This window comes from Rossellomorea aquimaris (assembly GCF_008180865.1).
Taxonomy (GTDB): Bacteria; Bacillota; Bacilli; order Bacillales; family Bacillaceae_B; genus Rossellomorea; species Rossellomorea yichunensis.
In genome coordinates, this window is record NZ_VTEX01000005.1 from 403,700 (window position 1) to 459,712 (window position 56,013).

At 42.5% G+C, this 56,013-nt stretch carries 49 protein-coding genes, 21 tRNA genes, 1 rRNA gene and 5 riboswitches (1 of these 76 running past the window's edge); of the genes, 16 read left to right on the forward strand and 55 right to left on the reverse strand.

Features of this window, described 5'->3' with window-relative positions; genetic code table 11:
• From FZC88_RS19850 to FZC88_RS19865, 4 genes are all read right to left on the reverse strand, one after another.
• Positions 1–628, reverse strand: partial view of an LLM class flavin-dependent oxidoreductase gene (locus tag FZC88_RS19850; protein ID WP_148996158.1) — the 5' portion only. It extends 377 nt beyond the left edge of the window; the window shows 628 of its 1,005 coding nt (coding positions 1–628); its start codon is at positions 626–628; its stop codon lies beyond the left edge, outside the window.
• A 102-nt stretch (positions 629–730) separates the two neighbouring features.
• A complete protein-coding gene (locus FZC88_RS19855; protein WP_432653503.1) occupies positions 731–3,118 on the reverse strand; it encodes an immune inhibitor A domain-containing protein in 2,388 nt (795 codons plus the stop codon).
• A gap of 343 nt (positions 3,119–3,461) precedes the next feature.
• Positions 3,462–4,535 (reverse strand): tetraprenyl-beta-curcumene synthase family protein, encoded by a 1,074-nt coding sequence (locus tag FZC88_RS19860; protein WP_148996159.1) that lies wholly within the window; start codon positions 4,533–4,535, stop codon positions 3,462–3,464.
• A 14-nt stretch (positions 4,536–4,549) separates the two neighbouring features.
• Positions 4,550–5,353, reverse strand: coding sequence for an alpha/beta hydrolase (locus FZC88_RS19865; protein ID WP_148971009.1), 804 nt, complete (start codon positions 5,351–5,353; stop codon positions 4,550–4,552).
• A gap of 84 nt (positions 5,354–5,437) precedes the next feature.
• Here FZC88_RS19865 and FZC88_RS19870 point away from each other — a divergent pair, with 84 nt between their 5' ends.
• Positions 5,438–5,953, forward strand: coding sequence for a gamma carbonic anhydrase (locus tag FZC88_RS19870; protein WP_148971010.1), 516 nt, complete (start codon positions 5,438–5,440; stop codon positions 5,951–5,953).
• Between the two features lie 221 nt (positions 5,954–6,174).
• On the opposite strand, the gene metK is transcribed toward FZC88_RS19870, so the two are convergent.
• A complete protein-coding gene (gene metK / locus FZC88_RS19875; protein WP_148996160.1) occupies positions 6,175–7,377 on the reverse strand; it encodes a methionine adenosyltransferase in 1,203 nt (400 codons plus the stop codon).
• A gap of 212 nt (positions 7,378–7,589) precedes the next feature.
• A riboswitch (SAM riboswitch) is annotated at positions 7,590–7,734 on the reverse strand.
• Between the two features lie 325 nt (positions 7,735–8,059).
• On the opposite strand from metK, the gene pckA reads away from it, so the two are divergent.
• Positions 8,060–9,649, forward strand: a complete 1,590-nt coding sequence (gene pckA, locus FZC88_RS19880; RefSeq protein ID WP_148996161.1) for a phosphoenolpyruvate carboxykinase (ATP) — start codon at positions 8,060–8,062, stop codon at positions 9,647–9,649.
• A 53-nt stretch (positions 9,650–9,702) separates the two neighbouring features.
• On the opposite strand, the gene FZC88_RS19885 is transcribed toward pckA, so the two are convergent.
• Complete coding sequence (locus tag FZC88_RS19885; protein ID WP_113969836.1) at positions 9,703–9,852, reverse strand: lmo0937 family membrane protein; 150 nt, start codon at positions 9,850–9,852, stop codon at positions 9,703–9,705.
• Positions 9,853–10,088: 236 nt separating this feature from the next.
• Here FZC88_RS19885 and FZC88_RS19890 point away from each other — a divergent pair, with 236 nt between their 5' ends.
• On the forward strand, positions 10,089–10,877 hold the full coding sequence (locus FZC88_RS19890) for a GNAT family N-acetyltransferase (RefSeq protein ID WP_148996162.1): 789 nt from the start codon (positions 10,089–10,091) through the stop codon (positions 10,875–10,877).
• A 42-nt stretch (positions 10,878–10,919) separates the two neighbouring features.
• Here the strand turns inward: FZC88_RS19890 and FZC88_RS19895 are convergent, their stop codons facing one another.
• The 7 genes from FZC88_RS19895 to FZC88_RS19930 form a co-directional block, all read right to left on the reverse strand.
• Positions 10,920–11,486: a biotin transporter BioY gene (locus FZC88_RS19895; RefSeq protein ID WP_397541049.1), complete on the reverse strand. Its 567-nt coding sequence runs from the start codon at positions 11,484–11,486 to the stop codon at positions 10,920–10,922.
• An 88-nt stretch (positions 11,487–11,574) separates the two neighbouring features.
• A complete protein-coding gene (locus FZC88_RS19900) occupies positions 11,575–11,757 on the reverse strand; it encodes a hypothetical protein (protein ID WP_148971015.1) in 183 nt (60 codons plus the stop codon).
• 109 nt (positions 11,758–11,866) lie between these two features.
• Positions 11,867–14,167, reverse strand: coding sequence for a 5-methyltetrahydropteroyltriglutamate--homocysteine S-methyltransferase (gene metE / locus FZC88_RS19905; RefSeq protein ID WP_148996163.1), 2,301 nt, complete (start codon positions 14,165–14,167; stop codon positions 11,867–11,869).
• A 153-nt stretch (positions 14,168–14,320) separates the two neighbouring features.
• Positions 14,321–14,505: riboswitch (cobalamin riboswitch) on the reverse strand.
• A gap of 69 nt (positions 14,506–14,574) precedes the next feature.
• Positions 14,575–14,685: riboswitch (SAM riboswitch) on the reverse strand.
• A 274-nt stretch (positions 14,686–14,959) separates the two neighbouring features.
• Entirely contained in the window at positions 14,960–16,717 is a 1,758-nt protein-coding gene (gene thiC, locus FZC88_RS19915) for a phosphomethylpyrimidine synthase ThiC (RefSeq protein WP_262371986.1), read from the reverse strand.
• Between the two features lie 148 nt (positions 16,718–16,865).
• Positions 16,866–16,982, reverse strand: a riboswitch (TPP riboswitch).
• Positions 16,983–17,063: 81 nt separating this feature from the next.
• Positions 17,064–17,756, reverse strand: coding sequence for a copper homeostasis protein CutC (locus FZC88_RS19920; protein WP_148996166.1), 693 nt, complete (start codon positions 17,754–17,756; stop codon positions 17,064–17,066).
• A gap of 222 nt (positions 17,757–17,978) precedes the next feature.
• On the reverse strand, positions 17,979–18,917 hold the full coding sequence (locus FZC88_RS19925; RefSeq protein ID WP_148996167.1) for an ABC transporter substrate-binding protein: 939 nt from the start codon (positions 18,915–18,917) through the stop codon (positions 17,979–17,981).
• 20 nt (positions 18,918–18,937) lie between these two features.
• A complete protein-coding gene (locus FZC88_RS19930; protein WP_148996168.1) occupies positions 18,938–19,459 on the reverse strand; it encodes a hypothetical protein in 522 nt (173 codons plus the stop codon).
• Positions 19,460–19,625: 166 nt separating this feature from the next.
• Positions 19,626–19,812: riboswitch (cobalamin riboswitch) on the reverse strand.
• 132 nt (positions 19,813–19,944) lie between these two features.
• Here FZC88_RS19930 and FZC88_RS19935 point away from each other — a divergent pair.
• Positions 19,945–20,277 carry a DUF3053 domain-containing protein gene (locus FZC88_RS19935; RefSeq protein WP_148971022.1) on the forward strand — a complete coding sequence of 111 codons (333 nt, stop codon included), beginning with the start codon at positions 19,945–19,947 and terminating at the stop codon, positions 20,275–20,277.
• 39 nt (positions 20,278–20,316) lie between these two features.
• Here the strand turns inward: FZC88_RS19935 and FZC88_RS19940 are convergent, their stop codons facing one another.
• Both FZC88_RS19940 and FZC88_RS19945 read right to left on the reverse strand, forming a co-directional pair.
• Positions 20,317–20,559 (reverse strand): DUF2584 domain-containing protein, encoded by a 243-nt coding sequence (locus tag FZC88_RS19940; protein WP_148971023.1) that lies wholly within the window; start codon positions 20,557–20,559, stop codon positions 20,317–20,319.
• 522 nt (positions 20,560–21,081) lie between these two features.
• Positions 21,082–21,864 (reverse strand): alpha/beta hydrolase family protein, encoded by a 783-nt coding sequence (locus FZC88_RS19945; RefSeq protein ID WP_148996169.1) that lies wholly within the window; start codon positions 21,862–21,864, stop codon positions 21,082–21,084.
• A gap of 218 nt (positions 21,865–22,082) precedes the next feature.
• Between FZC88_RS19945 and FZC88_RS19950 the strand changes: the two genes are divergently transcribed.
• The 3 genes from FZC88_RS19950 to FZC88_RS19960 all read left to right on the forward strand — a co-directional run bounded on the left by FZC88_RS19950 (position 22,083) and on the right by FZC88_RS19960 (position 24,713).
• Positions 22,083–23,084 carry an ABC transporter substrate-binding protein gene (locus FZC88_RS19950; protein WP_148996170.1) on the forward strand — a complete coding sequence of 334 codons (1,002 nt, stop codon included), beginning with the start codon at positions 22,083–22,085 and terminating at the stop codon, positions 23,082–23,084.
• Positions 23,085–23,155: 71 nt separating this feature from the next.
• Positions 23,156–23,932, forward strand: a complete 777-nt coding sequence (locus tag FZC88_RS19955; protein WP_148996171.1) for an ABC transporter ATP-binding protein — start codon at positions 23,156–23,158, stop codon at positions 23,930–23,932.
• Positions 23,913–24,713, forward strand: a complete 801-nt coding sequence (locus tag FZC88_RS19960; protein ID WP_262371987.1) for an ABC transporter permease — start codon at positions 23,913–23,915, stop codon at positions 24,711–24,713. The genes FZC88_RS19955 and FZC88_RS19960 overlap by 20 nt, the downstream gene beginning before the upstream one ends.
• Here the strand turns inward: FZC88_RS19960 and ytkD are convergent.
• The 3 genes from ytkD to FZC88_RS19975 all read right to left on the reverse strand — a co-directional run bounded on the left by ytkD (position 24,703) and on the right by FZC88_RS19975 (position 26,057).
• Positions 24,703–25,176: an RNA deprotection pyrophosphohydrolase gene (gene ytkD, locus FZC88_RS19965; RefSeq protein WP_148996173.1), complete on the reverse strand. Its 474-nt coding sequence runs from the start codon at positions 25,174–25,176 to the stop codon at positions 24,703–24,705. The genes FZC88_RS19960 and ytkD overlap by 11 nt on opposite strands.
• Positions 25,177–25,272: 96 nt before the next feature.
• Positions 25,273–25,611 (reverse strand): hydrolase, encoded by a 339-nt coding sequence (locus tag FZC88_RS19970; RefSeq protein ID WP_148971029.1) that lies wholly within the window; start codon positions 25,609–25,611, stop codon positions 25,273–25,275.
• A 56-nt stretch (positions 25,612–25,667) separates the two neighbouring features.
• A complete protein-coding gene (locus FZC88_RS19975) occupies positions 25,668–26,057 on the reverse strand; it encodes a phage holin family protein (RefSeq protein WP_262371988.1) in 390 nt (129 codons plus the stop codon).
• Between the two features lie 228 nt (positions 26,058–26,285).
• Between FZC88_RS19975 and FZC88_RS19980 the strand changes: the two genes are divergently transcribed.
• Positions 26,286–26,531 carry a DUF6154 family protein gene (locus tag FZC88_RS19980; RefSeq protein WP_044340349.1) on the forward strand — a complete coding sequence of 82 codons (246 nt, stop codon included), beginning with the start codon at positions 26,286–26,288 and terminating at the stop codon, positions 26,529–26,531.
• A gap of 61 nt (positions 26,532–26,592) precedes the next feature.
• On the opposite strand, the gene FZC88_RS19985 is transcribed toward FZC88_RS19980, so the two are convergent.
• Positions 26,593–26,775, reverse strand: a complete 183-nt coding sequence (locus FZC88_RS19985) for a hypothetical protein (protein WP_148996174.1) — start codon at positions 26,773–26,775, stop codon at positions 26,593–26,595.
• Between the two features lie 192 nt (positions 26,776–26,967).
• On the opposite strand from FZC88_RS19985, the gene ytzI reads away from it, so the two are divergent.
• The gene (gene ytzI, locus FZC88_RS19990) at positions 26,968–27,141 is read left to right on the forward strand and encodes a YtzI protein (protein WP_148971030.1); all 174 of its coding nucleotides are present in this window, start codon (positions 26,968–26,970) and stop codon (positions 27,139–27,141) included.
• Between the two features lie 47 nt (positions 27,142–27,188).
• Here ytzI and FZC88_RS19995 read toward each other — a convergent pair whose 3' ends face one another.
• The gene (locus FZC88_RS19995) at positions 27,189–27,662 is read right to left on the reverse strand and encodes an S-ribosylhomocysteine lyase (protein ID WP_148971031.1); all 474 of its coding nucleotides are present in this window, start codon (positions 27,660–27,662) and stop codon (positions 27,189–27,191) included.
• A gap of 240 nt (positions 27,663–27,902) precedes the next feature.
• On the opposite strand from FZC88_RS19995, the gene yidD reads away from it, so the two are divergent.
• The 5 genes from yidD (at position 27,903) to FZC88_RS20025 (ending at position 33,338) form a co-directional block, all read left to right on the forward strand.
• Positions 27,903–28,148 (forward strand): membrane protein insertion efficiency factor YidD, encoded by a 246-nt coding sequence (gene yidD, locus FZC88_RS20000; protein WP_148996175.1) that lies wholly within the window; start codon positions 27,903–27,905, stop codon positions 28,146–28,148.
• Between the two features lie 696 nt (positions 28,149–28,844).
• Complete coding sequence (locus FZC88_RS20010) at positions 28,845–29,819, forward strand: metal ABC transporter substrate-binding protein (protein ID WP_262371989.1); 975 nt, start codon at positions 28,845–28,847, stop codon at positions 29,817–29,819.
• A gap of 273 nt (positions 29,820–30,092) precedes the next feature.
• Positions 30,093–31,451: a cytochrome ubiquinol oxidase subunit I gene (locus tag FZC88_RS20015; protein ID WP_148996177.1), complete on the forward strand. Its 1,359-nt coding sequence runs from the start codon at positions 30,093–30,095 to the stop codon at positions 31,449–31,451.
• Between the two features lie 24 nt (positions 31,452–31,475).
• Positions 31,476–32,507: a cytochrome d ubiquinol oxidase subunit II gene (locus FZC88_RS20020; protein ID WP_148971366.1), complete on the forward strand. Its 1,032-nt coding sequence runs from the start codon at positions 31,476–31,478 to the stop codon at positions 32,505–32,507.
• 108 nt (positions 32,508–32,615) lie between these two features.
• The gene (locus tag FZC88_RS20025) at positions 32,616–33,338 is read left to right on the forward strand and encodes a 3-ketoacyl-ACP reductase (RefSeq protein WP_148996178.1); all 723 of its coding nucleotides are present in this window, start codon (positions 32,616–32,618) and stop codon (positions 33,336–33,338) included.
• Positions 33,339–33,394: 56 nt separating this feature from the next.
• On the opposite strand, the gene FZC88_RS20030 is transcribed toward FZC88_RS20025, so the two are convergent.
• The 8 genes from FZC88_RS20030 to FZC88_RS20065 all read right to left on the reverse strand — a co-directional run bounded on the left by FZC88_RS20030 (position 33,395) and on the right by FZC88_RS20065 (position 41,973).
• Positions 33,395–33,766 carry a VOC family protein gene (locus FZC88_RS20030; protein ID WP_148971364.1) on the reverse strand — a complete coding sequence of 124 codons (372 nt, stop codon included), beginning with the start codon at positions 33,764–33,766 and terminating at the stop codon, positions 33,395–33,397.
• Positions 33,767–33,866: 100 nt separating this feature from the next.
• Positions 33,867–34,319, reverse strand: coding sequence for a helix-turn-helix domain-containing protein (locus tag FZC88_RS20035; protein ID WP_148996179.1), 453 nt, complete (start codon positions 34,317–34,319; stop codon positions 33,867–33,869).
• Between the two features lie 187 nt (positions 34,320–34,506).
• On the reverse strand, positions 34,507–35,613 hold the full coding sequence (menC, locus tag FZC88_RS20040) for an o-succinylbenzoate synthase (protein WP_148996215.1): 1,107 nt from the start codon (positions 35,611–35,613) through the stop codon (positions 34,507–34,509).
• Positions 35,603–37,093 (reverse strand): o-succinylbenzoate--CoA ligase, encoded by a 1,491-nt coding sequence (locus tag FZC88_RS20045; protein ID WP_148996180.1) that lies wholly within the window; start codon positions 37,091–37,093, stop codon positions 35,603–35,605. The genes menC and FZC88_RS20045 overlap by 11 nt, the downstream gene beginning before the upstream one ends.
• A 95-nt stretch (positions 37,094–37,188) precedes the next feature.
• Positions 37,189–38,007, reverse strand: coding sequence for a 1,4-dihydroxy-2-naphthoyl-CoA synthase (gene menB / locus FZC88_RS20050; RefSeq protein WP_148971361.1), 819 nt, complete (start codon positions 38,005–38,007; stop codon positions 37,189–37,191).
• Between the two features lie 15 nt (positions 38,008–38,022).
• A complete protein-coding gene (menH, locus tag FZC88_RS20055; protein ID WP_316247545.1) occupies positions 38,023–38,832 on the reverse strand; it encodes a 2-succinyl-6-hydroxy-2,4-cyclohexadiene-1-carboxylate synthase in 810 nt (269 codons plus the stop codon).
• Complete coding sequence (menD, locus tag FZC88_RS20060; protein WP_148996181.1) at positions 38,829–40,571, reverse strand: 2-succinyl-5-enolpyruvyl-6-hydroxy-3-cyclohexene-1-carboxylic-acid synthase; 1,743 nt, start codon at positions 40,569–40,571, stop codon at positions 38,829–38,831. The genes menH and menD overlap by 4 nt, the downstream gene beginning before the upstream one ends.
• On the reverse strand, positions 40,564–41,973 hold the full coding sequence (locus FZC88_RS20065) for an isochorismate synthase (RefSeq protein WP_262371990.1): 1,410 nt from the start codon (positions 41,971–41,973) through the stop codon (positions 40,564–40,566). The genes menD and FZC88_RS20065 overlap by 8 nt, the downstream gene beginning before the upstream one ends.
• A 300-nt stretch (positions 41,974–42,273) precedes the next feature.
• Here FZC88_RS20065 and FZC88_RS20070 point away from each other — a divergent pair, with 300 nt between their 5' ends.
• Together FZC88_RS20070 and FZC88_RS20075 are read left to right on the forward strand one after the other, a co-directional pair.
• Entirely contained in the window at positions 42,274–43,197 is a 924-nt protein-coding gene (locus FZC88_RS20070) for a 1,4-dihydroxy-2-naphthoate polyprenyltransferase (protein WP_148996218.1), read from the forward strand.
• Between the two features lie 479 nt (positions 43,198–43,676).
• Positions 43,677–44,438, forward strand: coding sequence for a TraR/DksA C4-type zinc finger protein (locus tag FZC88_RS20075; protein WP_262371997.1), 762 nt, complete (start codon positions 43,677–43,679; stop codon positions 44,436–44,438).
• Between the two features lie 39 nt (positions 44,439–44,477).
• Here FZC88_RS20075 and FZC88_RS20080 read toward each other — a convergent pair whose 3' ends face one another.
• The 27 genes from FZC88_RS20080 to rrf all read right to left on the reverse strand — a co-directional run bounded on the left by FZC88_RS20080 (position 44,478) and on the right by rrf (position 55,637).
• Positions 44,478–46,883, reverse strand: coding sequence for a glycogen/starch/alpha-glucan phosphorylase (locus FZC88_RS20080; protein WP_148996183.1), 2,406 nt, complete (start codon positions 46,881–46,883; stop codon positions 44,478–44,480).
• Positions 46,873–48,318, reverse strand: coding sequence for a glycogen synthase GlgA (gene glgA / locus FZC88_RS20085; protein WP_148996184.1), 1,446 nt, complete (start codon positions 48,316–48,318; stop codon positions 46,873–46,875). The genes FZC88_RS20080 and glgA overlap by 11 nt, the downstream gene beginning before the upstream one ends.
• Positions 48,315–49,343: a GlgC family sugar phosphate nucleotidyltransferase gene (locus tag FZC88_RS20090; RefSeq protein ID WP_148996185.1), complete on the reverse strand. Its 1,029-nt coding sequence runs from the start codon at positions 49,341–49,343 to the stop codon at positions 48,315–48,317. The genes glgA and FZC88_RS20090 overlap by 4 nt, the downstream gene beginning before the upstream one ends.
• Positions 49,344–49,382: 39 nt before the next feature.
• Positions 49,383–50,540: a glucose-1-phosphate adenylyltransferase gene (locus tag FZC88_RS20095; RefSeq protein WP_148996186.1), complete on the reverse strand. Its 1,158-nt coding sequence runs from the start codon at positions 50,538–50,540 to the stop codon at positions 49,383–49,385.
• 16 nt (positions 50,541–50,556) lie between these two features.
• Positions 50,557–52,437 (reverse strand): 1,4-alpha-glucan branching enzyme, encoded by a 1,881-nt coding sequence (gene glgB / locus FZC88_RS20100; protein ID WP_262371991.1) that lies wholly within the window; start codon positions 52,435–52,437, stop codon positions 50,557–50,559.
• A 771-nt stretch (positions 52,438–53,208) separates the two neighbouring features.
• Positions 53,209–53,280, reverse strand: a tRNA-Glu gene (locus FZC88_RS20105).
• 6 nt (positions 53,281–53,286) lie between these two features.
• A tRNA-Ser gene (locus tag FZC88_RS20110) sits at positions 53,287–53,377 on the reverse strand.
• 7 nt (positions 53,378–53,384) lie between these two features.
• Positions 53,385–53,459: transfer RNA gene (locus FZC88_RS20115), tRNA-Asn, on the reverse strand.
• A gap of 9 nt (positions 53,460–53,468) precedes the next feature.
• A tRNA-Ile gene (locus FZC88_RS20120) sits at positions 53,469–53,545 on the reverse strand.
• Positions 53,546–53,554: 9 nt separating this feature from the next.
• Positions 53,555–53,628, reverse strand: a tRNA-Gly gene (locus FZC88_RS20125).
• Positions 53,629–53,648: 20 nt separating this feature from the next.
• Positions 53,649–53,724: transfer RNA gene (locus FZC88_RS20130), tRNA-His, on the reverse strand.
• Positions 53,725–53,746: 22 nt separating this feature from the next.
• A tRNA-Phe gene (locus FZC88_RS20135) sits at positions 53,747–53,822 on the reverse strand.
• 51 nt (positions 53,823–53,873) lie between these two features.
• Positions 53,874–53,950: transfer RNA gene (locus FZC88_RS20140), tRNA-Asp, on the reverse strand.
• 135 nt (positions 53,951–54,085) lie between these two features.
• Positions 54,086–54,159, reverse strand: a tRNA-Met gene (locus tag FZC88_RS20145).
• A 36-nt stretch (positions 54,160–54,195) separates the two neighbouring features.
• Positions 54,196–54,288, reverse strand: a tRNA-Ser gene (locus FZC88_RS20150).
• 16 nt (positions 54,289–54,304) lie between these two features.
• Positions 54,305–54,381, reverse strand: a tRNA-Ile gene (locus tag FZC88_RS20155).
• A gap of 4 nt (positions 54,382–54,385) precedes the next feature.
• Positions 54,386–54,462: transfer RNA gene (locus FZC88_RS20160), tRNA-Met, on the reverse strand.
• Between the two features lie 81 nt (positions 54,463–54,543).
• A tRNA-Ala gene (locus tag FZC88_RS20165) sits at positions 54,544–54,619 on the reverse strand.
• Between the two features lie 8 nt (positions 54,620–54,627).
• Positions 54,628–54,704: transfer RNA gene (locus FZC88_RS20170), tRNA-Pro, on the reverse strand.
• 7 nt (positions 54,705–54,711) lie between these two features.
• Positions 54,712–54,788 (reverse strand) — tRNA-Arg (locus FZC88_RS20175).
• A 70-nt stretch (positions 54,789–54,858) separates the two neighbouring features.
• Positions 54,859–54,947, reverse strand: a tRNA-Leu gene (locus FZC88_RS20180).
• Between the two features lie 9 nt (positions 54,948–54,956).
• A tRNA-Gly gene (locus FZC88_RS20185) sits at positions 54,957–55,031 on the reverse strand.
• 8 nt (positions 55,032–55,039) lie between these two features.
• A tRNA-Leu gene (locus tag FZC88_RS20190) sits at positions 55,040–55,124 on the reverse strand.
• 41 nt (positions 55,125–55,165) lie between these two features.
• Positions 55,166–55,241 (reverse strand) — tRNA-Lys (locus FZC88_RS20195).
• A gap of 30 nt (positions 55,242–55,271) precedes the next feature.
• A tRNA-Thr gene (locus FZC88_RS20200) sits at positions 55,272–55,347 on the reverse strand.
• An 87-nt stretch (positions 55,348–55,434) separates the two neighbouring features.
• Positions 55,435–55,510 (reverse strand) — tRNA-Val (locus FZC88_RS20205).
• 10 nt (positions 55,511–55,520) lie between these two features.
• A 5S ribosomal RNA gene (gene rrf / locus FZC88_RS20210) occupies positions 55,521–55,637 on the reverse strand.
• Between the last annotated feature and the right edge of the window lie 376 nt (positions 55,638–56,013).

The following is a 56,013-nucleotide window of genomic DNA, read 5'->3' on the forward strand; positions in this document are numbered from 1 at the left end:
TATTTCTGTAAGCCTGCGAATATTGAGGGCCGCCTTCCCCGTTAATAAACTGGGCAAAGGTATACGGTAATCCTTTTTGTGCCGCAAGCATCGCACTGGACGGACTTGAACCGAGCATCCATACTTCCGGCATCGTTTCAATCATCGGGGCTGCCGTTAATCCTTGATAGGGATGAGTATCCGGTAATGAATCGGTTAAATACCCCAGCAGGTCATCGATTTGTTCAGGATAACGATTGACGTCCCTCGGCTTCCCGTCGTGCAGGGCCATCGTTGCCATTGGCATTCCGCCAGGTGCCCTCCCCAAACCTAAGTCAATCCGATTCGGATTCAACCCTTCAAGCAATCGGAAATTCTCCGCTACTTTGTATGAAGAGTAATGAGGAAGCATAACCCCTCCGGAACCGACACGAATTCTTGATGTATTCTGTGCCAGGTGAGCGATCAAGACCTCCGGTGAGGAACCCGCAAGTCCCGTGGAATCATGATGCTCGGATACCCAAAAACGTTCGAATCCCAACTTCTCCACATGCTGTGCTAATTGTACTGTATGATGTAAAGCCTCTTGTGGGCTCATTCCTTCTGAAATGGGTGACTGATCTAATACACTGAGCTTCAAAATGGACATCTCCTTTAATTGATGTGAGTATTATTATCAATTCAGAAATAAAAAATGTCCAATAACATGCTTAAAGGGTGACTGCCGGGAAGGCAGTCACCCTTTACTTACTTATTTTTTGTAGATTAACACTTTACCGACTGTACCGTCAGCACTTTCTCCAATTACACGGAATTTCAATCCATAGTTCGGTACATTACGTCCGGCGTCTACCATACCTTTGTTGCTGTAATCCGCACTGTCGTCAAATAATGGGTTACGTTTGGTGTGGTTGTCTTTCATCGTGATACCAGTAATATCAGAGTAATCCAAGAACATTTTCTCGGATTTATTCAAGCTGAATGCAGCATCGTGGACCTGGTAACGAGTCGATCCAGCTGTACCATCGCTCCAATAGTTTGTCTTTTGGTCTGCGTCGACAACACCGACGAATCCATCTCCAGGATGAGCTCCTGTCCAGTTTTCACTGAATTGTTTGTCAACGTACCATACTACCAGACCACCATCATATTTCATTATGCTTGCACCACGGCGGATGTTGGCAAGACCTTCATCGACACCGTTGTGGCTGCGCCATTCCAGTAGGTAGTAGTGGTCCGAGCGTTTGATACCGTCGTCTTTCGTGAAGCCGTCTAAATTGAATTTAGCGTCGCCTTCAGCGTCATCAAACAATACTTCTTGTCCATCCACTACTACAGAAAGATCATCTGCATATAAGCCTGGATTTGAAACGGCAGCATCTGTTACATACTCGATTGCTACTTCAACTTCTTGTCCAGCATAAGCTGAAAGGTCGAATGAAGCGTTTATCCAGCCGTTAGAAGAACCAGTGATTCCATTTCCAAGATTAGAGTCGTTAGGATTAGTATCGGTAGTAATATCACTTGCCACCGGTTCACCGTTCACTGTTACATATGCATAATCCCAATCTGTTTCAATGTCATACCAAGCTTTGAAATTGAACTCAGCAGATGTAGCATTCGTTAAATCTACAGTAGTAGTTAAATAATTGTGTAAGTCATCAGCACTTCCTGAGAAGTACTCATATTCACCGCTCGCCGGCTCATTGATGACTGTTTCTTTTTGAGGAAGGTTGACTTTCACTACGTCGTTGTTTGTACCTTTTGTGTTTGCTTCGTCAAGAAGAACCTCTTCTCCTTTTCTATCAACATCACCAATGCTCACTTCCGTACCCGTTAACCAATTACCTTCAGTACCTTCATTATCCACCACTGCAGATGACTGAAGCATTTCCTTCATATAAGGACTGAATCCAGTAGGCTGAGTCCCCGGAATATCCCCGGCCCAGCTTCCACTTGCCATGATGGACCAGTAGCTTACCGGCTCTCCTGTTCCTGTGTACTGGGTATCGTACTCATCTGGAAGACCTAAATCATGACCGAATTCATGGGCCATGACCCCGACAGCACCATCTTCAGGTTCGATAGTGTAGTCGTAAGCATACATTGTTCCTTCTCCCCAATAATCCACTTCAGGTGCCGGAGAACCTTCGATTGGGAAAATACCACCTAAATTCCAACGATGAGACCAGATTGCGTCTGACCCTAACGATCCGCCGCCTGCTTCTTCACCCACACCAGAGTGAATAACCATTAAGTGATCAACAAGTCCGTCCGGTTCAAGATAATCTCCATCACCATCTAGATCATATCGATCCCATTTGTCATAGTCAGCAAGGTTTACATCAGGATCTGCAGCTGCTGCTGCTAAAGCTTCTTTTACAAGACCTCGAGCATCAACATCACTTCCGTCAGGCTGTGGATCATTTCCACCATATGCTGCTGCAGGCTTACTCGCTGTATACCACCCTGCAACTTCACCTTCTACAGAATAGCTTCCACCTGACTGTTGTTCATAATATTGTTTCATGGAAACATAGTTTTTACCGTCTGGGCCTGTCCAACCCCCTGTACCAAACAACATATCTTGATAATGCTCACGGGAATAAGCATCATCACCTTCGTAATACATATCAGTTTCATCAGCTGTCATAGAATTATGTGGCTTATCGGGATAATCCACTAATAGAACTAATACTTCATCCGTTCTTTTCTCTCCATTATATGCTTCTTCTTCCACAGAAGCCGGTGCATTCTTCTTAGCTTTTCCAAGCTTATTTCCCTTACCTGAAGTCAAGCTGTTATTCTTCATTTCTTTTTGAAGCTTAGTCTTCACTTCTGCTTCTTCACCTTCTAGTTCGCCTTCTTCCGCTTCTTTTTCAGCAGATTCCGCTTTCGATTTCAGGAACTTTTGCAATGCTTTTTCCGCTTCAGCGGTTGTCGCATTTTGCTTGATCTTGCCTTCTTCCTTCAGCATTTCAATCAGGCGTTCGTCATTCGCAATGCCTAAATCAAAAGGCCCTCCATGTTTATGATCATGTTTCACTGCCGGCTTCGCTAACACATTTTCAGGCACTGTGGTTGCAGCTGATGCAGGTACAGCAAATGCTCCTACACTTAATGCCGCAACCATGGCCATCGATAATACTTTACGAGATTTCAAACAGTATTCCCCCTCTTTTTATGTACTAAATTTTTACACTAATTAAAATATACTCCATTATTCTGAAAAGTAAATCTTTTCAGAATACATTAGTTATTTAGTATTACGAAATAATGGATTTTTAGATAAATAGTATTATATTTCGATAAGAATCAGATGGGTATTTTGTCGCAATATGAAAGAAATCAACGAATATTATTTGTATAAATATGGTATTAAAGGTCGAATTTAGTATTTAATCATACGACTTAAGTTTGATGAAAGAGACAAAAAGAGGGACGGACCTTCGACACTGGTGTCGAAGGTCCGTCCCTCTTTTTTAGGATGTTTTTCTACGATTTCTCCATTTTCGGTAGATTTTTCCGTTGATGTAGAAGAATCTCGTGATCCAGCCGGCTTGTGCGATGAATTGTTTGGAGAAGGATTGTACTTTTTCTTGTTTATTTGCCTTGTCGTCTGACAGGTAAACGCCGATGAGTCCTTTGTTGATCAGGCGGTGAAAATGGGCATGGGGCAGTTCATGGGTGTGTTCGTCTGCTTTTTGCAGGAAATGTAACAGCCGTTCCTTTAAATGCTCATCATCCTCGTAATAGAAGCAGAAGTTCAAGTCTCCCCCCTCCTGGTCCTCATCCTGGTCGATGAAGTAATCAAGAAGAATATGTAAGCCCTGAATGTATGGAAAATATCCACGTTTGATTTTTTCTGTGTGAGACGGCTGAAAATCGCTCCGGCATGCGTATGACACTAAACAGAAGATACCGAGTGTAGATCCGGAGCAGGCGGAAAACTCGTACCAATTCATTTCCGGAAGGTTCGAACGGTGAGTTTCAAACCAATTCTGCAGCCTTCCTACCCTTTCTTCTTTTTTTACATGTTTATGTATCTGCAAGTCGCAGTAGTATTCACAAAGTTGTATAAGATCCTTTTTGATGCTGTCATAGTGATGTAATGCTTCAAGAACCGACTGACAGGTAAGCACTAAATCCCTCAGATACCCCCCGTCATCCTGATCGGCCCTTAAAGCATAGTAATTGACAGGCACAGCGCCCACCGTCAGGGCGTCTTTCATGGATTGATGAAGAAGGGCAAAATCGTCGGGATCCAGGGAAACGCTTCGATCACACAGATTATCCAAATAATCGCTTATCGTTTGATAGGCGACGATGAATCGAATCGTTTCTTCTTTCTTGTCCAGTGCCAGCAGGGAAAGGATCGATCCACCTTCACAGTGAAACGTTTTATGTTCGATACTGGCAAGGGCCTGACTTCTTAATTCCTGATTGGGGATCGATTCAGCCCGCCTTTTCCACTCATCTAATTCTTTATGAACAATCGGAAAAACATTTCGGTATACTCTTGTCATTAACGAAAAGGGATCACTTGGTATGGACACCTTTACCACCTCTTTTACAAAATGTATCCTAGCGCTTTCAAACGACTTTCAATGAAAATTTTGGAGTACTCAAAGATATCTTCTCTTTCTGGTTCATTATAGATTTCATGATAGCATTTCGGCCATTCTTTGTAATGCATTTCAGATAAAGACAGTTCGTTGAACCACTTTTTCACTGCTTTTTTATCGACGATTTTGTCGTCACCAGCCTGCAGCACGAGCAGAGGGACGTCAGGCATTTTTTCCAGGTTTACAAAAGCCAGTTTTATCGCTTGGGCGAGCTCCCTGTACCAGCGGACAGACACCTTGGTGATATAGAGTGAATCGTTGCTATCAATTTCACGTACATCTGCATTTCTCGTTGCCATATCGATCGTTAATCCTGATGGGAATTTCACCATGGGAGCGATCTTATTTAAACCGTGGGACAAGAGCTCGATCGGTTTTGACGGGGTCGTGACCAAGCCTAAACAAGGTGAGGACAATATCACCCCTGCCAGGTTCACATGGGATTCCTGAAGCATACGGACCGCAACAAGCCCACCCATACTATGACCAATCAGAAATACAGGCAATTCAAATTGGTACGCCGCCTGTACCCAATCTTTCACTTCTACTATATATTCATCGAACGAATCGATATGTCCTCTTTTACTTCTTGAAGTCATCCCCTGACCCGGTAAATCCCCCATGATGACATGGAAACCTGCTGCACGCCACATTTCAATGAGCCACCCGTACCGACCATGATGCTCCATTGCTCCATGAACGATGACGATGACTGCCTTTGCTTCTTGATCTGTTTCCCATTTCCACATGGCAATTCCTCCTTAATAGTTCTCTATGTGAATGAATTCTGCTACCATTATTATAGTAAATATTCTTGAAAGGGGTAGTAAAAAATGCTCTATCCATATTATGATAAAAAACCAATCATCGCTCACTCGGCATACATTGCCGATTATGTCACCATCTCCGGGGATGTGGAGATCGGTGAAGAGTCCAGCATCTGGTTTAACACCGTCATCAGAGGGGACGTCGCTCCAACGAAAATCGGTAATAAAGTAAATATACAGGATAATTCCATTCTTCATCAGAGTCCAAATAACCCTCTTATTCTTGAAGATGAAGTAACCGTAGGCCATGGAGTGATTCTACATAGCTGCAAAATCCGAAAGAAAGCATTGATCGGCATGGGGTCGATCATTCTCGATAATGCTGAAATTGGAGAAGGAGCATTTATTGGGGCAGGAAGCCTTGTTCCACAAGGGAAAGTCATTCCTCCCAACACGCTGGCATTCGGTCGGCCAGCAAAAGTGGTGAGAGAGTTAAATGAACATGATATTAGCGAAATGAAGCGAATTTCGAAAGAATACGCAGAAAAAGGACAATATTATAAAGGCATCAAACCATTTTAATATCCTATACTTGGGATACCCCAACCTTCCTGAGAATACACATGGAATATTTTCTTGCAGGCTGGTCCCCGTTTCGGATTCAACTGCCATTTTCAAAATATATCTGCCATAATCTCGATATACCTGCCATTCGGCACAACAAACTTCCCCACCATCGTACCATATCGTAAAAAAAGACCAACACCCTGATAAGTGTTGGTCTCTTCTATCTCTATCTTTCATTATTCGCTTAACGCTTCCGCTTTTAATGCTTCCGCTTTATTTGTACGCTCCCAAGGTAGATCAATATCGTTACGGCCAAAGTGTCCGTAAGCAGCTGTCTGCTTGTAGATCGGACGACGAAGGTCCAGCATTTTGATGATTCCTGCAGGACGCAGATCAAAGTTATTGCGAACAACGTCAATTAGCACGTCTTCTGATACTTTACCTGTTCCAAATGTATCAATTGAAATGGATACCGGTTGAGCAACACCGATTGCATACGCTAATTGAACTTCACATTTTTCAGCAAGTCCTGCTGCCACAATGTTCTTCGCTACATAACGTGCTGCATAGGCTGCAGAACGGTCCACTTTCGTTGCATCCTTACCAGAGAATGCACCGCCACCGTGACGAGCGTATCCGCCGTATGTGTCAACGATGATTTTACGTCCTGTTAACCCTGCATCACCTTGTGGTCCGCCGATAACGAAACGACCAGTCGGGTTGATGAAGTATTTTGTTTGCTCATCGATCAGTTCTTTCGGTACGACAGGATCGATGACATATTCTTTTAGGTTACGTTGGATTTGCTCAAGCGTCACTTCAGGATGATGCTGAGTTGAGATAACGATCGTGTCAATACGAACCGGCTTATCGTTTTCATCATATTCAACGGTTACTTGAGTTTTTCCGTCAGGACGTAAGTAAGGAAGGATCTCTTCTTTACGAACTTCAGTCAGACGACGGGAAATTTTGTGGGCAAGGGAAATCGGAAGAGGCATAAGCTCTTTCGTTTCATTACAAGCGAATCCAAACATTAACCCCTGGTCACCTGCACCGATTGCATCGATTTCTTCATCCGTCATTTGACCTTCACGAGCTTCAAGTGCCTGATCTACACCTTGAGCGATATCAGCAGATTGCTCATCGATGGATGTTAATACAGCACATGTCTCGGCATCAAAGCCATATTTCGCACGAGTATAGCCAATTTCACGGATCGTTTCACGAACGATTTTGGGAATATCGACATACGTACTCGTTGTAATTTCACCCGCAACAAGAACAAGACCCGTCGTAACAGACGTTTCACATGCTACACGAGCATTCGGATCATTTGTAAGAATTGCATCAAGAATTGAATCAGAGATTTGGTCACAAATTTTATCTGGATGTCCTTCGGTTACGGACTCAGATGTAAACAGACGACGTTTAGTTGACATCAAGGTTCCTCCTTAAGCATAATTGTTAGACTTTGATCTAACAAAACATTAAACAGATACGGTACTCATTCCCTAAGTAGTATGAAGTAAACATGGTTTTTTTATAAAAAAATCATGCATTATGTGCATTTGATCCACTATAAACAGAAAAAACCCTTCCTCATGATTAAAGCATTAGAGGAAAGGTTTCAGATCATAGCCGCGCCTTTTCTCTCTTATCGTTCAAGGTTCTTGGACCTTGCCTCAGTTTAGCACCTTCGCTTAATCGGATCGTTTCAAAAGAATAAGATCCATTAACTATTTAGCAGGTTGCTGGGTTTCATAGGGTCTGCTCCCTCCACCAGCTCAGGATAAGAGTATCCGTTCAAGGAACTATGATAACGTTTCGTACAAATGGTGTCAACTTTTTTTCCAATGACATGTTTAACCATTCAAGCTTGGCCTTTTCATGATTCAAACCTATCTTGGCCTCTTAAAATAACCTAATTAGGCAATGAGGCTAAACATTATGATTTTTTCTTCATATATATAAGAAGGTACAAGCTATTTTCGGACAAAAAATGTGACAATATGAAGACACATTATAAAATTAAATAAATAGTATAGACTAATGGTTCAATTGTGTTATACTATTTTTGTGAAGCAAACGAGATCATTAAATTTATATAAAGGAAGGGTTCTAATGAATTCAGTGAGCATGTCTAATGAATTAACAGAATTACTTAACGGTCAAAACATTCAGGAACAATTATCTGTTTCCCAACTAGTTGAAAAAGTCCTTCAACGAAATGAAGGCGCTTTAACATCATCAGGTGCAGTCAGAGCAGAAACTGGTAAATACACAGGACGCTCTCCTAAGGATAAATTCATTGTAGAAGAACCATCCACGAAGGATAAGATTGAGTGGGGTTCTGTCAATCAACCAATCTCTTCAGAATCATTCGATAAACTATATACAAAAGTATTAGATTACTTAAAAGAAAAAGAAGAAGTATTTTCTTTCAAAGGGTTCGCAGGTGCTGACCCAAAACATAGACTACCGATTCAAGTGATCAACGAATTCGCTTGGCATAATCTTTTCGCTCACCAATTATTCATTCGCCCTACAGAAGAAGAGCTAAAAGGTCATCAATCAGAATTCACCGTCGTTTCTGCCCCGAGCTTCAAGGCAGATCCTGCAGAAGATGGAACTCACTCTGAAACATTTATCATTGTATCATTTGAAAGAAGAATTGTCCTAATAGGTGGGACTGAGTATGCAGGTGAAATGAAGAAATCGATCTTCTCTGTCATGAACTACGTACTTCCAGAATCCGATATCCTTTCCATGCATTGTTCTTCAAATGTCGGACGTGAAGGAGATGTGGCATTGTTCTTCGGTTTATCCGGTACAGGCAAAACGACATTGTCCGCAGATCCGAACCGTCGTTTAATCGGCGATGATGAGCACGGATGGTCTCCTAACGGTGTATTCAATATCGAAGGCGGCTGCTACGCTAAGTGTATCGGTCTGACACGTGAAAAGGAGCCACAAATCTTTGATGCGATCCGTTTCGGTTCTGTCCTTGAAAACGTGGTTCTAGATGACAATTCCCGCATCGCTGATTATGAGGATAACACGTTAACAGAAAATACTCGTGCTGCGTACCCTCTTCAAGCGATGGATAACATCGTTGAACCAAGTGTTGCAGGACATCCAAATACCATTGTATTCTTAACCGCTGATGCATTCGGGGTATTACCTCCGATCAGCAAGCTGACGAAAGAACAAGCAATGTATCACTTCTTGAGCGGATATACATCGAAGCTTGCAGGTACTGAGCGCGGGATCACTTCACCGCAAGCCACATTCTCGACATGCTTTGGTTCACCATTCCTGCCACTCCCGGCCACTCGTTATGCTGAGATGCTTGGGAAGAAAATCGATGAGCACAATGCACAAGTATTCTTAGTGAACACTGGTTGGACCGGTGGAGAATACGGTGTTGGTAACCGCATGAAGTTATCTTACACCCGTGCTATGGTTCAAGCAGCTCTTGAAGGGGAACTGACTCACGTTGAAACAGAAACGGACGACATCTTTGGTCTGAACATCCCTGTTCACGTTCCTGGTGTTCCAGACGAAGTGCTGCAACCAAAAAGAACATGGTCCAACGAAGCAGCATATGAAGTGAAAGCAAAAGAACTTGCCCACAAATTCAACGAGAACTTCAAGAAATTCTCAAACGTACCATCTGAAATCGAACTTAAAGGCGGCCCAGCCGTAAAATAATCTATATAACAAAGGTCCGTCCCTCTATTTTGAGGGACGGACCTTTGTTATGATTATAATCCTTTTTTCCGCCCGGTGATTCTGTTAAATAAAAAGACAACAATGGCAATAACAAGTAAAACATGGATGATGGCTCCTCCGATTTTAAAAATCAATCCGAGTAACCAAAGGACTAAAAGAATTCCAATAATGGTCCAAAGCATGAGTTTCCCTCCTAGTAACTGTGATTGATGCTAAGATTCCCTATTTTAATGAATTTAAAACCACGCATGGTATTTCATAAGAAAAGTGTAGCTATTCATAACTTTTCTTAGTCCAACTGAATTTATTCAATTTACATCATTTGTATCGTCTATTAATCAAATTCCCCTAAAAATAACTCTTTACTAAATATTTCTAATTTTGGTATGATAATGATTATTTACAGGGGGGAACCAAGATGATCAGACAGCTTACAGAACAGGATCATGATATTTGCCAGCAACTCATTCATAAGCAGCCGGCTGAGAATTTGTTTATTATCGGGGACATCGAAGCCTTCGGATATGAACAGGAATTCCAGAAAATCTGGGGCGACTTTGACGCGGAAGGGAATTTGAGGGGAATCCTCCTTAAGTACAGAGAAAACTTCATCCCTTTTTCCATGGGGGAATTTGATGCGGAAGGGTTTGCCGCAATCATTAATAAGACTGAAGACTACAGTATCGTTTCTGGATTAAAAAGGATCGTGACGCAGGTTGAACCCTTTTTATCCAGAGAAATTAAATCAATAAGACATATGCACTATGCGAAATGTGACAACACGGAATCAATGGATCGACAAGACCTGCCTCATGTACAACAGGCTACCCTCACTGATCTACCTAAACTTGTGGACCTATTGAACAGCATCCCTGAATTTAGTGGTGGCGATTTTTCTGTAGAAGAAAGAAAACATAGCATGGAGGCCGGTGTTTCGAGAAGCTATTATGTAGAAGAAGACGGTAAATTTGTTTCTTCTGCTTCCACAACCGCCGAAAACAGTATGTCTGCGATGATTGTCGCTGTCTGCACACATCCTGAGTATAAGAAAAACGGGTATGCGACCGAATGCATGACGAAGCTATGTCGTGACGTACTGGAAGAAGGGAAAGAGTTATGCCTATTCTATGATAATCCTGAAGCAGGAAAAATTTATAAGCGAATCGGATTCAAGGATATTGGGTATTGGTCTTTGTATAAATTTTAGTCATAAAAAAGTTGACTCCAACAAGGAGTCAACTTTTTTTCATTATGCTGCTGCTTTCCGATTCCCGATCAACCTCGCCTGAACCAGTCGTTGTCTTACAGTGATTCCAATCCAGCTGGCCAGGAATGCTTTGATAAGTCCAACAACGATAAATGGATATACTCCAGCTGCCATTGCCTGATTCCAGCTAAGGTCGGCTACGAATTTCAGTTGAATGGTACCCAGGATCAACGTAATAATCATTCCTACTGTATTGGCAATCATCGCCATCGGTATGGTGAATTTTGTTTTTTCAAGAATGAATCCAGTAAAGAAAGCCGCTACGATAAAGCCGAAAATATAGCCTCCCGTAGGACCGACCAGTACCTGTGCCCCTCCACTGAAGCCTGCAAATACAGGAACACCGACTGCTCCCAGGGCTGCATAGCATACCATGGCAAACGCACCATATCGGCTTCCAAGAATCGTCGCTGTAATTCCTACTGCTAATGTTTGCCCGCTGATTGGAACGAGTGGCAGTGGAATCTCGATTTGAGCGAAAATCCCCGTAATCGCAGCAAAGATGGCACAGTGAATGATCACCCTTAGTTTTTCTCCGTTCACTTTCAAATCCCCCTTGTGTATGTAAACTATGTATAACATTAAGTTAACACAATTCAAAGGATTTTGGGAAGCTTATTTTTTCTCCCTCTAAATTTTAACTTGGAGCATAGACATTGCATATCTTTTCTTCCGCCTGCCATGCTAAAGCGGTTTTTAATGAAATCCTCCCTTGTGGGAACTCATCGATCCCCTTATCACTCACCAAATACAGGATAGTGCGATTTGGCTGATGTTCATTAAATACTTGAATGATTCTTCCTATGGCTATGTATGGCATTTTCTTTTTATCTCCTTATGGGCAGGACGCAACTCTTTTCAACTGCGCCCTGCGTTTTGAAAAGGTGGATCAAAGGAGCGTTATCATCGGCACTCGATCATATTGTCAATTATCCTTCCTTTTTCATGAGCATCTCTTCACGCACTTGTTCCGCCGCTTCCACCATGGTTTTAAGAGCTGATACCGTCTCATCGATCCCACGTGTTTTCAAACCACAATCCGGGTTGACCCAGAATAAATCGGGATCCAGCACTTCAATGGCCCGGTGTATATTACGGATTAATTCTTCACGCTTCGGCACCCGGGGACTGTGAATGTCATATACCCCCAGACCAATCCCTTTGTCATACGTATTGTCTTCAAAAACATGGATTAATTCCCCATGACTTCTTGAGGTTTCAATCGAGATGACATCAGCATCCAGATCATTGATGGCATCTATAATATCTTCAAAATCCGAATAGCACATATGTGTATGGACCTGGGTCTGGTTCTGTACTGATGAAGTGGCCAATTTGAAAGCGTAAACGGCAGCGTTGAGATATTCCTCCCAATTTTCACTCTTTAAAGGCAGTCCTTCCCTAAGTGCCGGCTCGTCAACTTGTATCATGCGAATCCCATTGGCTTCTAATTCCTCTATCTCTTTTTGAAGAGACAGCGCGATTTGATTAGCTACTTCATAACGTGATACATCATTCCGAACAAATGACCAGTTTAGAATCGTGATCGGGCCCGTTAACATCCCCTTAACCGGTTTATCCGTTAAGGATTGAGCGTATACGGTTTCTCTAACGGTCATGGGTTCTTTAAATTTCACATCCCCATATATGAGTGGTGGCTTCACACATCTGGAACCGTATGATTGTACCCAGCCATACTTCGTAAATTGAAAACCTTCTAATTTTTCACCAAAGAATTCAACCATATCCGTCCGCTCGAATTCACCATGTACAAACACATCAAGGCCGATTTGTTCCTGAATTTCAATCCAACGTCTGATTTCTGCCTGAATATATTGCTGATACTCCCCATCAGAAAGATCTCCCTTCCTCCATTTCAGCCTTTGCCTTCTCACTTCCTGGGTTTGAGGAAAACTGCCGATTGTAGTGGTAGGTAGAAAAGGTAATGAAAAGTACTTGGCCTGTTCCTGTTTACGAATATGGAAAGGATCTTTTCTCCCGACATTGTTGGGATGCAATTCTTCAACCTCTTCCTGCACCTTCCTATTATTACGCAGCGTTGATTCGTTTAAATTCCTTATCGCCGTTTCACTTTCAGAGATATCATCTTCTATTGTCTCGGCTCCCTCACGAATCCCCTTTGTTAAAATAGTGATTTCATGTAATTTCTCATCAGCAAATGATAGAGCGTCAATGAGAGGTGTATTAATTGTTTCTTCATTCTGCACGGTTACAGGTACATGTAGTAAACTGCATGATGGTTGTATGATCAAGCGATCACCCGGAACATCCCCTGCAATGGACGATAGAAGCGATTGGGTATCAGCAAGATTACTTCTCCAAATATTCCTCCCATCAAGAATGCCGGCAGCCAGGAATTTATCCTTAGGAAAACCAAATTTTTTCAGCGCCGCCAAATTCTCACCACGATCATGCACAAAATCTATCCCTATGCCGTCTACCGGGAGTGCTAACACCCGCTGGTACCTTTCCAAACTATCATAATAGGTTTGAAGAATGATCTTTAGCCCGGGGCAGGATTCTTTAAGCGTTTGATAGACTTCTTTGAATTGATCCATCTCTTCATCCCCGATGGATGTGCATAAGATCGGTTCATCCATTTGTACCCACTCTACCCCCTCTTCCTCTAATTCACGCAGTACTTCAGCATAAAGAGGTACAAATTGAGCAACAAGAGTTTTATAATCACCGGTTTCATACCCTTTAGACAATTTCACAAAAGTGAAAGGACCTAAGATAACCGGTTTCCCTTCTATACCCAGTTTTTCTTTTGCCTCTCTAAAAAAATGCAGGGGACGATTTTCCACTAACTGAGGTATGTTCCCATCAAGTTCAGGCACGAGATAGTGATAGTTGGTGTTAAACCATTTTGTCATTTCTAATGCCACCGCGTCCTTCGATCCTCTGGCCATTTCAAAATACGTTTCAAGAGAGACCTTACCCCCACGATAATGAAACCTCTCGGGAACCAAGCCGAACATGACGGCTGTATCAAGCACATGATCATATAAGCTGAAATCTCCAACCGGAACTAAATCAATCCCTTGATCTAATTGCTTCTTCAAATGGTTGACTCGTATTTCTTCCATTTGCTCTAAGAAGGAATCCTTTTCAATCTTCCCTGCCCAAAACTGTTCCAGCGTCTTTTTCCATTCACGCTTTTCACCGATCCTTGGATAACCTAAATTGGAACTGATCACCTTACTCATTCATTCCTCACTCCTTATACTTGATATGATTGTCATCAACAAAAAAATCTCTCTTTCAAATGAAAGAGAGATTCATACGTATCACTAACTAGAGTTGAGACCAATTTGTATTCTCAACACGTATTCCTCACCCCTCTCTATATCCACGTAGAGCATAAGCGCATACAACAGGCAGGTCTCCTGACTTAGGTTCACAGCTCCTTATCCCTTCCCATTTCAACAGAAATAGTGGTTGAATGATAAGTCGCTCCCCATCACAGTGGCGGGACCGTGCCGGATTTTCACCGGTCTTCCCTTTTAGCTGAGCATGACTCAGCACCTATTGCATTTGTTTATTTAATTTTTCTTTCATAAAAACGAAAAGCCCTCTCTTGCGATAGAGAGGGCTTCATGTTTATTAGAATCCTCTCTTATTTTCCAAAGCCATTTGCTTTGCAGGAATTAGCACCTATTCAACACATCGGTTGAATGGTTGCCGGGTTTCACAGGGCCAGTCCCTCCACCTCTCTCAATAAGAGTCACACATATATATTCATTTACTATTCCGAAATTTGTAATAATCGTAGCACGGTCCATACAAGCTGTCAAAAGAAATTTAATCTATAACTTACACGTTTCTAATAATAGGTACTTTCTACATAATGACATATGATACAAGATCTTGTTACATGCGTTTCATAGAAGACATGCCTGCAGTTTTCCTGGATGCTCTTCACTTCTTTTTCGAGTTGGATAACCCTCTGATTGAGCTTTATGATATCATTCTTCAATTTGAGTACATGACAAAGAGGCTCATCGATAGATGTTTGATCCATTTTCCACAAACTCCTTCGATTTTTCTTTCAATCCTTTTTCTATTTCCTTATGAGCGTCATCAATGCTATTCTCCTTCATTTCCCTTATATCATGTGATATTCTCATTGAACAAAATTTCGGTCCACACATTGAACAAAAATGGGCCGTTTTTGCCCCTTCTGCAGGAAGTGTTTCATCATGATACTCCCTTGCACGTTCCGGGTCCAGGGATAAATTAAATTGGTCATTCCATCTAAATTCAAATCGAGCCTTAGAAACGGCATTATCCCTTACTTGTGCCCCTGGATGCCCTTTCGCCAAATCCGCTGCGTGTGCAGCGATTTTATATGCAATGACACCCTCTCTCACATCATCTTTATTCGGTAATCCCAGATGCTCTTTCGGTGTTACATAGCACAACATGGCTGTTCCAAACCAACCGATCATGGCAGCCCCTATGGCGGAAGTAATGTGATCATACCCCGGGGCAATATCTGTCGTTAATGGGCCCAAGGTATAAAAAGGAGCTTCATGACAGATTTCCATTTGCTTATCCACATTCTCTTTAATCATATGCATCGGTACATGACCAGGGCCTTCAATCATCACCTGTACATCATGCTTCCAAGCAATTTTGGTTAGCTCGCCTAAAGTTTCAAGCTCGGCAAACTGTGCTTCATCATTCGCATCAGCAATTGATCCGGGCCTTAAACCATCTCCTAAGGAAACGGAGATATCATAGGCTTTTAAAATCTTACATATATCTTCAAAATGTGAATAAAGAAAGTTCTCTTTATGATGGGCAAGACACCATTGTGCCATGATTGAACCTCCACGGGAAACAATGCCTGTTGTACGATCAGCCGTCAGGTGAATATACCTCAATAATACACCTGCATGAATGGTGAAATAGTCAACACCCTGCTCCGCCTGTTCGATCAATGTATCCCTGTACACACCCCATGTAAGATTCTCAGCAATCCCGTTAACCTTTTCAAGTGCTTGATATATCGGTACCGTACCAACAGGGACAGGGGAGTTTCGAATGACCCACTCCCTTGTTGTATGAATGTTTTTACCTGTTGATAAGTCCATTATGGCATCGGCACCCCAACGAGTTGCCCACGTCATTTTCTCCACTTCTTCTTCAACGGAAGATGATACGGCAGAGTTTCCGATATTCGCGTTTATTTTCACATGAAAGTGACGACCGATGATCATTGGTTCACATTCAGGATGATTGATATTGGCAGGAATGATGGCCCTGCCATTTGCTACCTCTTCTACTACAAATGAAGGATCAACATTTTCCCGGATAGCGATGAACTCCATTTCCGGTGTGATAATTCCTTTTTTCGCATAATGCATTTGAGTCACATTACGACCCATTTTTGCCCGCATTGGGTTACGTTTAATAGCAGGGAACGCCTCTACGTTTGCACGAGGATCGTCTCCTTTATAGCCGTTATCTTCCGGCTCGATTTCACGTCCCGGGTAAGCCGCGACATCTTGACGTTCCAAGATCCACTCTGTGCGAACAGAAGGTAACCCTTTATTAATATCGACTTGGTAACGCTCATCTGTATAAGGTCCGCTTGTATCGTATACACGAACCGGTTCATTCTCTTCCACGCCAAAATTAACATTCGTCCTACTCAGTTCTATTTCTCTCATCGGTACATGTATGTCTGGCCTTGACCCTCCGACATATACTTTTTTACTGTTTTTAAATTGCGTCTTTAACTCGATTGCCACTAAACTTCTCCTCCTTTTGATTGGATCTTAGAAGTTACTGCGTCAGGCTTCCCATTGTTCTACAAAAGGACATGAAGACACAAAAAAGGGTCCTGAATAATCAGAACCCGAAATGTCAAAAAGTAGTAAGCGCCTTAAAACACAAATAAACGCTTCCGTACTACTTCCCTACGCTGGTATCATCCAGATCAGGTTCAAAGGGTCAAAGAACTTATGCGTTCTCCTCTCAGTCCAAGCAATGTATCGGACTCCCCTAGTAGAAATATTGATAGTATTCTATTGTATTACATACTATTTTTACCATGATTCATTCTTTTTTCCAATAGTAGTATAGTAACAAATCAAATTAGGACATAATCACACGTTTGATTTCCATTACCTTTTCAGAGTCTATCCCTAAGTCATAGCACCCATTATGTCGGACACCTGATCCTACATGATATTCTCTTGCTTTTAGCTTGCTGTGTATTTCGCCTATATTTTCCACAGTTAAACCCGAACCCGGCATGATAATGGGACCTCCCATTTGCTCTATTTCCCTCATTTCACCAATCGTATCCAGTCCCTTACTCACTTCAGATTTTCCTCCTGATGTGAGAATTCGATCAACGTTTAAGCCTGAATGGAATATTCCTTTACATAAGGCTACTGGATCATGAGACAGGTCGATAGCGCGGTGAAAAGTAATCGATTGACCCTTCGCATTTTGTACGATCTCCTTTAAAGCGTGGGAATCAAGCTTACCTTCATGTGATAATGCGCCAAAAACGATACCCTGGCCTCCCATTTCAACTATAGTTCTAATTTGTTCGGCCATGGTTTGCAATTCATCAGACTGATACGAGAAAGATTTACTATGTAAACGGATCATAATCTGAACAGGAATCGACACAGTCCTTAATACTTTTTCTATCACATGTAAATCAGGAGTTAATCCTCCCTCATGTATGGCAGACACCAATTCAAGACGATCTGCTCCGGATGCTTCTGCAACTTTGGCATCCTCCTCATTCAAGACTATGACTTCCAGTTTGCTCATGTTGAATTCTCCTAACGTGATTATGTTAGGTTAACTTTAACACAATGTTGAAGATTGTTGAACTTGTGATGATAAGGATTTCCCCGCAAAAATATGTTGCTATTTAGAAAGAAGACAGTACTAATATGTTTGCTTTACAAAACCTACAAAAAGTAACAATCTATCAGAAAAAGACAATGATTCCTCTTGCAAATCATTGTCTTCCCCATCTCACATTCAATCTTATTCAGAAAACAATTCCGGATACACCGTTTTGGCTGTAAGCTCAACGGCTTCTCCAATACGTGGGCCCGGTCTTGACATAATGTCTGAATCCAAGAAATAGACCTGGCCATTTTTCACTGCTTTTACATCTTTCCAGCTTTCCCGTGACTTGATTTCAGCTGTCGGCTCGTCGACATACCCCACTGTCGTCAAAATCATATTAGGATTACGTTTAATGATTTCTTCTTCTCCTACTTTCACCCAGCCTTTTTGATCTACAAAGATATTCTCGACCCCGGCCGTTTCCAGTATTTCCTGCTGAAATGTTTCTGCTCCAGCTGTATAGATATCAGGAGATGGACTGATTTCAAAATATACTTGTTCTTTTTCCTTTAGCGTGCTTACTTTATCTTTCACATCCGAAATCTGTTGCTTGATGCCGTCTACCAATTCGTTCCCCTTCTTCTCTACTCCCATTACCGTTGCAATTTGTTCAATATCCCCATAAACATCTTCAAAGGTTTGGGCAGATTGAATGACGAATACGTTTAATCCCGCCTCTTCAAGCTGCTTCACTCCGGCATCGTCTCCAGTGGTATAAGCAATGACAACTTCCGGCTTTAGTGCAATGACCTCTTCAGCATTGACCGTCATGGAATCCGACACTCTTTTAATCTCCTTCGCTTCTTCAGGATAGTTGTCGTATTCAGTTGCCCCGATTACCTTATCTCCGGCTCCTATGGCAAAGAGAATCTCTGTGTTACTCGGCTGTAAGGAAATAACGGTTTCCGGCACTTTCTCAAAGCTAATTTCTTCTCCCCTGTCATCGGTCACAGAATAAGACTCCTTTTCAGGCTTGACTTCCTTTGTGGATGTTACTTCTTCCCCATTGCTGCACCCTGCGAAAACAACCAGGATGATTGATAATAGTAAACTATTTAACCATGATTTTTTCATATTTCATCTTCCCCGCTTTTCTATATTTTGTCGCTATACGATTTACTCACAAAAGGAATTTCTTCAATCCCTTCACATTTATTCACATACACAGCCATCACAAACAGGACATTTGCCAGTAAATGAGCGTATTTAAATAAAATATTTTCCACTTTCATCTCAGTACTGACTTTATGTAAGGCACGGACGGACTTTTTCGCTTCACTGCGACAGGTATGAAGCGTACATGCGGCTGTACAGCCTTGCGGAAGGACAAAGGTTTGGATACGATCCTCGACTTCCGACACATAACGATCATACATTTGGCTCAATTTATTCAAGTCCTCTTCCATGATGGCCGTCATTCCCCTCACCGAGCCATTGAGATGGTACGCCATCTCAGCTAAATATAATAAATCGTCGTGCACTTTTGGTAAGTGTTCCGTCATTGATGACGCGAGTCCGATTTTAGTCGACAGTGAATCGGTCCGGATCTCAAAATCTACAGTTGAAACAGACTCTCGCATATAGGGATAACATAAGTAGCGGAAATCCTTTGCCATATGTAAGTTCCTCCTTTCTGAATGATGTTTGTGAAACACCTATCGTATCTTCCGGGAGGGTACATAAACACAAAAAAACCACCCAAGAATATTGGCCGGCAGTTGTCATCCATATGAAAATAGAGATGCTAAAAAGCCGCACCATACCCTTAACTTCCGAAGAGCATAATACGATGGAAAAAAGGCAGGTATCCTGGCTCGTGCGTCAGCCTACTCTAAGAACCTTCCCATCTGAATGATCAAATAGTGGTGTTCTTCTTATTTCGTCAGCACTTACAGTTGCGGAAACAGCTTCGGATTCACACCGAATTCCCTTTATGCTAAAGATCAGCACCTAATTTCTGCGTGGGTTTATTCACTTAAGGAACATTATACCACTATATCCATTTCAAAGTTGATGTAGTTTTGAATAAAAAAAACAAACATGTTGACGTACAAGCTTGAATATCTTTTGAGTATGTAAAGAAATGATAAGGAGGAAAAACATGAAGCGATTGGTTGTTTTGATATTATGCGTATTCTTATTAAGTGCATGCGGCGACAAAGAACCTGCATCCTATGAATTATGTGGATACGGAGATATGATGGTGGTGAACAAGAAGGAATATGTGAAGGTCTCTGAGGAGAAGAAGCTGGTCCTGGATGAAAAGCTCGGGGCTATTAAAGAAAAGATTGATAGTGAATATCACCCTGTTAATGACTTCACGGCAAATACACTGAAAAAAGGAACACCCATCTATAGCGTGAAGGATCACAGCAACTACCTGATCGCCCAGACAGAGGATAATCGCTATATTTTATATGAGGAAATACAATAGTAGGAGGGCTGTAAGCGAATGTTTACAGCCCTCCTTTATTTAGTTCGTGGAATTCAAGGAAATCAACCGATAAAGAATCGTCGTTTTCTCATCTGTCCACTCCATCTTTTCGATTCTTCCATAACCACTGGGATCACTATGTTTCGTTTTTCTGACATCTATCGGAATATGCATAGGATAAAGACGATATCCACCTTTTTGGAGCTCGAACAGATTCTCTTCTTTCCTTACTTCTTTTCCTTTTGTCACAATCATCGTGTTTAATTCCAAGCCCATGCCCATTTCGCTTGACCTCAATCCTTTTTTTATTTGCCCTATTTTAACATAAGAACTGCCTAGGCTCTGTCAATTAGTATGTGCTGGATGGTGAGGGGAACTGCTTCGCTTGCAGCTAGCGTTCGGCCGAGCCTCCTCAGCTTAGCCGAACGGGGTCTCGGCACGCCCGTACTTCCGCAGTCTACGCAGTTCCCCTCACCATCTTCAAGAGATTTTTCGTGACAGAGCTACAAAGCGTAAAACAATCTAATTAGAAAACAGAATTCTTCTATAAATCATTTACCTCCACCTTAAAGGGGTTGTTTACTAAAAGTTTTTGTTTTTTTCAAAGAAACATGCTTAGAAAGTTGATTGGAGCGGAAGGGAGCTCGACTCCTGCGGGAATAGCTGGACAGGTGAGACCGAGGAGGCTCACCGCCAGCCCCGCGGAAAGTGAGCATCCTGGAGCGGAAATCAACTATTACTTTCTTCATTATGATAGCTACAAGCTTTGATCATAAAAGAGCCTTTTATTTAATACACCACTGTCTATTGATTTTTCATCCATGTGCATAGCATGGAGACGATTTGTTGATTCTTTCGTGGTGGAAAATAATGCGTAAACTCTTTGAAGTATCGGGACGAAACAGATTTCTCCAACTCTTTCAGTCTTTTTTCTAATCTATATGCATGCTCAACTGAAACGTTCTGATCCTTTTCACCGTGAATGATCAATACGGGAGCTTCAAGGTTTTCTAATTCGTACAGTGGGGTACGCCATTCGTATCGTTCCGGTACTTTATTGGGACTTCCCCCTATGACTCGTTTCATCATTCTCCTGAGATCCTTACGTTCTTCATATGTTAAGAACATATCCGATACGCCTCCCCATGTAACAACGGATGTGACGTCCCTCTGCTCAATGCCTGTCATTAGCGCCATGACCCCACCACGGGAAAAGCCAAACACATGGATCCGGTTAGGGACCACTCTGTGATAATGTTTAAGCAATTCAACACCCGAAATGGCGTCTTCACGATCATCCCCCGCAAAATCTTCATTTCCCTCTCCTCCAAGATTACCTCGGTAATAGGGAGCAAAAACAATGAATCCGTGAGAAGCAAATTGAGCGATTCTCGCCGGCCGAACCATGCCGACACCTTTGATCCCGCCTCTCAAATAAAGGAACCCATCATACTTCCCTGTCCCGGCAGGTTCAGCCAATAACCCCTTTACCCGTAAACCAGAGGATAAATAGGTGATTTCATATAGTTCAACACGAGGATTAGGTGAAGGAAACAATGTTTTCTTCACGATCGTTCCGTTTTTCATATTCTCTTCCTTTCAAACCGTGCATTGGGTATTCACACATTTTTTGTACTCTACATAGGATATTTTAGCAAATCTCATCATCAAGAGAAGATACAAGACGCTGCCTTTATGACCATCCTACCCTTTTAATATGGAAAGATAAACAAGGCAAAGAGAGATGCACTCATCCCCATTCTATCGATAAACGAGTTTCACAAAGCTTAAAGGAGGAATATTGAATGAAAAAATGGCTTCGAAGCGGCTTTGCCGTGTTGCTCATAAGCATGTTGACAATCGGGTTGACAGCATGTGGAGAAAAAGAAGATGTCGTACAGAAAGTTCGGGTAGCAGAAGTGACCCGCTCGATTTTCTATGCTCCTGAATATGTCGCAATCGAAAAAGGATTCTTCAAAGAAGAGGGGCTCGACATTGAACTGACCACTACCTGGGGTGGAGATAAGACAATGACCACCTTGCTATCCGGCGGTGCTGATATCGCCCTGGTCGGTTCAGAAACCTCCATCTACGTCCATGCACAAGGTTCGGATGATCCGGTCATTAACTTTGCTCAATTAACCCAGACCGATGGAACATTTCTTGTTTCCCGTGAAAAAGTAGAGAACTTTGAATGGGATCAGCTAAAGGGCACCACCTTCCTTGGTCAGCGTAAAGGCGGTATGCCGCAAATGGTTGGGGAATTTGTCCTGAAGCAGAATGGCATCGACCCGCAAAGCGATTTAAACCTGATCCAAAACATTGATTTCGCGAATATCGCGAGTGCTTTTGCATCCGGTACAGGAGATTACGTTCAGCTATTCGAACCAACGGCATCCATTTTTGAACAGGAAGGAAAAGGGCATATCGTGGCTTCTTTTGGAACAGAATCCGGTCACGTTCCCTATACAACGTTCATGTCCAAAGACAGCTACATGAAAGAAAACAAAGAAACCGTAGAGAAATTTACGAAAGCTCTGTACAAAGCTCAAGCATGGGTGGAGGAAAACAGTGCAGCAGACATTGCGAAAGTGATCGAGCCCTATTTTGAAGACACAGAGCTTTCATTAATTGAAACGGTTGTTGATCGCTACAAATCACAAGGGTCCTTCGCCACAGATCCAATCCTTGACGAAGAAGAGTGGAACAATCTCCAAAACATCATGGATGAAGCAGGGGAGCTTCCACAGTCCGTTGATCATGAAACGTTAGTGAACACGTCGATCGCTGAAAAAGCAGCAAAGTAGAACGATCCGGGGCTGACTTCACATGTCAGCCCTTCACTTATAGAAAAAAAGAAAATGGAGGCTTAAATACAGTGAACTTTCTATCTTTAGATTCGATCCATCACACCTACTTTTCACCCAAAACGGCCACCCATGCCCTTTCAGACATAACGCTTGAAGTAAAAGAAGGTGAGTTTGTCTCCTTTATCGGTCCGAGTGGATGCGGGAAAACCACGTTACTCTCCATTATTGCAGGACTTATCCGCCCGACAGAAGGAACGATTCTTTTAAACCAACAACCTATTCGAAAAATGAAAGAGAAACTGGGATACATGCTGCAGCAGGACTATCTGTTTCCATGGAAGACCATCGAAGAAAATATTTTTCTAGGTTTGACCATTATGGGGACCCTTACAGAAGAAAAGAGGAAAGAAGCACGTGCTATGTTGGCTGAAATGGGGTTAGAAGGTGTAGAAACATCTTATCCAAGGGAACTATCGGGAGGAATGCGTCAAAGGGTGGCGCTGATTCGAACTCTCATCACAGAACCTCAATTACTTCTCCTGGATGAACCTTTCTCAGCACTCGATTATCAAACCAAATTGAAGCTAGAGGATCTGGTGTACTCCACATTAAAGTATTTTGGCAAAACCGCTATTCTTGTGACCCATGATATTGGCGAAGCCATCTCCATGAGTGACCGCATCATTCTATTCGGGTCGAAACCAGGATATATCCACAAGATATTCGAGGTCCCGCCACCGTTAAAAGAGTTAATGCCCTTTGAAGTGAGGAATCATGAGATATACCCGGGATTTTTCCAAACCATATGGAAGGAGCTTGAAAAACTTGAATCACGAATCGATTAAACAAAAACACCTGGAATACATCCAATCAATTAAGAAAGAACAGCGATGGGTCTGGTTTTATCAAGCGCTTATTTTCTTTGTATTCTTCTCGCTTTGGGAAATCGCGAGCCGAAACAGCTGGATAGATCCCCTCATCTTCAGCTCACCCTCAAAAATATGGAAACTGTTTCTCGTAAAACTGGGAGACGGAAGCCTTCTTGCCAACTTGTCTGTCACACTCGGTGAAACGATCATCGGATTCATTCTCGGCACCTTACTCGGGACGCTATTAGCCGCTTTATTATGGTGGTCACCATTTCTTTCTAAAGTGTTGGACCCCTATCTTGTAATACTGAATGCCATGCCGAAAGTGGCCCTCGGCCCGATATTAATTGTGGGGTTGGGACCCGGCTTCACATCCATCATCGCCATGGGTACCGTCATATCCGTCATCATCACCACGATTGTTGTGTATACTTCCTTCAGGGAAGTGGACCCGAATTATTTGAAGGTAATGCAGACCTTCGGAGCAAGAAGGGGGCAAATGTTCAAAGAAGTCATTCTCCCTGCCTCTTTCCCGACCATCATCTCGACATTGAAAGTCAATGTGGGCTTATCATGGGTCGGGGTAATTGTAGGTGAATTCCTGGTTTCCGCCAAGGGGCTCGGATATATGATCATTTATGGATTCCAAGTCTTTAACTTTACCCTTGTCCTGCTATCCCTGCTTGTCATTGCCGTATTTGCTACCATTATGTATAAGCTGGTTGAACAACTCGAAAAGAAATTAATCAAATCATAAGGTTGAGATCCCTTATTCTTTTGAGAGCCAAGTCCACCACTTCATCTTTCATGATAAAACTAAAGGAAGGATCGTCATGAATGTTGGAGAAATCACCGTTCCAAAGGACGGCTCCATCTGTTTCCAGATAATCTTCCTTGCTTACGATACCCTCAGCTTCAGCGAAGAAAATCGTTTTAATAAATGGTGAGTGATCATATACTTTATATTCCCCTATGCATACTGGATCCTTGATCACTCCCCCTGTCTCTTCATACGTTTCACGTACCGCAGCTTCCTCAAGGGTTTCCCCTTTTTCCCTCTTCCCTCCAGGAAACTCCAGACCTCTTCTTTTATGCCGTGTTAACAACCAATTCTCTTTGTAGCGACATAGCACCAGCACATGGTGTGATTCTTGTTGAAACCTGCCCTTTTCAAAGGATATTTCTACTCTCTTCCCATTTTCGTCGATAAACTGTTCCATGTGATTTCACCTCATCCGTACACACTTTCTTTCATCTAACCATAAATAAAAAGCATTGGTCCACAGATATCTCTTCTGAACCAACACTTTTATTCATTACTCTGGATCCTCATGAGGCTCTGAATTCAAGATACCTATACTCTCGATGAATTTCTTCGCTTCATCATCTCCAAGACGATGAATCATTTCATACACTTGATGGAGGTTCTCATCATATGCATCATTTTCCCGGTCAAAATGATATTGAATATAAGGGACATGCGCACGATAGAAGTTCTGCCAATCGACTGAGTGATTGGAATCGAACACTTCCCTAAGCTGGGTGATTTCTTCATCTGTTGCAGATATCTTAAAGTTCCAGGGCGAATCTGTCGAGCTTCTTGAAATCTCACCCGTGGCTACTTCAATATAATAATCGTGTCGTTCTTCGTTCATCTTCCCACTCCTTCACTGTGCTTACCCTTCATTTTCCTCAATTGTCGAAATTCTATTCACTTCGATTTCTTCTTTAAGACCTCTACCGCTTTCCTCAGAAACTCCGGTACAGGTACTCCTGCACGGCCTACATTTTCTATGATCGAAATCATTTCATTACATAAGTAAAAAATTATCGTGGCATTACGAATAAAGTGTTGATTTGTTAGTATAGTATCAATAAGGTGGGCAACCGTGACAAGAGAGAAAATTAGGACTTTCCGACCAATCCCTCTCAAACCGAATTTGCTGGATAACTTTCCTTCAATCCCACTTGCAATCATCCCGGTGAAATAATCCAAAGTCACGGCAATTAACAAAATAGTCAACAGAGAATTCCATTCTCCAAATAAATTTAAAATCATTGCACCCAGTCCCGATCCAACTAACAGCATACTTTTTTCCAAATAAAGCATCTCCTTTTTCTAATGGTTGGCTTTGCAACAAGGAATTTGATACCAAGGCTAAACCTGCTTTCATAGCAGATTTTGTCAAAAAGTGAGTGAATTCCGTTTGATGAGCCCATGGTTAGTAAGCCTTATAAAGGGTAAAGACAAATAAGAGTTGTCCTAGCATAATATGTAGAGTAATTCATAAACGTTCATGGTAAAATGAACGAAAGGGAGGTGAAGCGCATGAAGTTAATCGAAGAAATTTATGAAATGTACCGAGGAAGAATCAAAGGTACCGACGAAGACTTAGACCTCATTGCCCTTACAATCTTAGAAGATACCTCTAGGAACGAGCTACTGGAACTTATTCAAGAAATGGAAACAGAAGAATTACAATACTTCTTCCGCTTATACATATTTGAAACACTAAAAGAAAAATGGTCCAACAGCGAAGAAAGAGTGAGACTGGAAAAAAAGAGCCTTCATTAATTGAAAAGATGACAGAAGAAGCCTTGTTCCGAACTTTCACGGAACAAGGCTTCTTCCCGTTTCATCCCTTCACATCAAGGACATGTCCTTTAACGGGATGCGGCGCAGGCTGACTGACCTGCATTTCTTTCATCATTACGGTCACTTGAGCCGTTTGTGTCGCCATCTGACTTTTCAATAAATTCATACTGAGTGTTCGTTGAAGCTCTGCAACCTGCTTACCCATCATTGAAGAAACATCCATGGTAATGTCCCCCTCGTTTCGTTTATCGAAGCCGGTACATACTAATAAAAAATTCATATGCACCTTTGAGAATACCAAACATTACTAATCATTAGTAGATATACCTGCGCATTTACGTCATAAAAATGTTGATTTTTGTCCATGAACATCCCTATCTTCTATGGTAAAATAATGAAAAAAGGGGGTTGCATAATGTCAGTAACTCTTGTCCTGATCATCGCTGTTGCTATATGTATTTTAGTGATATTCGTAAGTGCCCTTACGACTTCAAAAGCCTATACAGCGGTTAAACATACAGTGGATCCACTTGAAGATAATCCTCATTTGGAGAAAATGAAGCAAGAAGAAGAAAAGCAAGAGAGATAAAATAAAATCCACCGTTCTACTTTAGAACGGTGGATTTTTTTATGTTTTTATGCAAAAACCTGTTTTAGATCTTCGTTACTTTGGCTAAGCCAGAATTTCATTAATTTCTTTGCTCCTTCTAAATCATGGAGCTTCGCCTGGCCGCATTGTTTTTCATTGGCAGCCGGAATTTCTTCTATCTCGACCGCTTCTTTCATCGTATCATTTAAGAGGTCGATTATTTCTTCTACTTTAGGCTCTCCGCTGACAACCAGATAGTAGCCAGTCTGGCATCCCATTGGAGAAATATCAATAATATCGAAATGAGCATACGGCTCTGCATATTTACGGATGGTGAAGGCTAATAAATGCTCAAGTGTATGAATGGAATCAGGTTTCATCGCTTGTTTGTTAGGCTGACAGAAACGAATATCAAACTTGTTGATAAGTCCGTCGCTACCTACTTTATGGACACCGCAATGTCTCACAAAAGGTGCTTTCACTGCATTATGATCTAATTCAAAGCTTTCTACTGAAGGCATTAAAATCACTCCCATTTAGTTTCTAATTATAAGTATAACGTAAATTCATAGTTATTTCATCAACTTAATCTGAATTAAAATAAATACCTATATTTTCTAATTGGAAATTCTTAATGATTAGCTTCTTAAGCACGGAAGAAAAACCGATCGTGAAGAACATTGGAAGACATTCAGTCAAAAACATTTTAATCCTCCAAAGAGTTTTGATATAGTAAAAGAAAACCAATCAGGAGACGTGTTATGAAAAGGTTATTGTTATTTGTATTTAAGGTGTACCAACGGGTCATCTCTCCTCTCAAGCCTCCAACTTGCCGATTCTATCCAACCTGTTCCCATTATGGCGTGCAGGCAGTGAGCCGGTTCGGTTCGTTACGTGGAGGATGGTTAACAATAAAGCGGATTATGAAATGCCACCCTTTTCATCCTGGTGGAATTGACCACGTGCCAGAAAAATGGCCATCTAAAAATACGAATCATTCCGACTAGCTCCTATCCGGAGGTAGTCTTTCTTTTTTTAAAAGGCTCTTTTCACAAAGATTGTTGTTTTCTAGCATAGAATCTGCAATGGCTCTGTCAACCAGGTTTATGCTGGATGGTGAGGGTAACTACTCCGCTTTCCGCGGACGTTCGGCCGAGCCTCCTCAGCTTCGCTTCCGGGGTCTCGGCACGCCCGTACTTCCGCAGGAGTCTGCGCAGTTCCCCTCACCATCTTTAATAGAATTTTCATGACAGAGCTTCAAGGTGTGCAAGAAAAAAAGTAACTAGAAAAAAATAATTCTTCTTCCTTAAAAGGAAAATCAATCTCTACTTACCATAAATGAGATGGTTTGCTAAAATTCTTGTTTTAATTGTTTTCCATTAAGGATACATGCTCAGAAAGTTGATTCTCGCTGCAGGATGATCGACTCCTGCGGGAATAGCTGGACAGGTGAGACCCCGGAGGCGCAGCCGAGGAGGCTCACCGCCAGCCCCGCGGAAAGCGAGCATCCTGGAGCGGAAATCAACTATTACTTTCTCCTCTACAATAGCCCAACCTTTGCGAAAAGAGCCTTTTTAAAAGAGAAAAATATAAAAATCCGTCCATATATCTTGCTTATTCCCCATAACGGTAGTAAAATAACCTTTGTGCTAAATCGTAATCATTACAGTTATTAAACTATTACCTTTAAAGGAGGATTCCTCTTGAACTATATTCGTATGAGTTTATTTTTATTATTGATTTTAGTATTGTCCGCTTGCGGAGCTTCTTCTAAGCAGGAAGACGCTGGAGAGAAAGATAAATTGGAAGTGTACACTACCGTGTATCCATTGGAGGATTTCACGAAAAAAATAGGCGGGGAACATGTGAAGGTGGAAAGCATATACCCTCCAGGTGCCGATGAGCATACGTTCGAGCCTTCTCAAAAAGATATGATTAAAATGGCTGATGGAGATGTTTTCTTCTACATCGGAATGGGACTTGAAGGATTCGTTGAGGGATCGAAATCGATTCTAGAAAACGAAGATGTAGTCGTTGTACCGACCAGTGAACATGTTGAATTGAATCATGAAGAAGATCATGGTGAAGAAAGTGCTGAAGAGCATGAAGAACATGGCGACTCTCACGAGGACGATCACGGGGATGAGCACAACCATGACGTTGACCCTCATCTCTGGTTAGACCCGGTGTACTCTAAAGAAATGGCGAAAACCATTGCAGATACACTTTCTAAAGAAATGCCGGAACATAAGGAAGATTTCCAGGCGAACCTCGCTGCATTAACGAAAGATTTAGATGCGCTTGACGCAGAATTTAAGGACATGGCAGAAAGCGCGCCAAAGAAAACCTTCTACGTTTCTCATGCTGCTTACAGCTATTGGGAAGAACGCTACGGACTGCATCAAGAAGCCATCGCCGGATTGAATACGGCTGATGAGCCATCTCAGCAAGAGCTTAAGAAGATCATTGAAAAAGGGAAAGAAGACAATGTACAATACATCCTTTTTGAACAAAACGTCTCTTCGCGTTTAACAGAAGTCGTTCAAAACGAATTGGGTGCAAAAGCCCTGACCCTGCATAATCTATCTGTCCTTACCGAAGAAGATAGAAACAATGACGAAGACTATTTTTCACTCATGAAGAAGAACATCGAGACTTTAAAACAGGCATTACAATAGAACTTTTTGAGAGAGAGCAGCTGGTGAGCTGCTCTTTTTTAGTTTTTGCGATAAAATTTTCGGCTATATTATCGACTTTCCGATTATATCATCGACTTTCCCCCATATATTATCGACTCTGCCTATTATATTATCAACTTACAAAAATCGACATTCCCCAACAGCATTTCAGATCAACAATCAAACTTTCTCCCCCTACTAAAAATCATGAATATTATTTTCCATTAAGTGGACAATAAGGAAATGTTAAAGACTAGTAAGGGAGACTTGAGAATGGATGAATTAGTAATTGCTCGTTCCTTGTTTGGTACTACAATGGCCTTTCATATCATTTTTGCCACACTCGGAGTCGGTATTCCGTTAATGATTCTTGTTGCAGAAATTATGTATCAGCGGACGAATGATCTGGATTATTCCGTGATGGCAAAACGCTGGACGAAGGCGTTCGCCGTGCTGCTGGGGGTAGGTATTCCGACAGGGACGATTGCAGGTGTTCAATTGTCGCTCCTATGGCCAGGATTCATGGAGGTTATCGGGCGGGTGATGGCATTGCCTTTCCAAATCGAAATCTATGCCTTTTTTGTTGAAGCGTTATTTATGTCTATTTATGTGTATGCGGCGAATCGGATCGCTCCCTGGATGAGAATCGTGAGTCTTGTCCTGGTCGCCATCGGTGGACTGGCTTCAGCTGTATTAATCACAAATGTACATGCGTTTGAAGGGACACCTGCCGGATTTGAAATGGTGAACGGAGAAATCACCAACGTGGATCCTTGGAAAGCCTTCTTCAATCCAAGCTTTTTTGTTACTGCGGGCCATGTAGCATTATCTGCTTATGTAGTGGGATCGTTCACGATTGCTACAGTTTCCGCATTTAAGATGCTCCGCACATCATTTGGGTCAAGGATTTATAAATTCCATCAAAAATCCCTTATGATTTGTTTATTAGTCGGAGGCGTCTTCTCCTTCTTCACGGCGATTAATGGTCATGAATCGGCTCAAATGCTTCATAAGTATCAGCCTGAGAAACTGGCTGCAGCTGAAGGCTTGTTTGAGACCCAAACCCATGCACCACTTTCCATTGGAGGCTTCACGGATCCTGTAGAGAGGGAAGTAAAATGGGGGATCGAAATCCCCTGGGCCTTGAGTTTCCTTGCCGGGAACAGCTTCGATACGGAAGTTATCGGCTTAAACGACTTCCCTGAGGAATATTGGCCGCCTCTCTTCGTTCATACGTTATTCAACGCGATGGTGGGAATCGGCTCCCTGCTCATTTTACTTTCTCTCATTGCCTACGTATGGAATAAATTATTGAAAAAAGACCGGTTCCCTAAATGGTTGATGTGGTCGTTTGTAGCCGGTGGCCCCCTATCGATCTTAGCCATCGAATTCGGATGGATATTCGCTTGTACCGGCCGTCAGCCTTGGACAATTTACCGCATCCTCAGTACAGAGGACTCGGTTACCACGACGGGAAACTTGGCCGTATTGTTCGTTCTGTTCGTTTCGGTTTATGCGATATTGGCCGTGTCCGTCGTTCTTGTTCTCTTGTATTACTTCAAACGGAATCCGCCTGAAAAAGACATCAACAAAGCGGAAGGAAAGAATAAGGATATTCCTCTATCCACATAACCAGCAAGAATTGGAGGTGAAGTTATGACACAAGCATTGATTGCCATCACGATACTATGGGGATTCGTCTTCATCTATGCCGTCATGGCAACGATGGATTTCGGGGCCGGCTTTTGGTCGATGATCTACATTAATCATGACAAAACAAAAGCAACCAATATTGCCAACCGGTATCTGTCACCAACCTGGGAGGTGACGAATACATTCATCGTTGCCCTGGTAGTCGCAGTGTATAGTATGTTTCCGGGTGCTGCTTATTCATTAGGAACGGTGCTGCTCATCCCGGGAAGTTTAATTCTGCTGCTTCTTGCTCTTCGAAGTGCATTTCTGGTATTCTCTCACGTGGCAGATGATTACAGAAAGCCGCTGACCTATGTGACTGGAATTACAGGATTGTTGATTCCAGGTCTGCTTATCAGCGTACTTCCTATCTCTCACGGACCTTACATCGATTTTGAAGACGGACAAACGCTTCTTCTGGGGAAGTTGTTTACGAGTCCGCATGAATATGCCTTCTTCGGATTTGCCGTTGCCAGTACGTTGTTCCTTTCATCTTTACTTCTTGCTGACTACTCCAAAGCTTCCAAGGAATTCGAAGCTTTTAAAGTGTATCGGCGAGATGCCATGATCATCGGTCCAATCTCTGTGGTAATGGCGTTCTTCATTATGTTCACCATGAAAAATGAAGCTTCATGGATCTATGAAAGAATGATGGAAGACCAGATTTTGTTATGGGTCTCTTTAATCGGCTTCCTGGTTGCCGGGGGAGCATTATTTCTCCCCACCAACAAAGAGGGTATGAAGGGAATGCCCCGTGTAGCTGTCATCGCCGTGACTTTTCAATATGTACTGGCAAGCTATGTATACGGTAAAGCACACCTGCCCTATATCATCTACCCGGAAGTCACGATCCAGTCCGGATTCACGGATCCCAACTCGTTTAAGGCTGTGTTCATCACCTATATTGTCGGATTCATCATCCTGTTTCCCGGTTTTGTCTACTTTTGGAGTTTGTTTATGAATGATAAACGATATTTGAGGCAAAAAAGTGAATGACTGCATTATAGCTCCGAGACTCTCGGAGCTATTTTTCTTATCATTTGCTTATCCTTTCCCTTGGCCTTACACTAACGGTAGAAATTTGATTTGAAAGGATGATCCATTGTGGCACAATCGATTAAAGGTAAAATCGCTTATATTACGGGTGCTGCCCGGGGAATCGGAAAAGCAACGACATTAGAGCTTGCACGAGAAGGAGTTCATGTCGGTTTGATCGCACGTACACAAAGTACGCTGGAACAAGTGGCAGAGGAGGCAAGATCTCTTGGTGTGAAAGCCAGTGTGGCTGTAGCTGATATCTCAGATATAGAGCAAGTGGAAAAGGCAATTTCGAAACTAAAACATGAACTCGGACCAGCCGATATCCTGATCAATAATGCAGGTATTGGAACGTACGGCTCTTTTCTGGAAATCGATCCTGCAGATTGGAAGAGAACCTTTGAGGTCAATGTATTTGGAACGTATCATGTGACGCGTGCCGTCCTCCCTCAGCTTATCGAGAAAAACCGGGGAGACGTCATCACTATTTCATCCAGCAGCGGATTAAAAGGCACGGCAAAAAGCACGGCTTACAGTGGTTCGAAATTTGCCATTCAAGGGATGACAGAAGCGTTGATGCAGGAAGTCCGTCCACATAATATCCGTGTCATGACTGTGAACCCAAGCCTGGTGGCAACGGATCTTACCTTTGGGGATAAGCTCGATGAAGTGGACAAAGACAAATACATGCAGCCGGAGGATTTAGCGGAACATATGGTTTCTCAGCTAAAATTACACCCCCGTATCTTTATCAAGCAGTCTCTTCAGTGGGCGACGAATCCATTTTAATAAACATAAGGAAAAGCTCAGATTCAGCTCTGAGCTTTTCCTTTTCAACCTTATCTTTATCTGTGTTGATCCACAAGAATAGGATTGCCATCAGGATCTTCAATCGTGAAACTTGCAGGGCCTTCACTTGATTCATCTGCTTCAGTCAATATTTTTACCCCTTGTTCTTTCAGCTGCTTTTGAAGATCCCGAATGTCCGTAAATGAATCAAGATTTTCGGCATTTTGGTTCCAACCTGGATTAAAGGTCAGGATGTTCTTGTCAAACATACCTTCGAACAGGCCGATAACAGTACTTCCATTCTTCATGATAAGCCAATTTTGGGCCATTTCCCCTCCCAAAGTTTGAAATCCAAGTTTTTCATAAAATGCTTTTGATTTATTAATGTCTTTAACACTTAAGCTTACAGAAAATGCACCTAGTTTCATAATTCCTCCTTAATAGTAATGAAGATTTAATTCATAGGTTAAGTATAGATCCGGTTTTGGGAAAATACAACATTCACCATTTTTGTTTACAACCCACGCTTTAATCTTCTATATATTTTTCTTTAAGAACATCCGTACCGATCCCGCCTCCTATCATTAAAATCAACGGTCCAAAGTTCCATATAATCGCATTTCCAATCAAAGGTATATCAAAAGCAGTAAATTTATTAACAAGAAAAATTCCTATTTTTGCCAACAATAAAACAACACCAATTAAAAATAGTAATTCAAACATCGACTTTAGTTTTGGATGCGCCAATTGCTTACTATCCTTGATTACTTTCTCTGTCAATTCCTCATCACTCCTTAATAATTCATCGATTGTCACTCCGAATAGATCACTTACTTTAATGATGATTTCAATACTTGGATAATTCTGACCAGTCTCCCACTTAGAAACCGATTGCCGACTGACAAAAAGCCTTTCTGCTAATTCTTCCTGTGACCAGCCTCTACTCTTTCTCTCACTTTTTAACTTCTCTCCAAAGATCATTCTACCAATCACCTTTCATTCATCTACCATTCATTATTTCCATCACTATGTAAAAAGTAAAGATAACCTTGGTTGCACTGCACCGCAACTACTGGTTGCCACCTTTAATCATTCAATCGAACGAGAAATAAGCAGGATCCAGATGGAACCTGCTTATAGATAAATTCTTTTTTTTGATCGAGGGTAATTACTGGTTAAACATTTCTTTACCTATTGTCACATGACCTAATCGTTTTCTGTTCAACTCCACACCTATCCCAGGACCATCCAAGCGTTCCGCCACACCATTTTTCACAACGATAGGAGAAGTGATGATATCTTCTTCCCAATATTTCGAGGAAGAGGATATATCACCGGGAATCGAGAAGCCCTCGAGAGTGGCAAGGGCCAGATTATGAGCCCTGGAAACCCCAAACTCGATCATGCCCCCACACCATACTTTGATGTAATTCTCCTGGCACAACCGGTAGATTTCCAAAGCACTTGTGTACCCTCCGACTCTGCCAAGCTTGATATTGACAACTCCGCAGCTATTTAAATAGATGGCACTCTTCATATCATGAGTGGTTACGATGCTCTCATCCAAACAAATCGGGGTCTGCAACTCTTTTTGTAAAAGAGAGTGTTCCACTAAATCGTCAACTCCCAAAGGCTGTTCGATCATCTCCAGCCCATACGCATCCAATGCCTGTAGTTGGGCTTTGTCTTCAAGGGAGTATGCTGAATTGGCATCAGCCAATAGCGTAAGAGAAGGAAAATGGTCCCTCAACTCTTTCACAATCTCCACATCCGCTCCAGGAGAGATTTTCAGCTTTATGCGTTGATATCCTTCTTGCACAAGTTCTTCAGCCTGATGGATCATCTCTTTCACGGAGTCGGCCCCCACAACGGCGCCAGCAAGAATTTCAGCACGCGTCCCCCCTATCATCTCCCAGAGAGGAACGCTATGCTGTCTGGCATAGAGATCCCACAAAGCCATTTCAAGTGCAGCCTTCGCCATTGAATTCCCCCTTACAGCTTCGAATCTTCTTCCGATTTCTTTAGGGTGTTTAAATGGGTGGCTGTTCATTAAAGGAATTAATACATCTTTGATCATATGATAGGATGTTTTCACGGTTTCTTCTGTATACCACGGTGTGGAAAAAGCAACTCCCTCTCCCAGCCCAATCAATCCGTCGGCATCCTGAATCTCTACGATGATCCCTTCCCGTTTTTCAACCGTTTGTAGATGTGTCACAAATGGCTTTTTCAAATGCATCGATATGATGTGTAGGGTAATGGATTTAATCTTCATCGGCATACAGCCCTTTTTCCCATTGATCCCGTAACACTCTTCTCAGCAGCTTGTTCGAGGCATTTCGTGGTAACTCATCTACTTGGATTATTTTTTTCGGCTGTTTATATGATGCCAGATTATCGGAGCAGTAGTTTAAGATCTCTTCTTTTGTAAGACGCTCTTTGTTAACGATGAACGCACAGGGAATTTGTCCCCATGTGTCATTTGGAATTCCAACCACCCCGGCATCCTTTACTCCCTCACAGCCCAACAGCACACTTTCAATTTCGGCAGGATACACATTTTCTCCCCCGGAAATGATGAGGTCTGATCGCCGGTCCAATACAAATAAGAACCCATCTTCATCTACAAAGCCGATATCCCCAGTATGAAACCAGCCATCTTCAAAGCTCTTCGCATTGGCTTCCTCTCTTTGGTAATATCCGGTCGTCACATTCGGGCCTTTCACAAGAATTTCACCCTCTTGATTTGCTTGAGCTGCACCCTTTTCATTCTTGATTCTTAATTCTGAAGGAAAGAGTGGTTTACCCGCTGACCCCAGCTTCGTCATACTATATTCAGGTGATAACGTCACGATTTGAGAAGCCGTTTCCGTCATTCCATATGTTTGAAAGACGGGCACTCCCTTATCCTTACAAGCCTGAAGTAAAGGAAGTGGTGCAGGTCCGCCCCCTAACAGCATACAGCGGAAATTCGGGTGATACGTTCGGTTCCCTGCATCGTTCATCAAACGCTGAAGCATATTGCTTACAACCGACATGATTGTGACCCTTCCACTTTCAAGCTCATGATTGATGGTCTCGACGTCGAAGGTTTCAAACAGTCGTACCTTCATTCCATAAATCACACTTCTCATAAGGATCGAATATCCGCTTATATGAAAGAGAGGAACCGAGCAAAGCCAGGCATCATTTTCACTTATTCCGAGATTCAAAGAAGATCCAATGGCACTCCACCAATGGTTTCCATACGATTGAAGGACTCCTTTGGGTGCTCCGGTCGTACCAGATGTGTACATAACCGAGCATGCTTGGTCTAACTGAAAATAATCCTTTACTTTAAAGCGTGTAGGGGCTGTTTGCAGCAATTGAGAAAATGGTATTCCATCAACGTGTTCCCCTAAAAAAGACAGCTTCCCCTCAAACTCATCGTCATAAATGACCGTCGTTAACTCCATATCCTGTATTTGAAAAGATAATTCATTCGAACTCAGTTTGTTGTTTAATAATACAGTCGTGAATCCAAGCTGTTGAATGGCATGAACGACCAACACAGATTCCACTTTATTTTTTATCATGAGTCCCACAAATGGTTGGTTGGAAGATTTCACTATGGTATGAAGCTGCTCACCGATGTAAATTGATTTTTCCCAGAGCTCTCCGAAGGTATACTCCACATCACCATTACTTATTGCCATTCGATCAGGGGTTAAGAACGCTCTTTGTTTTAGCCAATTAGGCAGTTGCTGTGTAGTCATCCCGTCATTCTCCATTCCTTTCTTGTTTGTGCTTTTTATAACCTTTATTTAAAAAAGCCCGACGAATCCATAAAGATTCATCAGGCCACCTTAGATCAAGGGAAACGAGGGAATTGTCCAAAGTCCGGTTTACGCTTTTCTTTGAATGCGTCGCGGCCTTCCTTGGCTTCTTCCGTTGTGTAGTATAGAAGTGTAGCGTCTCCTGCAAGTTGTTGCAGACCCGCTAATCCATCTGTATCTGCGTTGAATGAAGCTTTTAAGAAACGAAGGGCAGTCGGACTTTTTTCAAGCATTTCTGATGCCCACTGAACCGTTTCCGTTTCAAGCTGCTCATATGGAACGACTGTATTGACAAGACCCATTTCAAGCGCTTCTTGTGCGTTATACTGACGGCATAGGTACCAGATTTCCTTTGCTTTCTTGTGACCGACGATGCGTGCAAGATATCCTGCACCGTATCCGGCGTCAAAGCTACCTACCTTAGGACCAGTTTGTCCGAAGATTGCATTGTCAGCAGCAATCGTAATATCACATACGACATGAAGGACATGTCCTCCTCCGATGGCATAACCTGCTACCATTGCGATGACCGGCTTAGGGATCACTCGGATCAGGCGCTGTAAGTCCAGTACATTCAGTCGCGGAATTTCATCTTCCCCGACGTATCCGCCATGTCCCCGTACTCTTTGGTCTCCACCTGAACAGAATGCCTTTTCTCCAGCACCTGTTAAAACGATGACACCGACTTTGGAATCGTCACGTGCATATGCAAATGCATCGATTAATTCCATTACAGTTTTAGGACGAAAAGCGTTGCGAACTTCTGGTCGATTGATCGTGATTTTTGCGATCCCATTGTATGTTTCGTACAAAATATCTTCGTAGTTTCTTTCTGAAACCCATTCAAAAGCCATTGGTTTGTTCCTCCTTTATGTAGTTAACAGTAGATCCTCTATTATTGTACCAAACTTTCGCGGTTCTTCCACATGAATTGCATGACCTGTGTTAGAAATTGTCATGATTTGAAAGTCCGGATTGATTTTTTTCATTTCTTCCGCAATATGAACAAACTTATGATCCAGCTCACCTACAAGTAAATGGACTGGAAGAGATAGCTGACCAAGCTTGTCCCACCATGAGGTTTGAGCCCCTGTCCCCATTCCTTTCAAGCTATTTGATAAGCCTAAAGGAGACTGACTCAGGCGCTGCTTACGAATCTCGGCACGCTCATCTTCAGTAAGTCTTTTTTGAGAAGCAAACAAAGGGATCTCCTCCCAAAGGTCGACAAATGCTTCCATTCCTTCTCTCATGATCCGGTCGGCTAACGCATGGTCTTTTTTCCGCCGTTCCACTCTTTCTTCACCCGTTTTCAATCCGGGAGAGGCACTTTCAAGAATCAAAGTCTTCACCTTTTGAGGATAGCTCATGGTGAAGTGAAGGGCCGTCCGACCTCCCATAGAATAGCCGATCAAGATCGCCTCGTCCACTTCAAGTACAGACAAAATGGAATCAAGATCACTTGATACATGATCCATTGTATATCTTGATGGATCTTCAGGGGATTCTGTGCGGCCATGACCAATCAAATCAATGGTTATGCACCTATACGCAATAGATAACTGATCGGTGATTTCTGACCATGTTGTCGTATCCCCGGTAAAACCATGAAGAAAAACCAAAGGCTCTCCTTCTCCTTTAACTTCTACAAAATAGCGAATATCATTCACTTGCAGGATCAATGATTTTCACCCTCATATTTCTTCATCATTTCCCGGGAAACAAAATTCCACAAATTACGATGATTTGCTACATTTTCTTCACGGTTCGTCATCACTTCGATGATTTTCAAGCCATTTCTGAGCTGTGCTTCCGTTACAGCATTGGCAAATTCTTCTTCTGATTCCACTCGGAAATAACCGGCTTCGTAAAGCTTGGCTGCATGAGAAAAATCCAGATCCATCGGCGTGCCGAACAGCTCTTCAAAGTATTCACCTTCACTAGCTTGAGGAAGATAGGAAAAGATTCCCCCACCATTATTATTAAGGACTACTATGGTCAGATTCAGCTTATATTTTTTCCCAACGAGAAGGCCGTTTAAATCGTGGAAGAAAGCAAGATCCCCAATCAAAAGATACATGGAATCCGAGCAAGTGCTCATCCCAAGTGCTGTCGACACCACGCCATCAATTCCGTTCGCTCCCCGATTGGCATAGATACCGATTGACCGATCATTACTAAAGAAAAACGTATCGATGTCCCGTATCGGCATGCTGTTGCTGACAAATACATTAGACTTTTCAGGCAGATGTTGAATAAGGTCACTTACTGCCATTCCTTCATCCCACGAATGATGACCTTTAAGAAGCAGTTCCTTTGTGGAATGATTCACATTCTTCCAGTGATTGATCCAATCATAAGAACCCTCACGGCTTGGCTCAATGATCATGCTTTGACAGAATAAGCCCTCATCACAATAGATGTATTCCGTCCCTTTCGATATGGGATCCTGCCACTCTTCACCCGGACTTACGATCCAGTATGGGATTTCTGAAAGACTTTTCAGAAACAACATGAGAGGTTTTGATACAGGCATTGCTCCGAAACGAATCACGATTTCAGGATGCAGGCTCTCCTTTACTCCATCAATCTTCAAGAACGTATCATAGGTATCGATAATTTGTGCCTTCGAATGAGAACCGCTCCTCATTTGGGAGAGGGGGTCCGCTGCGATTGGAAAACCGAATTGCTCACTAAATTCAACGATGTAGTCAATCGAATCACTATTCAGCCCTGGCCCGCAAATAATCAGACCTCTCTCATTATTTCGGAGTATCCCTTGAAGCTCTTGAGCGACAGCGGGGGACAGGCTTCTCTCTCCGTGAAGGACCCTTTTTGCTTTAGAATCTGTTGAATAAGAAACGTTTTTTAAATCAGGAATTAACGGTTCCCTGAATGGAAAGTTAAAGTGAACGGGTCCTTTCGGTTCTCCCAATGAAAGTCCTATTCCTCTGGATGCTGAAGACCTTGCATATTTAAGCATGGACGGACTATTTTCCGGCAGTGCCATATCCACTGTCCATTTTACATGTTTTCCATATAGATCCAGCTGATCAATTGCTTGCGGGGCACCTACCTCCCGCAGCTCATGGGGACGATCAGCCGTCAACACGAGCAATGGCACTTTCGCGTAGCGTGCTTCAATAATCGCCGGATAATAATTAGCTGCTGCCGTTCCGGATGTACAGAGGATGGCGACCGGCTTTTTCTTTGCTTTCGCAACCCCTAAAGCAAAGAAAGCAGCAGAACGTTCATCTACATTAATGTACGTTTTCACTTCAGGATGATGGGTGAATAACAAAGCCAAAGGAGTAGAACGGGAGCCAGGGCTAATGACTACTTCGTCTACTCCATTTCCAACCAATTCTTCAATAAATGCCGCTAAATAATGAGTTAACCTCTGCTGATGTTCATCAATCATGTACTTTTCCCCCTAATGCTCTCAGCATCGGTCGAAATTTCATTTGTGTTTCTTTAAACTCACTTTCAGGTTCGGAGTCTGCCACAATTCCACACCCAGCATATAAATAGGCTTTATCTCCCTGTAGGAGACCCGAACGAAGGGCAACGGCATACTCCCCATTTCCATAGGCATCGATCCAGCCTACTGGGCCTGCATATAATCCTCGATCCATCTCTTCCTCTTCCCTGATTACGTGCAATGCTTTATCCCTTGGAACTCCACCTAATGCAGGAGTCGGGTGTAATTTTCCCACCAATTCCAAAAGGGATGTATGTTTACATGCCTGTCCTGTGACAGGAGTATATAAATGCTGAATGTCTTTCAGCTTCATCAATTGAGGCGATGATGGAATCGTCAACGACTCACAGTAAGGTGCAAGAGCCTCATGGATGCTTTCAACAACAAGCTGATGCTCGTAACGGTTCTTCTCATCTTCGAGGAGCTCCGTTCCCAGTTTCTCGTCGTTTTCCAACGTATCCCCGCGTGCAATCGATCCTGCTAAACAGGTGGAAAGAACATCATTTCCTGTTTTCTTGACAAGTCGTTCAGGTGTGGCCCCAATAAAACAGCTTTCTTCCCTTTCAAAACTGAAAACAAAGCTGTCCGGCTGCTGCTTCCACAAATTATCCAATACAAAGTCAGATGACACTTTCGTATCAAACGCCACTTCACATTTTCTGGCAAGCACTACTTTATCCATCTCGCCCTGTTTTAAACGATTCACCACATTTTGAACAGAATCCTTCCATTCTTGAGGCTTCATATCCTTATTTTGCAGCCATCGGGGCTGTTCAGGTATAATTGGCATCCCCGCGTTTTCAAGAAGCTCTTCTTTAATCCTGAAAAGGTCATGAAATAAACTTTCTTCCGACTCTTCCGGATGACAAATAAAATTCATCGTTAAATAATTGGTTTTCCCCGGCTTTGTCAGCATAAACAACGGTAATTGAAACGCACCGTTCGAAAATTGCTCCCACTCTTCCCCGATATCATTTAGCGGATCAAAGCTAAATCCCCCAAATAACAAAGGACCTGTGCCTGTCCATTCTTCCCCGGTCACAATCACTGACTCTTCAATTAAGCGCTTCCACTCTTTCTCAACCGTAAAAAATCGGTCATTTATATTATTTGCAGACATGATATGAGCTGCTCCAAGCCCTACCAGCGAGATGGTATGATCACGGTCCTTCCATAAAAAACGCTCTCCGATAAAAGAGCTTCCTCCATAATAAAAAGAAAGAGGATCCACTGCATCTACTTCCTCCACTATGCTGAGAAGGACGGGGTGATGTATTTGTTTAGCCTTCATTTTGGCTGTATCATATGCTTTTTCAATTTTGGTTTTATGAATGGTAACCAATTGAATTCCCCCAAACAAAATCACGTACGATATTCAAACTTATTATAAGATACACCTGTCTTAAAGGTGTGTCAACGAAGTTTAAGACATGACACAATTTTTATTCTTATTATATAATAAACCCTTTTTCCCCTTTTGAGAAACCAAAAGCGTTGTAAAAGTGCTCAATTATTGGAAAATAGCACCTTCGCGGATTTTAAGAAAATGATTGACAGTCCTCTTCCCTTTACCTACACTTTAATCTGTAAAGGAATTGTAATGTTTTCTGAAAATTCCTTATTGCGTAAGGGAGAGAGTATGATGGAACAACAAGCATCCAATGTTTTGGAATCAGATAAAGGGTGGAAAATCTGGTGGCAGCTTACAAGGCCACACACACTAACAGCAGCATTTGTACCTGTTTTACTAGGCACTGTTCTTGCACTTCAATTTACTACAGTAAACATACCATTATTTGCAGCCATGCTTATTGCATGCTTGCTTATCCAGGCTGCTACCAATATGTTCAACGAGTATTATGACTATAAGCGAGGCCTGGATACAGAGCATTCTGTAGGTATCGGAGGAGCAATTGTCCGGAACGGGGTCAAACCCTCCACGGTCATAAACCTCGCCTTTTCACTGTACGGAATTGCCCTTTTATTAGGAATTTATATTTGTCTTTATAGCACATGGTGGCTGGCACTCATAGGTATAGTGTGCATGGCAGCGGGGTACTTTTATACTGGAGGGCCTATGCCAATTGCTTACACACCTTTTGGAGAAATCGTCGCAGGGTTCTTTATGGGACTAGTGATCATTCTCATATCGTTTTACATTCAAACTGGATATATCAATGGTGACAGCATCCTATTGTCTGTTCCCGTATCCATTTTAGTCGGCGCAATTCTATTAGCGAATAACATCCGCGACCTGGACGGTGATAAAGAAAACGGCCGTAAAACCATCGCCATTCTTCTAGGAAGAAAAGGAGCCATCGTCCTGTTGGGCGGCATGTTTGTTGTATCCTATGGCTGGATAATCGGGCTTGTCCTTGCCGGCGTTTCATCTCCTTGGCTGTTCGTTGCCTTTCTTAGTATCCCGAAAGCCGTCAAGGCCACGACAGGATTCATCGGAAAATCACAGCCAATCGAAATGATGCCAGCCATGAAAGCCACCGCACAAACGAATACCATCTTTGGATTCCTGCTATCCATTGGACTATTACTTGCATACATGCTTTAAAAAACGTGAGTCGCCCCTTCATTTAGGGTTCGACTCTTTTTTATATGCTCTTTTTACAATGATTGTTATATTCCTGAATGTACTAAATCTTCTAAAAACAGTAACGGTTTGATAGTTGATTGTGTGCCAGAACTATAAGAAAAATACTTCCATCACTAAAAATTGACCATTATACACATTGAAAAATGTATTTTTTTAAATATATGGTAATTTCAATAATTAAAGTTGGACTTATGCATAGAAAGTTGATTGGAGCGGAAGATGCTCGACTCCTGCGGGAATAGCGGGAATGTTGAGACACCGCAGGGCAAAGCCCGAGGAGGCTCAACTCACGCCCGCGGAAAGCGAGCATCTGGAGCGGAAATCAACTACCGCTCGCTAATTGAAAAAGCAACATAAAACAACCTTTTATGTTTTAACAACCCCACTTTCGGATAAAGTATGGTTAGTACATTATTTAAGCGAACATAATGAAGGATGTGAAGAAATTGCTAACAGACAGCCAAAAACAGACACTAAAACAAGAATTGGTTCAACAGGAAAAACAGTTACAAGAACATTTACATCAGGATTTAGATAATCTTCACCATACAAATGAACGTGATAACTCAGGTGAACTCTCCCTTTACGATAATCATCCTGCCGACATGGGAACAGAGTTATATGAACGGGAGAAGGATTTCGCCATAGATGATCACGCCAAACTGGAACTAAATAAAATTCACAATGCCCTGCAGGCGATCGAACAAGGAACATATGGACAATGTAAAGAATGCGGTCAGGAAATTCCTTATGAGCGTTTGGAAGTCATTCCGACCACGCTCTATTGTAAAGACCATTCACCGGAACAATCGACACCCCAGGATAGACCAGTAGAAGAAGATGTGCTGCAGCCGCCTGTTGATAATGAATTCAGGCACGAAACAGACGGAAATGTCCGGGATGACAATGATAGCTTTCAGGAAGTAGGCCGCTTCGGCACATCCGAAACTCCTTCTGACTTCGAAGGGGATTATGAAGACTATTCTGAATTGTATCAGGATGAAGACACATCAGAAGGATTTACAGAGGATTTCGAGTCCTTTGTCGGAACCGACATGGAAGGCTCCAACCGCAAGGCATATCCTTCGAAAACCCATGAAGAATATGAGGATATGCTGGATGAAAACAATATGGAATCCACATTAGGTGACATTCCGTATAAAGATGGCGATGGTTATATTTCTGATAAGAAGAAATAATTTTAAAAAGCTTGGGGAAAATTTTCCCCAAGCTTTTTTCTACTTTATTAAACTCCCTTGTGCAATGCCCCAGATGTCCTTCGCATACTGCTCAATCGTCCGGTCACTCGAGAAATAGCCGGAGTTAGCAATGTTCTGCAAGCACATTCTTGACCAATGCTCTTTATTTTCATACGCTTTTCCTGCTTGTTCTTGAGCCCTGACATAAGAGTCGAAATCCCTCAGGACAAAGAATTGATCGTTCTCCGTCAATAAGGAGTCATAAATGGTTTCAAAATGGTCACCAGCATCAGGAAGTGTATCGTCAACCAATTGATTCAACACCCTCTTGATGCGGGTATCATAGTGAAAATACTCCATTGCATAATATCCACCGTGATGCTGATATTTCATCACTTCATCAGCTGTTAAACCAAATATAAAGATATTCTCTTTGCCTACTTGCTCAAGAATCTCAATATTTGCCCCGTCCAATGTCCCAATGGTCATGGCTCCGTTCATCATGAACTTCATATTTCCTGTACCGGAGGCTTCTTTGCTTGCAGTTGAAATCTGTTCAGACAAATCAGCTGCGGGAATGATTTCTTCAGCTAATGATACCCGGTAATTTTCCAGGAATACGACTTTAATCCGACCTTTTACAAGCGGGTGGTCATTCACCAGATCCGCTACAGAGTGAATCAACTTAATGATTTTCTTCGCATAGTAGTAACCCGGGGATGCTTTTGCTCCAAAAATGAACGTTCGCGGATGAAAATCAAAGCTTGGATCTTCCACACAACGATTATAAAGGTGAAGAATGTGTAAAACATTCATGAGCTGTCGTTTATACGCATGTAGCCGCTTCACTTGAATGTCAAATATCGAAGTAGGATCCACGACGATTCCATTACTTTCAAATATTCGATCTGCAAGCTTCCGTTTATTTTCCTGTTTTACATCATACAGGTCCTTAAGAAACGCCGTATCGTGATGATACTCTTTCAAGTCCGCTAACTTACCTGGATCTTTAATCCACCCATCCCCGATGGAAGACGATATCAGATTCGACAGAGAAGGGTTGCTATTCAATAGCCATCTTCTATGTGTAATTCCATTTGTTTTACTATTAAATTTATCAGGATAATATTGATAGAATAAGTTCATTTCTCTTAGCTTTAAGATTTCAGTATGAATCTTTGCCACTCCATTCACACTAAAGCTTCCTACAATCGCCAGGTGAGCCATTTTCACTTCATCATGGGAGATGATCGCCATATCCTCTATCCGCTTCCATTCACCGGGATACTCCTTCCACAACTCCTGACAGAATCGCTCGTTGATCTCATTCACGATCATGTGAATGCGGGGGAGCAGGGGTTGGAAAATACGGATCGGCCATCTTTCCAATGCTTCTGATAGAGTCGTATGATTCGTATAGGCAAATGTATTCGTCGTGATTTTCCACGCTTCTTCCCATTCAAAGGAATATTCATCAAGAAGGACCCTCATCAGTTCTGGTATCGCGAGGACAGGATGAGTATCATTGATATGGATTGAAATGTTTTCATGAAGCTCCTTCATATCCCCGTTACGATACAGGTAGGAATCAAGAATAGAACGGATGCTTGCTGATACCAGGAAGTATTGCTGTTTCAAGCGCAGGATTTTCCCTTCCTCATGAGTATCGTCAGGATAAAGAAATTCGGTGATCGCTTCAGTATCACGCTTGTATTTCATCATATCTTTACCGGCTTTATAGGCAGCAGGTTCAGCACTCCATAATCGCAGAGTATTGACCGTCGACGTTTCATATCCCACAACAGGCATATCATAAGGAACGGCGGCTACTACTTCTGCATCCACATGGCGAAACTTCAATACATCATTTTCTGTATAGGACTCCACCTTCCCCCAGAAAGGTACTTCGACGGTAAGATCTGACTTTCGAACTTCCCATACATGTCCATGACGCAGCCACTGCTCAGGAAGCTCCATCTGAAAACCGTTGACAATCTTTTGTTCAAATAATCCATGCTTGTAACGGATCCCATATCCATGTCCCGGTAAGTTAAGGGAAGCCAATGAGTCCAGGAAACATGCAGCCAAGCGACCCAGACCACCGTTTCCGAGTCCTGCATCGTGCTCCACCTCTTCCATTTCAGCAAGGTCAATTCCTAAATCCTTTAATCCCTTATCCACAATATCGTAGATTCCTAAGTTCATCAGGTTCTGGCGAAGCAGGCGTCCCAAGAGAAATTCAATCGATAAGTAATACACCTGCTTTTGTTTACTGAACCGGTACTGCTCATTCGTATGAATCCAGTTCATCGAGATGTATTCCCGTATAAGATGACCTAATGTAAAAAACTGATCCTGACTGGTGGATTCAGGAAACGTCTTTCCATACATCATTTCAAGCTTCTTCAGAAACATTTCTTTAAATTCAATTGGATCAGAAAACATGGCTTTCACTCCTTGATACCAGGTCAGCATATAGTTGATTATACTTAAAGGCCGATTGGGCCCAACTATAATCTTTATTCATTGCAGTTCGTACAATATGATTCCATGTTTCCGGATCTTCGTAGAAATACGATAGAGCTCTTCGATACGTGTAGAGCATATCGTGAGCATTAAAGTTCTTAAACGAAAAACCGTTCCCTGTCTTCGTTTCTTCATTATAGGATTCAACCGTATCGTTCAATCCGCCAGTCTCCCGGACAAGCGGAAGGGCTCCATATCTCATGGCAATCAATTGACCCAGTCCGCACGGCTCGAACTTAGAAGGCATCAGGAATATATCACTGGCAGAATAGATCTGTTTTGCCAGTTCCTCATTAAATCCGATTTGCACCCTGACCTTATCCGGATACGTCCATTCCATCTCCCTGAAGAACTGTTCAAACTCCCAATCCCCTGTTCCCAACAGGACAAACTGAACATTTTCCTGAATCATTTCATGAAAGACGCCCCTGACCAGTTCAAGCCCCTTTTGGTTCGTTAACCTTGAAATGATGGATACAAGGGGGATTCCTTCGTCCTCTTCCAGTCCAAGACTTTTTTGCAGATGGCGCTTTGCCTGCTTCTTTCCATGAAGATTGCCGCTGAAATAAGGAAACTCCCCCTCATCAGGATTGTACACTTCATCGTCGATTCCATTGAGGATTCCCAACAATTGGTTATACCGTTGACCAAGGATATTATGAAGCTTTTCTCCATAGTATGGCGTGAGGATTTCCTCTTTATATGTAGGACTCACAGTTGTGACAAAATCCGATGAAATGAGCGCCCCTTTCATGAAATTGATGTTTCCATAAAACTCGAGGTATTCATGGTGAAAATACCTCTCGGAGATGCCTAACAGGTCAGTCATCACCTGTTTAGGGTAAATCCCTTGAAATTGCAGATTATGAATGGTGAACACGCTGCGGATAAATGAATAGCCCGGTCTCTCCTGATACTCGCTTCTCAACAAGAACGGAACCATGCCAGTGTGCCAGTCATGACAATGAATCACATCCGGATAAAAATCAAGAACAGCGATACTTTCCAAGACAGCTCTTGTAAAATACGCGAATCGCTCCCCATCATCAAAATATCCGTACAGACGATCCCGATTAAAATAGTATTCATTGTCGATAAAATAATACGTTACTCCACTTTCGGTGTACTCTTCAATCCCACAATACTGATTTCGCCAGCCGACTGACACGAAAAACTCTTTCTTTCGTTTCATTTTCGAACGAAACTCATGGGGGATTCCACCGTATTTAGGCAGAATCACCCTGACATCCGTCCCTAAACTTCTTAACTCCTTAGGCAGGGCGCCTGCAACGTCCGCTAAGCCTCCAGATTTAATAAAAGGGACACACTCGGATACTACAAATAACACTTTCACGAATTCATCAGCGCTCCTTGAATCATCCCTTTGCGAATGACTATTGGGTTGTTTGGATCTCCGATAAGCTTTACGCCATCCTCGATTTTCACATCTTTATCTAAGATCACATTCTCTAGTACACAGTTATCTCCAATTTGGCTCTTCTGCATAATGATGCTGCCCGAAATCGTTGTATTTTTTCCAACCTTCACCGCTCTGAACATCGTAGAATTCTTCACTTGGCCTTCGATGAAGCATCCATTGGCGATGATGCTATTTTTCACACTTGCAGCCGATGTGTAGCGTGTTGGCGGCTCATCCTTCACCTTTGTATAGATTGGCATATCTTTCTTGAACAGCTCTTTCCAATATGATAAGTTCATTAGCTTCATGCTGGCATCATAGTATTCTTCAATGCAATCAATCGTTTGAACAAATCCATCATGCTCATAGCCGCACACCTTAAAGCCGCTATCCATGTCCTCTACGACATCCTGCATACATGTATAGCCTGTTTCACGTCGCTTCTGGATCAAGTCAATGAGTGTACTTGTTTTCACCAGGTACATGTCTAAAGAGTTTCCGTTATGACGCATTTCCGTTATATCACAGCCGATTCGTATATGGCGTTCAAGGACCGGTTGGTAGTCAATATTACATAACGTAAAGCAATTGCTGATCAATGCGTATTCCTGTGTGCTTCGATTAAAATAGTCCAGGTGATGGGCGAAGTGATTAAATGACCCCACACCCTCTTCACTTGCTTCCAAGCCTGGTGCAGGGAAGAAAAACAACCCATCACGCTTCCGGTTCAGATCCCAGTTCTTCCCCGATCCAAGATGGTCCATAAGGGAACGGTATTGAAACTTAGGGAAAATCGCAACGGAACCAATATCTGAATTCACCATATTGGAGAGCACAAAGTCGATCAGGCGGTATCTGCCCGCAATCGGAAGGGCTGCTAATGAACGATGTAACAGTAAATCCTCCAACGAATCATAGTAACTAGTAGCATCAATAACGCCAAGCATAGTATTTTTCAAAACACTTCCTCCTCTTATGTTGTTATGTGGTCTTCAACCTTACACTTTTTCTTGTTCCAGTAGTGTTTCAATGAATGATTCTGTAACCAAAATGATTTCATCCGATCCTTCTTCCGGCATAATGCATAGGCCGCTCGGAACCTTGACATTCGACGGCACGATTGCCTGCTCGATATAGGCGTTTTCCCCAATGACAGCATCCGGCATAATGACTGAGCGACTGACATGCGCTCCCTTTTTCACTGTGGTTCCTTGGAACAGGACGGACTTGCGAATGGTACCTTCAATCGTACAACCTTCGTTCACAAGAGATCCTTCCACAGAAGCTTCTTCAGAAATATATTGAGGCGGTTCATTTGGATTAACCGAATACACTCTCCAATCGTGATCGAACAGATTCAGCTCATTTTCCTCATCAATCAAGTCCATATTGGCTTCCCATAGGCTCTTAACCGTCCCGACATCTTTCCAATACCCTTTAAACGGATAAGCCATCAGCTTCTTCTTCTCATCAAGAAGCAAAGGGATAACATCTTTTCCAAAGTCATGGCTGGAATCGGGATTACGCTCATCCATCTCCAAATAATCTTTAAGCACTGAATAATTGAAGATATAGATACCCATCGAAGCTAGATTACTCTTTGGAAAAGGCGGTTTTTCCTCGAACTCTGTGATTCTCATTTCCTCATTTGTGTTCATAAGACCGAACCTGCTTGCCTCATCCCAACCTACTTCAATCACAGAAATCGAGACATCCGCTTTCTTCTCAATGTGATAATCCAGCATTTTGCTGTAATCCATCTTGTAAATGTGATCTCCAGATAGAATCAATACATATTCAGGATCATATTGCTCAAGATAATTCATATTTTGATAGATTGCACTTGCCGTTCCCGTATACCAGCGCATCTCTGATGATTCCGCATAAGGCGGCAGTACGGTCACTCCACCATTTTTACGATCAAGATCCCATGCACTTCCTATCCCGATATAAGAATTAAGTACTAAAGGTTGGTACTGAGTAAGGACACCCACCGTATCAATCCCGGAGTTAGTACAATTGCTCAATGTGAAATCTATAATGCGGTATTTCCCTCCAAACGGTACAGCTGGTTTTGCCAGGCTCTTTGTCAATGAGCTTAACCTGCTCCCTTTTCCACCTGCTAATAACATCGCTACACATCTACCTTTTCCCATCCTTTTCTCTCCCCTTTCAATCTATTGGTTTTAAATAAACGGCTGCGTATGGTGGGATTGTCATTTCCACATATCCATCTCTTCCATGGTACGACTCATTGTGCACGGTAAGAGGCAACGGATTCACCTGATGTGATCCACCAAATCGTTCATCATCGCTATTCCAAATTTCTTCATAAGAAGAAACCTTATTCACACCCACCTTATACTGGTGATACACATGAGGGCTGAAATTACAGATCACTACAAGATGATCTCCCTTCTCTTTCCCATTTCTGATAAAAGAGAAAATCTGCTGTTCTCTATTATCCACGTCCACCCATTCAAAGCCTTCTGAACGATGATCCATTTGGAATAATGGTTCAGCACCTTTATATAAATGCATAAGCTCTTTAAAATATGAATTGAATTTGTGATGAAATTCGTAATCCAATAAATGCCAATCCAACTCCTCTAAATCCTTCCACTCTGAAAACGGGGCAAGTTCACTTCCCATAAATAGAAGCTTCTTACCTGGATGAGCCATCATATAGCTCAGGAGCAGCCGGTATTGAGCGAATTTCTGCCAGTAATCACCGGGCATTTTATTCAATAATGACTTCTTCCCATGTACCACCTCGTCATGGGAAAACGGAAGCACATAATTCTCTGAATACGCATATAACAATGAAAATGTTATAAGAGAATGTACATGTCTTCTTTCAGACGTATCTGTTTCCATATATTTAAGGACGTCATTCATCCATCCCATATTCCACTTATAATTAAAGCCAAGTCCTCCATAGTGGACAGGGGACGTCACCTGTGGCCAGTCTGTAGAATCCTCTGCTATCATCAATATCGAAGAGTCATACTCAAAAACAGCCTTATTCAAGTTTTTTAGAAACTGTAAGGCTCCCTCATTGGGAGCGAGCTCTCCCTGGTTTGCCCAGTAAATGATATTGGCCACTGCATCAATCCGGAAACCATCAATATGATACAGATCCATCCAGAAACGTGCATTCGAAATCAGGAAGCTTCTCACTTCCCCCTTGCCTAAATCAAAATTTGCCGTTCCCCACGTATAATTCTCACGGTCCCGTTCCTCTCCATACTCATAAGCAAACGAACCATCAAATTCATATAACCCGTGGGCATCTTTACAAAAATGACCCGGGACCCAATCCAGAATCACGCCAATATTATGTAAATGACATTCATTTACGAACGCCATCAATTCATGAGGTGAGCCGTAGCGACTAGTCGGAGAATAATAACCAGTACCCTGATACCCCCAAGAACGATCAAACGGATGCTCCGTGACAGGCAGCAACTCAATATGTGTAAATCCTTGTTCTTTCACATGAGGAATTAATTGCTGAGCTAATTCCTTATAAGAAAGAAATTTACCAGCTTTCTTCTTCCATGTGCCTAAATGCACTTCATAAATTGCCATAGGCTTGTCATAGACCGTCGAACTGGCTCGATCCTCCAGCCACTTCTCATCCTCCCAAGAAAATCCCTGCAGCTCATACACCACGCTTGCAGTATTTGGACGCTTCTCAGAAGCAAACCCATATGGATCCGCCTTCAGTTTCTTCAACCCTGATAGAGTGGTAATCTCGTACTTATACGTTTCACCCGATAGATCCCCATCAATGCGAATTGTCCATAAACCTTCGTTATTCCGCCGTGTAAGTTCATACCCGGCTCCATTCCAATGATTAAATGATCCAACCAATGAAACATGTCTTGCTTTCGGTGCCCAAACGCAAAATTCTGTATAGGTCCCAGTGGAATCTCTTCTCACATGTGAACCCATAAACTGATAGGCCTGCTGCAAATTTCCCTCATGAAACAAAAAAACATCATAATCTGATATGGTCATTGCGTTCATCATCTCACCTACATTTTTCAATCTACTTACTACTTTCTTTCAACTTCATCAAAATCCTCTTTATTATCGTCGCTCAATTACGACAATTTCCTACATACTTATGATAAAACGGTTCACTTTTGGAAAGTATTACTAAATGGTAAGGTTTACATTGGAAGAACATAGGGGAAACGTGTTGAATTCATAGCGGAATTTGTCGAAAGTTTTTAAATTAAAAAAAGTGAAATTTACGGGGAAATGCAGAATAATTCCGGTATTATGTATCGTTTTTGGCTGGTTGTGCGAAGGATGGGCGTGTCGAATTAAGGAGCAATTAGGAATGGATGTTGGAATCTGGCAGTCACTTGCTTAGGGTGGATGAAACCTTTTTTAATGGACAATAATGGAGAAACCATGCATGAGGAGGTCGGGGTTATTGAATACTTTGAGAAGATTATTGGGGAGATTTAAGTGATAGTTGATGCATTTTTTTCTTCGAGGATCACTGACTGATGTTCCCTCAAATCCTCCGTTTATTGTATTGAAAAATTTGAACTGAAAAGAAGAGTATAGAAGTTGATAATATAATAGGGAAAGTCGATAATAAAGCGGGCAATGTCGATAATATATCCCTCGTACAGAAGTAGAAGCATTCTTTCACATGTAAAACCGCTTATTTTAGTTCCGATTTGGCTCCACATTCAATTAAATCTCTTCATTTAGTCATGTTTTTAATATATTTTTAATAAAATGACCACTAATTCTAATTTGTACAATAAAAAAAGACTATCAAAAATGATAGTCTTTTTTAAATGACCCATACGGGATTCGAACCCGTGTTACCGCCGTGAAAGGGCGGTGTCTTAACCGCTTGACCAATGGGCCATAATATGGCGGAGAAGGAGGGATTTGAACCCTCGCGCCGGTTGCCCGACCTACACCCTTAGCAGGGGCGCCTCTTCAGCCACTTGAGTACTTCCCCATATGATTGGCTCCGCAGGCAAGATTCGAACTTGCGACCGATCGGTTAACAGCCGATAGCTCTACCACTGAGCTACTGCGGAATAATGAAATGGTGGGCCTAAGTGGACTCGAACCACCGACCTCACGCTTATCAGGCGTGCGCTCTAACCAGCTGAGCTATAGGCCCATAAATAATTGGAGCGGGTGAAGGGAATCGAACCCTCATCATCAGCTTGGAAGGCTGAGGTTTTACCACTAAACTACACCCGCACTATTTATATAAGAAAATATGGGGCGACTGATGGGAATCGAACCCACGAATGCCTGAACCACAATCAGGTGCGTTAACCACTTCGCCACAATCGCCATAATGTCTTCAAATAGAAAATGGTGGCTCAGGACGGAATCGAACCGCCGACACATGGATTTTCAGTCCATTGCTCTACCAACTGAGCTACTGAGCCTTACTTAGAGTAAAATATTTAATTCTGAACCATAATCTTATTAAAAGAAAATGGCGGTCCGGACGGGACTCGAACCCGCGACCTCCTGCGTGACAGGCAGGCATTCTAACCAACTGAACTACCGGACCAGAGTTTTTTGACGATAGTCAAAATAACTTTCATTATTTGCGTAAGCAAAATAGGTTTCATTATCTTGACGACAGTCAAAATAACTATCCATGCGTGACTCTTCAAGGAATATCCTTCCTTAGTCAAAAATGGTATTGCGGGGACAGGATTTGAACCTGCGACCTTCGGGTTATGAGCCCGACGAGCTACCGAACTGCTCCACCCCGCGACGATATAAATATGGAATTTCCCATGAAAGGAAATATGGAGGAGGAAGGGGGATTCGAACCCCCGCGGGCTGTTACACCCCTGTCGGTTTTCAAGACCGATCCCTTCAGCCGGACTTGGGTATTCCTCCGTATTAAAATGGTACTTGGTGGACCTTGTAGGACTCGAACCTACGACCGGACGGTTATGAGCCGTCTGCTCTAACCAACTGAGCTAAAGGTCCCTTTTGGTAGCGGCGGAGGGGATCGAACCCCCGACCTCACGGGTATGAACCGTACGCTCTAGCCAGCTGAGCTACACCGCCAAGATACTTTTAATATCAAATTAAATGATAGATGAACTTCTCAAATATCCCTGAAGTTTATTTTACTTTCGTAAAAAAACTTGGTGGAGCCTAGCGGGATCGAACCGCTGACCTCCTGCGTGCAAAGCAGGCGCTCTCCCAGCTGAGCTAAGGCCCCAAATAAGATGGTCGGGAAGACAGGATTCGAACCTGCGACCCCTTGGTCCCAAACCAAGTGCTCTACCAAGCTGAGCTACTTCCCGATCTATATGGCGCGCCCGAGAGGAGTCGAACCCCTAACCTTTTGATCCGTAGTCAAACGCTCTATCCAATTGAGCTACGGGCGCATAGTTCTATTATTGTTCTTTATTTGCTGATTCAAATTAAGGAAGATTATTTTGCTTGTGCAAAAAATCTTGGTGCCGAGGACCGGAATCGAACCGGTACGGTAGTCACCTACCGCAGGATTTTAAGTCCTGTGCGTCTGCCAGTTCCGCCACCCCGGCAAAATCTTCTGGAGCGGAAGACGGGATTCGAACCCGCGACCCCCACCTTGGCAAGGTGGTGTTCTACCACTGAACTACTTCCGCAAAATGAATGGTGCGGGTGAAGGGACTTGAACCCCCACGCCTTGCGGCGCCAGATCCTAAGTCTGGTGCGTCTGCCAATTCCGCCACACCCGCATGATATAAATGGAAAGATATTTTGCTGACGCAAAAATCTTTGGTGAGCCATGAAGGACTCGAACCTTCGACCCTCTGATTAAAAGTCAGATGCTCTACCAACTGAGCTAATGGCTCATCTGAAAAGATGATATTTAAAACCAAAAATGGTGCCGGCAAGAGGACTTGAACCCCCAACCTACTGATTACAAGTCAGTTGCTCTACCAGTTGAGCTACACCGGCATATTTAATTTTTCATATGAAGTCTTAATGGAAAGTTACTTCACAGAAGCAGTTAAAGGAGAGATATTTTGCTAACGCAAAAATCTTTGGTGGAGGATGACGGGATCGAACCGCCGACCCTCTGCTTGTAAGGCAGATGCTCTCCCAGCTGAGCTAATCCTCCAAAATATAAAGCCTGGCGACGTCCTACTCTCACAGGGGGAGATCCCCCAACTACCATCGGCGCTGAAGAGCTTAACTTCCGTGTTCGGCATGGGAACGGGTGTGACCTCTTCGCCATTGTCACCAGACTATTTCTTGTCTCTTTCAAAGGACAAGTATTATTATATCGTGTAGATATAATTTTTCAAGGCTTATTTTATATTTTCGTATAAAATTTATTCCCTGAAAACTAGATAAAGAATTGATGTCAAGAAAGCCGAATACCGACCAATTGTTGCATCTACTTCTTCAAGTAGATACCATTCCAGCTCCGGCGGCTAGAGACTCGAGGTCATTTCAGTTCAATCAGCTGAGGGTAAAAGGCACCCTCTTCTGATTGCCCAGAAATGCTTGTCGTCTCTGTTCAAGCCGCCTCCGCTTTATAGTGTGGTTAAGTCCTCGATCGATTAGTATCAGTCAACTCCACATGTCGCCATGCTTCCATCTCTGACCTATCTACCTAGT

Coding starts and splice junctions, on each gene's coding strand:
- FZC88_RS20035 (WP_148996179.1), bottom strand. CDS start 34,319: ATGATCTTTGGAGAGAAGTTAAAAAGTGAGAGAAAGAGTAGAGGCTGG.
- metK (WP_148996160.1), bottom strand. CDS start 7,377: ATGTCAACTAAACGTCGTCTGTTTACATCTGAGTCCGTAACCGAAGGA.
- FZC88_RS19855 (WP_432653503.1), bottom strand. CDS start 3,118: ATGGCCATGGTTGCGGCATTAAGTGTAGGAGCATTTGCTGTACCTGCA.
- FZC88_RS20045 (WP_148996180.1), bottom strand. CDS start 37,093: ATGACTACACAGCAACTGCCTAATTGGCTAAAACAAAGAGCGTTCTTA.
- metE (WP_148996163.1), bottom strand. CDS start 14,167: ATGAGTAAGGTGATCAGTTCCAATTTAGGTTATCCAAGGATCGGTGAA.
- FZC88_RS19890 (WP_148996162.1), top strand. CDS start 10,089: ATGATCAGACAGCTTACAGAACAGGATCATGATATTTGCCAGCAACTC.
- FZC88_RS19885 (WP_113969836.1), bottom strand. CDS start 9,852: ATGCTTTGGACCATTATTGGAATTCTTTTAGTCCTTTGGTTACTCGGA.
- menD (WP_148996181.1), bottom strand. CDS start 40,571: ATGATTGATGAACATCAGCAGAGGTTAACTCATTATTTAGCGGCATTT.
- ytzI (WP_148971030.1), top strand. CDS start 26,968: ATGTCAGTAACTCTTGTCCTGATCATCGCTGTTGCTATATGTATTTTA.
- FZC88_RS20020 (WP_148971366.1), top strand. CDS start 31,476: ATGACACAAGCATTGATTGCCATCACGATACTATGGGGATTCGTCTTC.
- pckA (WP_148996161.1), top strand. CDS start 8,060: ATGAATTCAGTGAGCATGTCTAATGAATTAACAGAATTACTTAACGGT.
- FZC88_RS19930 (WP_148996168.1), bottom strand. CDS start 19,459: ATGGCAAAGGATTTCCGCTACTTATGTTATCCCTATATGCGAGAGTCT.
- FZC88_RS19865 (WP_148971009.1), bottom strand. CDS start 5,353: ATGTGGAAATGGGAAACAGATCAAGAAGCAAAGGCAGTCATCGTCATC.
- FZC88_RS20095 (WP_148996186.1), bottom strand. CDS start 50,540: ATGGGAAAAGGTAGATGTGTAGCGATGTTATTAGCAGGTGGAAAAGGG.
- menB (WP_148971361.1), bottom strand. CDS start 38,007: ATGGCTTTTGAATGGGTTTCAGAAAGAAACTACGAAGATATTTTGTAC.
- ytkD (WP_148996173.1), bottom strand. CDS start 25,176: ATGGAACAGTTTATCGACGAAAATGGGAAGAGAGTAGAAATATCCTTT.
- FZC88_RS19950 (WP_148996170.1), top strand. CDS start 22,083: ATGAAAAAATGGCTTCGAAGCGGCTTTGCCGTGTTGCTCATAAGCATG.
- FZC88_RS19995 (WP_148971031.1), bottom strand. CDS start 27,662: ATGCCTTCAGTAGAAAGCTTTGAATTAGATCATAATGCAGTGAAAGCA.
- FZC88_RS20030 (WP_148971364.1), bottom strand. CDS start 33,766: ATGAAACTAGGTGCATTTTCTGTAAGCTTAAGTGTTAAAGACATTAAT.
- FZC88_RS20015 (WP_148996177.1), top strand. CDS start 30,093: ATGGATGAATTAGTAATTGCTCGTTCCTTGTTTGGTACTACAATGGCC.
- FZC88_RS19985 (WP_148996174.1), bottom strand. CDS start 26,775: ATGGATGTTTCTTCAATGATGGGTAAGCAGGTTGCAGAGCTTCAACGA.
- FZC88_RS19920 (WP_148996166.1), bottom strand. CDS start 17,756: ATGAGCAAACTGGAAGTCATAGTCTTGAATGAGGAGGATGCCAAAGTT.
- FZC88_RS19900 (WP_148971015.1), bottom strand. CDS start 11,757: ATGCCATACATAGCCATAGGAAGAATCATTCAAGTATTTAATGAACAT.
- yidD (WP_148996175.1), top strand. CDS start 27,903: ATGAAAAGGTTATTGTTATTTGTATTTAAGGTGTACCAACGGGTCATC.
- FZC88_RS19980 (WP_044340349.1), top strand. CDS start 26,286: ATGAAGTTAATCGAAGAAATTTATGAAATGTACCGAGGAAGAATCAAA.
- FZC88_RS20080 (WP_148996183.1), bottom strand. CDS start 46,883: ATGTTTTCTGATCCAATTGAATTTAAAGAAATGTTTCTGAAGAAGCTT.
- FZC88_RS20070 (WP_148996218.1), top strand. CDS start 42,274: ATGGAACAACAAGCATCCAATGTTTTGGAATCAGATAAAGGGTGGAAA.
- FZC88_RS19940 (WP_148971023.1), bottom strand. CDS start 20,559: ATGGGCATGGGCTTGGAATTAAACACGATGATTGTGACAAAAGGAAAA.
- FZC88_RS19945 (WP_148996169.1), bottom strand. CDS start 21,864: ATGAAAAACGGAACGATCGTGAAGAAAACATTGTTTCCTTCACCTAAT.
- menC (WP_148996215.1), bottom strand. CDS start 35,613: ATGAAGATTAAATCCATTACCCTACACATCATATCGATGCATTTGAAA.
- FZC88_RS19935 (WP_148971022.1), top strand. CDS start 19,945: ATGAAGCGATTGGTTGTTTTGATATTATGCGTATTCTTATTAAGTGCA.
- FZC88_RS19925 (WP_148996167.1), bottom strand. CDS start 18,917: ATGAAAAAATCATGGTTAAATAGTTTACTATTATCAATCATCCTGGTT.
- FZC88_RS19970 (WP_148971029.1), bottom strand. CDS start 25,611: ATGAACGAAGAACGACACGATTATTATATTGAAGTAGCCACGGGTGAG.
- FZC88_RS19870 (WP_148971010.1), top strand. CDS start 5,438: ATGCTCTATCCATATTATGATAAAAAACCAATCATCGCTCACTCGGCA.